Origin of the sequence: Chishuiella sp., from assembly GCF_032109125.1 — a bacterium.
GTDB lineage: Bacteria > Bacteroidota > Bacteroidia > Flavobacteriales > Weeksellaceae > Empedobacter.
Map to the genome: position 1 here is coordinate 1 of NZ_DAMCLZ010000009.1, position 57,671 is coordinate 57,671.

The 57,671-nt window shown below is 28.5% G+C and carries 50 protein-coding genes and 1 riboswitch (1 of these 51 running past the window's edge); of the genes, 28 read left to right on the top strand and 22 right to left on the bottom strand.

All coding sequences use genetic code 11. The annotated features are described in order from the left end of the window. Positions 1–160: 160 nt before the first annotated feature. Entirely contained in the window at positions 161–4,564 is a 4,404-nt protein-coding gene (gene dnaE / locus RT575_RS10210; RefSeq protein ID WP_313580635.1) for a DNA polymerase III subunit alpha, read from the bottom strand. 459 nt (positions 4,565–5,023) lie between these two features. On the opposite strand from dnaE, the gene citC reads away from it, so the two are divergent. From citC to citG, 5 genes are read left to right on the top strand one after another with little or no spacing between them, the layout of a single operon-like run. After that, positions 5,024–6,055, top strand: a complete 1,032-nt coding sequence (gene citC / locus RT575_RS10215) for a [citrate (pro-3S)-lyase] ligase (protein ID WP_313580637.1) — start codon at positions 5,024–5,026, stop codon at positions 6,053–6,055. A gap of 10 nt (positions 6,056–6,065) precedes the next feature. After that, on the top strand, positions 6,066–6,353 hold the full coding sequence (citD, locus tag RT575_RS10220) for a citrate lyase acyl carrier protein (RefSeq protein ID WP_313383994.1): 288 nt from the start codon (positions 6,066–6,068) through the stop codon (positions 6,351–6,353). After that, positions 6,335–7,228 (top strand): citrate (pro-3S)-lyase subunit beta, encoded by an 894-nt coding sequence (gene citE, locus RT575_RS10225; RefSeq protein WP_313580639.1) that lies wholly within the window; start codon positions 6,335–6,337, stop codon positions 7,226–7,228. The genes citD and citE overlap by 19 nt, the downstream gene beginning before the upstream one ends. Before the next feature lie 12 nt (positions 7,229–7,240). Then, the gene (citF, locus tag RT575_RS10230) at positions 7,241–8,746 is read left to right on the top strand and encodes a citrate lyase subunit alpha (RefSeq protein WP_313580640.1); all 1,506 of its coding nucleotides are present in this window, start codon (positions 7,241–7,243) and stop codon (positions 8,744–8,746) included. Continuing rightward, complete coding sequence (citG, locus tag RT575_RS10235) at positions 8,746–10,140, top strand: triphosphoribosyl-dephospho-CoA synthase CitG (RefSeq protein WP_313580642.1); 1,395 nt, start codon at positions 8,746–8,748, stop codon at positions 10,138–10,140. Before citF ends, citG begins: the two co-directional genes overlap by 1 nt. A 70-nt stretch (positions 10,141–10,210) precedes the next feature. Here the strand turns inward: citG and RT575_RS10240 are convergent, their stop codons facing one another. Then, positions 10,211–11,674, bottom strand: a complete 1,464-nt coding sequence (locus tag RT575_RS10240; RefSeq protein ID WP_313580644.1) for an anion permease — start codon at positions 11,672–11,674, stop codon at positions 10,211–10,213. 169 nt (positions 11,675–11,843) lie between these two features. Between RT575_RS10240 and RT575_RS10245 the strand changes: the two genes are divergently transcribed. Next, positions 11,844–12,530 carry a DUF2490 domain-containing protein gene (locus RT575_RS10245; RefSeq protein WP_313383497.1) on the top strand — a complete coding sequence of 229 codons (687 nt, stop codon included), beginning with the start codon at positions 11,844–11,846 and terminating at the stop codon, positions 12,528–12,530. A gap of 15 nt (positions 12,531–12,545) precedes the next feature. Here RT575_RS10245 and RT575_RS10250 read toward each other — a convergent pair whose 3' ends face one another. The 3 genes from RT575_RS10250 to RT575_RS10260 form a co-directional block, all read right to left on the bottom strand. Then, positions 12,546–13,316 (bottom strand): DUF3108 domain-containing protein, encoded by a 771-nt coding sequence (locus tag RT575_RS10250; protein WP_313580646.1) that lies wholly within the window; start codon positions 13,314–13,316, stop codon positions 12,546–12,548. Positions 13,317–13,430: 114 nt separating this feature from the next. Next, positions 13,431–13,712 carry a NifU family protein gene (locus RT575_RS10255; protein WP_313383493.1) on the bottom strand — a complete coding sequence of 94 codons (282 nt, stop codon included), beginning with the start codon at positions 13,710–13,712 and terminating at the stop codon, positions 13,431–13,433. 17 nt (positions 13,713–13,729) lie between these two features. Beyond that, positions 13,730–14,830, bottom strand: coding sequence for an Mrp/NBP35 family ATP-binding protein (locus RT575_RS10260; protein WP_313383491.1), 1,101 nt, complete (start codon positions 14,828–14,830; stop codon positions 13,730–13,732). Between the two features lie 134 nt (positions 14,831–14,964). On the opposite strand from RT575_RS10260, the gene RT575_RS10265 reads away from it, so the two are divergent. Both RT575_RS10265 and RT575_RS10270 read left to right on the top strand, forming a co-directional pair. After that, entirely contained in the window at positions 14,965–15,426 is a 462-nt protein-coding gene (locus tag RT575_RS10265; RefSeq protein ID WP_313383490.1) for a DinB family protein, read from the top strand. Positions 15,427–15,438: 12 nt separating this feature from the next. Further along, positions 15,439–15,945 (top strand): N-acetyltransferase family protein, encoded by a 507-nt coding sequence (locus RT575_RS10270; protein ID WP_313580649.1) that lies wholly within the window; start codon positions 15,439–15,441, stop codon positions 15,943–15,945. A gap of 133 nt (positions 15,946–16,078) precedes the next feature. On the opposite strand, the gene RT575_RS10275 is transcribed toward RT575_RS10270, so the two are convergent. Next, positions 16,079–16,906, bottom strand: a complete 828-nt coding sequence (locus tag RT575_RS10275) for an alpha/beta hydrolase-fold protein (protein WP_313580651.1) — start codon at positions 16,904–16,906, stop codon at positions 16,079–16,081. A 121-nt stretch (positions 16,907–17,027) separates the two neighbouring features. Continuing rightward, positions 17,028–17,600, bottom strand: a complete 573-nt coding sequence (locus RT575_RS10280; protein ID WP_313383485.1) for a nitroreductase — start codon at positions 17,598–17,600, stop codon at positions 17,028–17,030. A 68-nt stretch (positions 17,601–17,668) separates the two neighbouring features. On the opposite strand from RT575_RS10280, the gene RT575_RS10285 reads away from it, so the two are divergent. The 7 genes from RT575_RS10285 to RT575_RS10315 all read left to right on the top strand — a co-directional run bounded on the left by RT575_RS10285 (position 17,669) and on the right by RT575_RS10315 (position 26,897). After that, positions 17,669–18,433, top strand: a complete 765-nt coding sequence (locus tag RT575_RS10285; protein WP_313580653.1) for a hypothetical protein — start codon at positions 17,669–17,671, stop codon at positions 18,431–18,433. Between the two features lie 159 nt (positions 18,434–18,592). Further along, positions 18,593–19,552, top strand: a complete 960-nt coding sequence (locus tag RT575_RS10290; protein ID WP_313580655.1) for an aminodeoxychorismate synthase component I — start codon at positions 18,593–18,595, stop codon at positions 19,550–19,552. Then, positions 19,536–20,132: an aminotransferase class IV gene (locus tag RT575_RS10295; protein ID WP_313580657.1), complete on the top strand. Its 597-nt coding sequence runs from the start codon at positions 19,536–19,538 to the stop codon at positions 20,130–20,132. The genes RT575_RS10290 and RT575_RS10295 overlap by 17 nt, the downstream gene beginning before the upstream one ends. A 30-nt stretch (positions 20,133–20,162) precedes the next feature. Further along, a complete protein-coding gene (locus RT575_RS10300; protein WP_313383479.1) occupies positions 20,163–20,906 on the top strand; it encodes a polysaccharide deacetylase family protein in 744 nt (247 codons plus the stop codon). Continuing rightward, positions 20,899–21,702, top strand: a complete 804-nt coding sequence (locus RT575_RS10305) for a formyl transferase (protein ID WP_313580659.1) — start codon at positions 20,899–20,901, stop codon at positions 21,700–21,702. The genes RT575_RS10300 and RT575_RS10305 overlap by 8 nt, the downstream gene beginning before the upstream one ends. Positions 21,703–21,880: 178 nt before the next feature. Next, positions 21,881–26,356, top strand: a complete 4,476-nt coding sequence (locus RT575_RS10310) for a hypothetical protein (protein ID WP_313580661.1) — start codon at positions 21,881–21,883, stop codon at positions 26,354–26,356. A gap of 10 nt (positions 26,357–26,366) precedes the next feature. After that, a complete protein-coding gene (locus RT575_RS10315) occupies positions 26,367–26,897 on the top strand; it encodes a hypothetical protein (protein ID WP_313383476.1) in 531 nt (176 codons plus the stop codon). A 71-nt stretch (positions 26,898–26,968) separates the two neighbouring features. On the opposite strand, the gene RT575_RS10320 is transcribed toward RT575_RS10315, so the two are convergent. Then, positions 26,969–27,850: a cupin-like domain-containing protein gene (locus RT575_RS10320; protein WP_313580663.1), complete on the bottom strand. Its 882-nt coding sequence runs from the start codon at positions 27,848–27,850 to the stop codon at positions 26,969–26,971. A gap of 194 nt (positions 27,851–28,044) precedes the next feature. Then, positions 28,045–28,150: riboswitch (SAM riboswitch) on the top strand. 66 nt (positions 28,151–28,216) lie between these two features. Between RT575_RS10320 and RT575_RS10325 the strand changes: the two genes are divergently transcribed. Together RT575_RS10325 and RT575_RS10330 are read left to right on the top strand one after the other, a co-directional pair. Then, a complete protein-coding gene (locus tag RT575_RS10325) occupies positions 28,217–30,601 on the top strand; it encodes a TonB-dependent receptor (protein ID WP_313580665.1) in 2,385 nt (794 codons plus the stop codon). 90 nt (positions 30,602–30,691) lie between these two features. After that, on the top strand, positions 30,692–31,978 hold the full coding sequence (locus tag RT575_RS10330; protein ID WP_313580666.1) for an amino acid permease: 1,287 nt from the start codon (positions 30,692–30,694) through the stop codon (positions 31,976–31,978). 445 nt (positions 31,979–32,423) lie between these two features. On the opposite strand, the gene RT575_RS10335 is transcribed toward RT575_RS10330, so the two are convergent. From RT575_RS10335 to RT575_RS10345, 3 genes are all read right to left on the bottom strand, one after another. Next, positions 32,424–34,430: a flavohemoglobin expression-modulating QEGLA motif protein gene (locus RT575_RS10335; RefSeq protein ID WP_313580667.1), complete on the bottom strand. Its 2,007-nt coding sequence runs from the start codon at positions 34,428–34,430 to the stop codon at positions 32,424–32,426. Next, on the bottom strand, positions 34,427–35,407 hold the full coding sequence (locus RT575_RS10340) for an ATP-grasp domain-containing protein (RefSeq protein ID WP_313383471.1): 981 nt from the start codon (positions 35,405–35,407) through the stop codon (positions 34,427–34,429). Before RT575_RS10340 ends, RT575_RS10335 begins: the two co-directional genes overlap by 4 nt. Before the next feature lie 187 nt (positions 35,408–35,594). Then, the gene (locus RT575_RS10345) at positions 35,595–36,110 is read right to left on the bottom strand and encodes a TlpA disulfide reductase family protein (RefSeq protein ID WP_313580668.1); all 516 of its coding nucleotides are present in this window, start codon (positions 36,108–36,110) and stop codon (positions 35,595–35,597) included. 104 nt (positions 36,111–36,214) lie between these two features. Here RT575_RS10345 and pth point away from each other — a divergent pair, with 104 nt between their 5' ends. From pth to RT575_RS10370, 5 genes are all read left to right on the top strand, one after another. Then, complete coding sequence (pth, locus tag RT575_RS10350; RefSeq protein WP_313580670.1) at positions 36,215–36,781, top strand: aminoacyl-tRNA hydrolase; 567 nt, start codon at positions 36,215–36,217, stop codon at positions 36,779–36,781. Beyond that, positions 36,771–37,178 carry a rhodanese-like domain-containing protein gene (locus RT575_RS10355; protein ID WP_313580672.1) on the top strand — a complete coding sequence of 136 codons (408 nt, stop codon included), beginning with the start codon at positions 36,771–36,773 and terminating at the stop codon, positions 37,176–37,178. Before pth ends, RT575_RS10355 begins: the two co-directional genes overlap by 11 nt. Then, on the top strand, positions 37,178–37,414 hold the full coding sequence (locus RT575_RS10360) for a DUF3820 family protein (protein ID WP_313580673.1): 237 nt from the start codon (positions 37,178–37,180) through the stop codon (positions 37,412–37,414). The genes RT575_RS10355 and RT575_RS10360 overlap by 1 nt, the downstream gene beginning before the upstream one ends. Before the next feature lie 107 nt (positions 37,415–37,521). Then, on the top strand, positions 37,522–38,364 hold the full coding sequence (locus RT575_RS10365; RefSeq protein ID WP_313580675.1) for an MBL fold metallo-hydrolase: 843 nt from the start codon (positions 37,522–37,524) through the stop codon (positions 38,362–38,364). Between the two features lie 141 nt (positions 38,365–38,505). Then, positions 38,506–39,195 carry a DUF2490 domain-containing protein gene (locus RT575_RS10370; RefSeq protein ID WP_313580677.1) on the top strand — a complete coding sequence of 230 codons (690 nt, stop codon included), beginning with the start codon at positions 38,506–38,508 and terminating at the stop codon, positions 39,193–39,195. A gap of 61 nt (positions 39,196–39,256) precedes the next feature. On the opposite strand, the gene RT575_RS10375 is transcribed toward RT575_RS10370, so the two are convergent. From RT575_RS10375 to RT575_RS10395, 5 genes are all read right to left on the bottom strand, one after another. Then, complete coding sequence (locus RT575_RS10375; RefSeq protein ID WP_313580679.1) at positions 39,257–39,697, bottom strand: GNAT family N-acetyltransferase; 441 nt, start codon at positions 39,695–39,697, stop codon at positions 39,257–39,259. 40 nt (positions 39,698–39,737) lie between these two features. Next, positions 39,738–40,304: a nicotinate (nicotinamide) nucleotide adenylyltransferase gene (nadD, locus tag RT575_RS10380; RefSeq protein ID WP_313580681.1), complete on the bottom strand. Its 567-nt coding sequence runs from the start codon at positions 40,302–40,304 to the stop codon at positions 39,738–39,740. 80 nt (positions 40,305–40,384) lie between these two features. Beyond that, a complete protein-coding gene (locus tag RT575_RS10385; protein WP_313580683.1) occupies positions 40,385–40,969 on the bottom strand; it encodes a Maf family nucleotide pyrophosphatase in 585 nt (194 codons plus the stop codon). Positions 40,970–40,980: 11 nt separating this feature from the next. Beyond that, the gene (locus RT575_RS10390; RefSeq protein WP_313383460.1) at positions 40,981–41,508 is read right to left on the bottom strand and encodes an HAD-IIIA family hydrolase; all 528 of its coding nucleotides are present in this window, start codon (positions 41,506–41,508) and stop codon (positions 40,981–40,983) included. Continuing rightward, positions 41,505–42,269 (bottom strand): Rossmann-like and DUF2520 domain-containing protein, encoded by a 765-nt coding sequence (locus RT575_RS10395; RefSeq protein WP_313383459.1) that lies wholly within the window; start codon positions 42,267–42,269, stop codon positions 41,505–41,507. Before RT575_RS10395 ends, RT575_RS10390 begins: the two co-directional genes overlap by 4 nt. 274 nt (positions 42,270–42,543) lie before the next feature. Between RT575_RS10395 and RT575_RS10400 the strand changes: the two genes are divergently transcribed. Further along, positions 42,544–44,913: a TonB-dependent receptor gene (locus RT575_RS10400; RefSeq protein WP_313580685.1), complete on the top strand. Its 2,370-nt coding sequence runs from the start codon at positions 42,544–42,546 to the stop codon at positions 44,911–44,913. A 218-nt stretch (positions 44,914–45,131) separates the two neighbouring features. Here the strand turns inward: RT575_RS10400 and ychF are convergent, their stop codons facing one another. The 3 genes from ychF to RT575_RS10415 form a co-directional block, all read right to left on the bottom strand. Then, a complete protein-coding gene (gene ychF / locus RT575_RS10405) occupies positions 45,132–46,223 on the bottom strand; it encodes a redox-regulated ATPase YchF (protein WP_313580687.1) in 1,092 nt (363 codons plus the stop codon). Positions 46,224–46,306: 83 nt separating this feature from the next. Continuing rightward, positions 46,307–46,708, bottom strand: coding sequence for a hypothetical protein (locus tag RT575_RS10410; protein WP_313383456.1), 402 nt, complete (start codon positions 46,706–46,708; stop codon positions 46,307–46,309). Positions 46,709–46,761: 53 nt separating this feature from the next. Continuing rightward, a complete protein-coding gene (locus RT575_RS10415) occupies positions 46,762–47,619 on the bottom strand; it encodes an AraC family transcriptional regulator (protein WP_313383455.1) in 858 nt (285 codons plus the stop codon). 206 nt (positions 47,620–47,825) lie between these two features. Between RT575_RS10415 and RT575_RS10420 the strand changes: the two genes are divergently transcribed. The 3 genes from RT575_RS10420 to RT575_RS10430 are packed head-to-tail and all read left to right on the top strand — an operon-like array spanning position 47,826 to position 51,835. After that, positions 47,826–49,172: a TolC family protein gene (locus RT575_RS10420; protein ID WP_313580690.1), complete on the top strand. Its 1,347-nt coding sequence runs from the start codon at positions 47,826–47,828 to the stop codon at positions 49,170–49,172. 17 nt (positions 49,173–49,189) lie between these two features. Then, positions 49,190–50,290 (top strand): HlyD family secretion protein, encoded by a 1,101-nt coding sequence (locus RT575_RS10425; RefSeq protein WP_313580692.1) that lies wholly within the window; start codon positions 49,190–49,192, stop codon positions 50,288–50,290. Between the two features lie 6 nt (positions 50,291–50,296). After that, positions 50,297–51,835, top strand: coding sequence for an MFS transporter (locus RT575_RS10430; protein ID WP_313580694.1), 1,539 nt, complete (start codon positions 50,297–50,299; stop codon positions 51,833–51,835). Positions 51,836–51,903: 68 nt separating this feature from the next. Here the strand turns inward: RT575_RS10430 and RT575_RS10435 are convergent, their stop codons facing one another. Further along, positions 51,904–52,626: a hypothetical protein gene (locus RT575_RS10435; protein WP_313383451.1), complete on the bottom strand. Its 723-nt coding sequence runs from the start codon at positions 52,624–52,626 to the stop codon at positions 51,904–51,906. Positions 52,627–52,642: 16 nt separating this feature from the next. Beyond that, positions 52,643–55,012 (bottom strand): TonB-dependent receptor, encoded by a 2,370-nt coding sequence (locus tag RT575_RS10440; protein WP_313580696.1) that lies wholly within the window; start codon positions 55,010–55,012, stop codon positions 52,643–52,645. A gap of 162 nt (positions 55,013–55,174) precedes the next feature. Between RT575_RS10440 and RT575_RS10445 the strand changes: the two genes are divergently transcribed. Then, positions 55,175–55,681: a thioredoxin family protein gene (locus tag RT575_RS10445; protein ID WP_313580698.1), complete on the top strand. Its 507-nt coding sequence runs from the start codon at positions 55,175–55,177 to the stop codon at positions 55,679–55,681. An 81-nt stretch (positions 55,682–55,762) separates the two neighbouring features. Further along, positions 55,763–56,440, top strand: coding sequence for a 16S rRNA (cytidine(1402)-2'-O)-methyltransferase (gene rsmI, locus RT575_RS10450; RefSeq protein ID WP_313383447.1), 678 nt, complete (start codon positions 55,763–55,765; stop codon positions 56,438–56,440). Here rsmI and recJ read toward each other — a convergent pair. Continuing rightward, positions 56,430–57,671: the 3' portion of a single-stranded-DNA-specific exonuclease RecJ gene (gene recJ / locus RT575_RS10455; protein ID WP_313383446.1), read on the bottom strand. Its footprint extends 459 nt past the window's final position; 1,242 of the gene's 1,701 nt are visible here — the last part of the coding sequence; its start codon lies off the right edge, out of view; it ends in the stop codon at positions 56,430–56,432. The genes rsmI and recJ overlap by 11 nt on opposite strands.

The window sequence follows — 57,671 nt, forward strand, 5'->3', positions numbered from 1 at the left end:
CTCTATAATATCTGATGCAAATGATGCGTCTGTTACTTCTAATGCCATAATCTTAATTTTTTATATCTAAATCTTAATTGTACAAATCTACACAAATTTTTAATTCATCAAAATCGAACACTATATAATCTCTCAATTATAGAATAGAATAAATGTATAATTAATTCAATTTGAATGATATTTCCTGCAATTCATCAAGCTCGTGTAATAAGTCTCGAGAAATATTTACTTTTAATTTATTGGCTGATAAATCAAGATTATTCAAATAATCTTTAGAATCTATAAGTTGAATTCGTAATGATTTATCACCTTGATGTTTGAACATAATATCTGATAATTTATTGAAAATTTCTTCGGAAAAATCACTTACTTCAATTTTTACAGTAATTTTTTCTGAATGTTTTTCTACAATTTCATTCAACAATTGAATATTTGTAATGTTCTTATATACTCTTCCTTGTGTAACATTTCCTTCCTTATCTTTGAATTCTTTTTTCGAAATATTCAGTTTTATATTCAAAAACATGTTCTCTTGCATATAATGTCTGTATTTCAAATAATCTGATCCGAAAACCATAATATCCATAGAATCTGTATAATCACTAAAAGTAAAAATACCAAATTCATTCCCATTCTTAGCTATCCTATGTTGAATATTAGACATCATTCCACAAATAGACACTTCTTTATTAATAAAATTATCTTCATTAACGTTAATATCAGAAATACTACAATTAGATGACATTTTCATTTCATGTTTAAAATCGTCTAAAGGATGAGATGAAATATAAATTCCTACAACCTCTTTCTCTTTAGAAAGTTTTTGTAACATATTCCATTTTTCACAATCTGGTAATACAGGAACCACATCTTCTATAGAATCATCTCCTCCTCCAAAATTTCCAAATAAAGAAGTTTGAGCAGAGTTTTTTTGTTCTTGAAAACTCGCTCCATATTTAATTAATTTTTCAAGATTAGTTGTTGTATTGTCAATGTAAAAATATCTTCCTCGATGAAATTCAAATGAATCGAAACCACCAGCTAATACAAGATTTTCAATTGTTTTTTTATTAACTGTTCTTAATTCTACTCGTTTCACAAAATCATAAATATCCTTGAATGGACCATTTTCAGTTCTTTCTTTGATAATAGAGTTTACAGCTGCTTGCCCTACTCCTTTTACAGCTCCCATTCCGAAACGAATTTCATAATTCTCGTTTACGTTAAACTTTGTAATCGATTCGTTAATATCTGGCCCAAGAACAGCTAATCCCATACGTTTACATTCTTCCATAAAAAATGTAACTTGCTTGATATCATTCATATTATTTGAAAGTACTGCAGCCATGTATTCAGCTGGATAATGTGCTTTAAAATAAGCTGTTTGATAAGCAATCCATGCATAACAAGTTGAGTGAGATTTATTGAAGGCATACGATGCGAAAGCTTCCCAATCTGTCCATATTTTTTCTAAAACTTTGGGATCATGACCTTTTTCTGCTGCTTGTTCTACAAACTTAGGTTTCATTTTATCCAAAACTGCTTTCTGCTTTTTCCCCATTGCTTTACGCAATACATCGGCATCACCTTTAGAAAAACCTGCTAATTTCTGAGAAAGTAGCATTACTTGCTCCTGATATACGGTAATACCATACGTTTCTGCTAAATATTCTTCCATTGCATCCAAATCGTACGAAATTGGTTCTTCTCCATTTTTACGACGTACGAAAGAAGGAATATATTCTATTGGCCCTGGACGATATAAAGCATTCATCGCAATTAAATCTGCAAATACAGTAGGACGAAGATCTTTCATGTATTTCTGCATTCCAGGCGATTCGTACTGGAAAACCCCTACTGTTTCTCCTCGTTGGAAAAGTTCATATGTTTTTACATCATCAATAGGAATTTCATCAGGATTAATTTCAATTCCTGTTCTAGCCTTTACAAGTTTTACGGTATCTTTTATTAAGGTTAATGTTTTTAACCCTAAAAAGTCCATTTTTAATAATCCTGCACTTTCAGCTACCGAGTTATCAAATTGTGTTACATATAAATCAGAATCTTTAGCTGTTGTTACAGGAACAAAATTTGTAATATCATCTGGCGTAATAATAACTCCACATGCGTGAATACCAGTATTACGAACAGAACCCTCTAATATTTTTGCTTGCTGAATAGTTTCTGCAGCTAAATCATTTCCATTCGAAAGACGTTTTAGTTCATTGACAGCTTCTAATTCTTCAGCTTTCAAAGCTCCTTTTAGCGCATTATCATCTAAATTAAATATTTTAGCCAATTTCATATTAGGGATTAATCCTGCAACTCTATTCGCATCGAACAAAGGTAAATCTAACACACGAGCAGTATCTTTTATTGAAGATTTGGCTGCCATTGTACCGTATGTTATAATCTGTGCTACCTGGTTTGCTCCATATTTATCAATTACATAATCCATAACCAATGATCGTCCTTCATCATCAAAATCAATATCAATATCGGGCATGGATACACGATCGGGATTCAAGAAACGCTCAAAAAGTAAATCGTACTGGATAGGATCAAGGTTTGTAATTCCTAAACAATAAGCAACTGCAGAACCTGCTGCAGAACCACGACCTGGCCCTACAGAAACTCCCATTTCTCTTGCTGCTGCAATAAAATCTTGTACAATTAAGAAATAACCTGGGTATCCCGTTTTTTCAATTGTTATTAATTCGAAATCTAAACGTTCTTTTATTTCGTCTGTAATTTCTGGATAACGTTTCTCCGCTCCCTTATAGGTTAAATGTCTTAAATAAGCATTTTCACCTCTTTTTCCTCCATCTAAATTATCTTCATCATGAAGAAATTCAGCTGGAATATCAAATTTTGGAAGTAATACATCTCTATAAAGTGTATACTCTTCAATTTTATCTATTATCTCTTGAATATTAATTACTGCTTCTGGAATATCTTGAAATAATTGTTTCATTTCAGCTTCCGACTTAAAATAATATTCTTGATTTGGTAAACCAAAACGAAAACCTCTACCTCTACCAATTGGTGTAGACTGTTTTTCTGCATCCCTTACGCATAATAAAATATCATGTGCATTAGAATCATTTTGATTGATATAATAGGTATTATTTGTAGCAACTATTTTTACATTATGTTTTCTCGCAAAAGCCAATAATGTTTGATTAACACGATCTTCATCTTCTTGACCATGTCGCATCATCTCAATATAAAAATCATCACCAAATTGCTCCTTCCACCATAAAAGAGCATCTTCAGCTTGTTTTTCACCTAAATTCAGAATTTTATTAGGAACTTCACCTTGTAAATTCCCAGATAGAACAATTAAATCATCTTTGTATTCTTCTATAACAGCTTTATCTATCCTTGGCACATAATAAAATCCTTCCGTATAAGCTTTAGAAGCCATCTTGGCAAGATTATGATAGCCGTTTTTATTCTTTGCAAAAATTACAATTTGATAACCATTATCCTTTTTTGTTTTGTCTAAATGATTTTCACAAACAAAGAATTCGGAACCAATAATAGGTTTTAAGATAACTTCCGTTGGTTCTGCTCCGTCAGCAATTAACTCTTCATTCTTTACTTTTGCAGCTTTATTATGATTTTGTACTTCTGCATTAAAATGAAAAGCTCCCATCATATTTCCATGATCAGTCATTGCTACAGCAGGCATTTTATTTTTTGAAGCCGCAGAAACTAAGTCTTTTACAGAAATAGTTGACTGTAAAATTGAAAACTGTGTATGATTATGAAGATGAGCAAATTTTGCTTGTTGAAATTGTTCAAGAATTTCTTCAGAAATCTCAATAACCTCATCTCCTCCTTCTTCCTTAGCTTTTTGTTTAGCAATCTCTTCAGAAGCTTTTTTTAGATTAATATGATTTAATCCTACTGGTTGAATATTTGTTTTATTCTCTTCATTGAATCGAACAAAATAATCATCATCAACTTCTAATTCTGATTTTGTAAAAACATGTTTGCGAATCAACTCAAAAAAACAACGAGTGGTCGCCTCCACATCGGCAGTTGCATTATGAGCTTCTCCAAAAGGAACTCCAAATAAATATTTATGTAATTCTGTTAATGTAGGTAACTTATATCTACCTCCACGACCTCCAGGAAGTTTTAATAATTCTGCAGTGACTTCTGTACAAGTGTCTAATACAGGTTTTTCAATTAAATCATTTTCATAATTTAATCGATAAAATTCAGCACCCATAATATTAATATCAAAACCAAGGTTTTGACCAACAATAAATTTTGCTTTTCCTAAAGCTGCATTGAATTTATCTAAAACATCTTTTAAAGGAATTCCTTTTTCTGTTGCTAAATCTGTAGAAATACCATGAATACGTTCCGAGTCATATGGAATATCAAAACCATCTGGACGAACCAAATAATCTTCATGTTCTATTAAACGTCCCATTTCATCATGCAATTGCCAAGCTATTTGTATACATCTTGGCCAATTATCTGAATCAGAAATTGGAGCGTTCCAATCCTTAGGAAGACCGGTTGTCTCTGTATCGTATATTAAGTACATTGATTTTTTATTATTTTGAGAATGTAAATTTACGAAATTCTTATCAGAAACTTTCCATTAGCATTTCAACATTAGGTTCTAATCCATTAAGAAAAAAATATATATAAAGATTGTTATTGTTTTATTTATATACTATATTGTTTAATGTAAAAAAACATTTAAATTAAATATTATTATAATTTGTAAATCATAACAATATATAATGATTTAAAATAAGAATTTTATTGTATTAATTACTCATTTTTTTCTTTTATATCCATCCATTGGTACTAAGTTTGATTGTAATTATATTATATTTAATAATAAATAATTATTGTTTTATTTTTTTTATAATAATAAATAATATGTTTAAAATATTTTATTATTATTTGTTTTTAATTATAAAAATAATAATTGGTATTTTCTATTTTATTATAAATTGTATCATTACAAATCAAACCAAAAACTATTACTAAAGTGATGAATAAAAATGGAAATTTCGAGATAGAAGAAGTTTATCTTAATGATAATAAAAAAATTAATAGTATAGAAAAATTTCTTTATAAAAATGATTTAAAATTAGGAGAAGAAATAATCAAATACTTAACTTTTTCTGTTGAAGGAGAAATAGTTGCTACGGGAGCTATTGCTGAAGGTGGCATCATAAAATGTGTTGCTATTGATCCTTACTACAGAGGTGAAGGCATTGTTTTAAAACTATTTACAGAATTAACACATCTTTGTTTTGATTTAGGGTTTAAAGATTTATTTGTATATACTAAACCTGAAAATGAAAGAATCTTTAAAGATTGTGGTTGTTTCAAAATAGAATCATCTTCTGATGTTATTTTAATGGAAAATAGTAAGGATTTACTAAGTAATTACTGTAATGATTTAAAAGATATCAGTAAAGAAATAAAAGGTAAAAAAATTGGCTCTGTTGTACTTAATGCTGATCCATTTACATTAGGACATCAATTTTTAATAGAAAGCGCTGCATCTCTTTGCGATTGGTTACATGTTTTTGTTGTAAAAGAAGATTCTGCTTTCTTTTCTTATGAAGACCGATTTAATTTAGTAAAAAAAGGTATTTCTCACCTCGATAATGTAACCTTATATGAAGGATCTCGATATATTATTTCTAAAGCTACTTTTCCTTCTTATTTCTTGAAAAGTGAAAAAATTTTAGATAATAACTATGCAGAATTAGATTTAAAAATCTTTAGACATTATATCGCTCCATCTTTAAACATCACAAATCGCTTTGTTGGAACAGAACCTAAATCTCCTATTACAAATAAATATAATCAAGAAATGAAATATTGGTTTGAAGAAGCAAAAATGGATTATCCAGAGATAAAAGTATCTATTATTGAAAGAAAAACAATTAATGGTGAACCTATTTCTGCCTCAAGAGTTAGGGAATTATTTAAAAATAACGAGTTTGACAAATTAAAATTATATGTTCCAAAAACAACTTATAATTTTCTTTTAGAAAACAAAAAAAATTAATCTATTGATTATGAAAATAGTAAAAGAAGCTGTTGCTGGAACATTAGAATCTAGTGACTTGATGATAAGAGTATCATCTTCGGAAAAACTGAATGTGATTATTAATAGTACGGTAGAAGCTCAATTTGGAGATGATATATTAAGGACAGTGCATGAAATACTTACAAAATTAAGCATAGATAAAGTAAAAATTTCAATAGATGACAAAGGAGCTCTAGATTGTGTTTTAAGAGCACGTTTACTAACAGCTTTAATGCGTTCAACAAATGATAATACGTTATGGGAAAAGATACAGTAAAATTACGAAGAAGTATGCTATTTGTTCCTGGAGCAAATGCAGCAATGATTAGTAATTCATTTATATACAAACCAGATTCTCTAATATTCGATTTAGAAGACTCTGTTTCTATTAAAGAAAAAGATGGAGCAAGAATGTTGGTTGTACAAGCATTAAAACATCCTTTTTACAAAAATATCGAAAAAATTGTTCGAGTGAATTCACTTACTTCAGATTTTGGCATAAACGATATTAAAGCTGTTGTTGCTGCTGGAGTAGATGTTATTAGGCTACCTAAAACTGATTCTGCTCAAGATGTATTAGATATGCAAAAAGAAATTGAAGCTGCTGAAAAAAAATATGGAATAGAAGTAGGAAAAACTAAAATGATGGCAGCTATAGAATCTGCAATCGGAATTTTAAACGCTAGGGAAATTGCTTTTTCTACAGATAGATTAATAGGCATAGCCTTAGGAGCTGAGGACTATGTTCGAGATATCAAAACAGAACGCTCTCCTGATGGCATAGAATTATTATTTGCTAGAAGCTCTATTTTACATGCTGCAAGAGCTGCTGGAATAATGGCTTTTGATACAGTATATTCTGATGCAAATAATGAAGAAGGCTTTTTAAAAGAAGCGACTTTAATTAAGCAATTAGGTTTTGATGGAAAATCTCTAGTTAATCCTAGACAAATAGAAATAATACATAATTTATATGCACCTACTCAAAAAGATGTAGACTTCGCTAAACAAGTTGTTGAAGCTGCTAAAGAAGCTGCTAAAATCGGTTTAGGAGTTGTCTCTCTAAATGGTAAAATGGTTGATGTACCTATTATAGAAAGAGCAAAATTAGTGTTAGAAAAAGCTGAATTATCTGGTATTAGAGAACAATAAACTTATCTAAAAATGAATCAAAAAGAAAGAGTATCTGCTTATTTAGAACAACAGAAAGATAGTTCAGCAGAAGCATATAAAAAAGTATTTAAATTAGACTTATTAGAGACTATACCTCATGACAGAAAAATCTGCCGAACAATAAGTGAAGTTATTGATAAAAGCGGTCTAAAAGATGGAATGACAATTTCTTTTCATCACGCTTTTAGAAATGGAGATTACGTTATCAACATGGTTATGAAAGAAATTGTAAATAAAGGATTCAAAAATTTAATTCTTGCTGCAAGTTCTTTAAACAGTTGTAATTATCCATTAATTCAATATATTAAAGATGGTGTAATTAGAAAAATATACACTTCAGGATTAAGAGGTGATTTAGCAATGGAAATTTCTTCCGGAATTATGAAAGAACCTGTTAATATACACACACACGGAGGAAGAGTTCATTTAATTAAAGAAGGTGAACTAAATATTGATATTGCTTTTCTAGGTGTTCCCTATTGTGATGAATTTGGAAATGCAACTGGTGTTGGTTTCTGCGGATCTTTAGGTTATGCAAAAACCGATGCTCAATATGCAAAAAAAGTAGTTTTAATAACAGAAAACATCGAAGAATATCCTTTCTCTCCTAAAAGTATCGCTCAAGATGAAGTAGATTATATTGTAAAAGTTGATAAAATAGGTGATCCTGCAAAAATTGGAGCTGATGCTACTAGGATGACCAAAAACCCTAGAGAGCTTTTAATCGCTAAAAAGGCATCTGAAGTAATTATAAAATCAGGATTTTTCAAAGATGGATTTTCATTACAAACAGGTTCTGGTGGTGCAGCCTTAGCTGTAACTCAGTTTTTAGAAAATAAAATGAGATCTGAAAATATTAAAGCTTCATTTGCTCTTGGAGGTATTACATCTAGTATGGTAAAACTACATGAAGAAGGTTTAATTCTGAAGTTATTAGATGTTCAAAGTTTTGATAAAGATGCTGCTCGATCAATCAAAGTAAATCCAAATCATATTGAAATCAGTGCTAATCAATATGCAAATTATAGTTCTAAAGGAGCTTCTGTAGAGCGATTAGATGTTGTTGTTTTGAGTGCTTTAGAAATCGATACTAATTTCAATGTAAATGTATTAACAGGATCAGACGGAGTAATACGTGGTGCTTCTGGTGGACATAGTGATGCCGCTTCTACTGCTAGAATGGCAATTATTGTTGCTCCATTAGTTCGAGGAAGAATTCCAACAGTTGTGGAAAATGTATTAACTTGTGTAACTCCTGGAGAAAATATTGATGTATTGGTTACCGATCATGGAATTGCAGTTAATCCTCAACGACCAAATTTAAAAAGAAGATTGGAAGAAGCAGGAATTCCTACTATTACCATTGAAGAATTAAAAAATAAAGCAATTGAACTAACAGGAAAACCTAAACCAATTGAATTTACTGATAAACCAGTCGCTGTTGTTAGATACAGAAATGGATCTATTATAGATACTGTATATCAAATTAAAAGCTAATGAATATTAATTTCTTAGAATTATCCCAACCTAGTAGCTTGATTGGAAAAGAAGTTCAACTTTTAGAAGTTCTAGCATCAAGAGATAAAAGGCAATTTTTACAACAAGAATGTTTAGATAAACATTCTTGTTGTTTATTATCTATTAGCCTAATTAGCCCAGGAGGTGTTAAAAAAAATAAATTATTAGAATACATTTTTGATCGAGCACTACAAGTTATTGGGTTATTCATTGATAAAAACAACATTACAATCAATGAAAAAATTATTTTAAATGAAGATACTGGATTATATGCTCTTTTTGCATTAGAAATTAATCCACTTTCCTTAAAAAAACACATGATAGAGATTGAAGAATCTCTACCTATTGCTAGATTATGGGATTTAGATGTTTTAGATGAAAATGGAAAAATAATTTCTAGAACAGAAGTTGATAATAACTTACCAAGAAAATGCCTTATTTGTGATAATAATGCAAAAATTTGTGCAAGAGAGAGAAAACATTCTATAAATGAAATTTATAGAAAAATGCAATCTTTAGCCGCTGAGGATTGTTTTGCTTTAAACTATACCGAACTAGCAAATAAATCTTTATTAAAAGAATTAAACCTAACTCCAAAACCTGGTCTTGTAGATCAAAAAAATTCAGGCTCTCATAAAGATATGAATTACGATACATTCATAAAAAGTACTGAATCTTTAAAACCTTTTTTCTATGAATTCATCATTAATGGAATGAATTTAAAATACAAAACCCCTGAAGAAGTTTTTTTTAGTGCAAGAAAAATAGGAATTAATGCTGAAAAATCAATGTTTAATGCAACCAATGGAGTGAATACTCACAAAGGAAGCATCTTTTCTTTTGGATTAGTATTATCTGCAATAGGATATTTATATAAACAGAACATAAAAATTGATGAAAATAGGATAAGTCAATTTATCTCAGAAGCAACAATTTCTTTAATAAATGAATTCAATAATTCTGATATAAAAGAAGAAACTGCTGGTATACGTTTATTCAGAAAACATCAATTAAAAGGAGCTCGAGGTGAAGCTTCGAGTGGTTACCAAACCATTATGGAACATTCACTTCCTATATACATCAAATACTCTAATTTAGATGAAGATCATCGTTTAGCTATTACATTATTAAAATTAATTTCTATCAATGATGATACAAATATTGTAAATAGAGGAGGAACAAAGGAATTGAACTGGATAAAAAATCATGCTTTAAATATCTTATCTAAACCTACTATATATGAAAATAACAATTCTATTATTAAGGAATTAAATATTTTTGATGCATTATGCATCGATAAAAATATTAGTCCTGGAGGAAGTGCTGATTTATTAGCATTAACCTACTTTTTTTCTAAGTTGAATAACTATTAGTTAATTACAATAACATAAAAAGAGAGGTCGGAAATTATATAATTTCCGACCTCTCTTTTTATATATTTCATTATAACCAAATTCTTAAAATCGGCCAGCCAATACATAATAATGCTGTAATAAATATCACTCCAAAGATACCTCCTAATCGCCAGTAATCCTTGGATTCTATATATCCAGAACCATAAATTATTACTCCAGGCCCAGTCGCATAAGGAGTTTGACATCCCATAATACCTATTGATAATACCAATAAAATTGATAACTGATCCATAGGAACACCAGGAACACTATTTCCAATTGCTAACATTACAGGTAATAATGTTGCTGTATGAGCTGATAAACTAGCAAATAAATAATGTGCAAAATAGAATACTAATACTAATATTGCTACTGTGGCAGTTGGTGAAAACCCATTTAAATGCGTACTCATTGTTGTAGAGAACCAATCAATAAATCCTGAGCGAGTTAATCCATTTGCCATTGTAACTAAAGTTGCAAGATTTACAAAAGTATTCCAGGCACTGCTATATTTTGTAATCTCTTTCCAGCCTACTATTTTGAACAATATCATCAAAGAAACTGCTAATAAACCTACTGAAGTCGGATTAATTATTTCTTCTCCAAACATCCACAGAACTAAACTCAGAAGTACAAGAAAAATTAAAATAACTTCATGACGTCTTAAAGGACCTACTGTTTTTAACTCTTCTCCAGCCCATTTAGACACTTCCTCACTATGAGTAATTTCTGGTTTATAAAGTACATATGATAACCAAGGAGCTAATACTAATAATATTAATCCAACAGGTAAGAATGCTAAAAACCATGTTAACCACCCTATATTAACTCCTGCAATTTTACTAACAAGCTCAATTCCTAAAACATTAGGAGCAGACCCTGTTACAAACATAGATGAACTTAAACTGGTACTTATTACCATCATCCACATTAAATAACCACCAATCTTTCTTGCTGAAGGATCATTCGCATAAGAATCAAATAATGGTGGTAAATTTTTAACAACAGGAAATACAGTCCCTCCTGTTCTAGCTGTATTTGATGGCGTAAATGGTGCTAAAAGAACATCTACAATTAAAATTGCATAACCTAAAGTAAGCGTTCTTTTTCCCATAAACTTTACTAATATAAGTGCTATCCTACGACCAAGACCACTTACATCATAACCAAGAGCAAAAATAAATGCTCCAAATACTAACCATACTGTTGAACTAGAAAATCCTGCTAATCCCCATTTTAGAGATTCTTTTGCTGGATTAAAATCAGGATTTACTAATTCATCCGATGAAAAAAGAAAATAATTTCCTCCTATTACACAAATTGTGACTGCTATAAAACTAATAGCTGTTGCTGGTATTGGTTCTATAATCATCCCTACAACCATTCCCAAAAAAACTGCAAAAAAATGCCATGCCTGAGGAGGCATTCCTGAAGGTACTGGTATTAGAAAAAGTACAACCATTACAATTATTGGCGCAAACGATTTCAATAAATTTAGCTTGTTGGTAGCCATAAGATTTTCATATTTTTATTAATAAAAAGTTACGTTTATACTTATAAATATATGGTTTTAATAATTTATAAATACTAAAACTAACTATTTTTTATTTATTTTATATCAATATAAATTATTTAGAAAACTGAAAACTAATTCATTAATTAGCTTAATTTGTTTAAAAAATATGAAATCAATTTACTCTCTTTTATTATTTGTTTTCAGTGTTTCAAATGCCCAAACAAAACCTGTAAATTATAATATGTGGTATCAATATTTAATGAATGCCAAACTTGATGATAAGATGACTTTAACAGCCTTATCACAATATAGATCGTTTGATATGTTATTAGATGCTAGATTATTTGTTGCAGCTGCCTACGTAGATTATTCTATTGACAAAAAAATAAGTGTTGGCGGTGGTGGAATGTTTCTTTTATTAGAATCTTATGATAAGAATAATAATAAAAAGGAACGTTCAGAAAAAAGAATTTTTCAGCAAGCAACGATAACAGATAATATAGGAAGAACATTAATATCTCATCGATTTAGAATTGAAGAAAGATTCCTTAACAATCCTAACGAATTTATTGTTAGGTTGCGTTACCTAACATCATTTAGAATCCCATTAAATAAAGCAACTGAAAAACAGATATTATACGGAATAATAAAAAATGAAATTAGAATTTCTGCAATAAAAGATAAACCCTTTGATTCTGACCGAATAACTATAGGAACAGGATTTAATTTATCTAAAAAATCTGCTTTAGAAATTAATTTAATAAGTCAATTAGCCGAACGAAAAACTAGTAATTACTTAAATGTAGTATTTAGAAATAAATTTGATTGGCGTAAAAAAATAAGCTCATTGTAAAATGAGTTTATTTTTTTATTTAGTAAAGGTTATAGGATATTTAAGATTTTTATATTCATTTAAATCAGCATTTAAAGAACCAACCATTAAACCTGCTTTTATCTTCAGTGGCACTAAATTTTCATCATCAGAAATCCACATTGTTACAGATTCAGATTCTTTAAATATTCTTCCAGACTGTACATAAGGCCTTATTTTTATAGCTTTGATTTTTCCAAACTTCGTTTTTAAAGTTTCTCTTCCTAAAACTTTCAATCTAAAGTTAAGCGTTTCATCACCTAAAAAAATATTTTCACTTAAAAAATCCCCCACTTTTAATTTTTTATAATCAGCATTTCTAAGATTGTAAAAAGCAGACAATAAATCTTGGGCATCAAAAGGAATAGATTCTGTTACTACTTTACCATCTTTTTTACTTTCTACTTTAACTTTTTTATTAGCGTGATCAAAATAATAAATTTGATTTCGTTTATACCCACCTTCTTGTACATTACGTACAAATTTTGTTGGTTTTAAAGTTGATGAATTAATATAAGATTCATAAAAATCTTCTACCTTAAAAAACACACGTACAGCACCACTAGAATAACCTTTTCCTTCTATGTGGAAATGTTTTTCTCCATTTAAAGTAGCATCTTTTACATCTATGGTAGCAAAACCAGCATTTAAGCCTGTGTAATGAACTCTAAACTTTAAAGATTCTCCAACTTTATAATTAACTTGTGCATTTAGTACAGTTAAAAATGAAAGTACAATAAATATAAAAAAAAGAATATTTTTTTTCATGCCATAAACTTATTTATATTTTCAATTTCAAATTGTTTGCCAAAAAACAATAAACGTCTTTATAAATTAATATAAAGACGTTTTATTTTTATATGAATCAGTAATTTAAAAGAACTATTCTCCATCAATTGATGAATCATTCTCTGTTACTATTTCATTTTCTGAAACATTTATAACTGAAGTAATTTCTGGCACATATTTTTTTATTGTCATCTCAACACCTGACTTTAATGTCATTTGGTTAACTGAACAAGCAATACATGCTCCTGTAAGGCGAACTTTTACAATATCATCTTCAACAGATATTAATTCTATATCTCCCCCATCTGAGTTTAAGAATGGTCTTATTTCTGTTAAAGCCTTTTCAACTTCTGAATATTTTTCTTCTGGAGTCATTGGTTTTCTTTTTTTAATTAATTTTTAGCTGAACAACCTGCCATTGTTGTAATACGAACTGCTTCTGTCGGTGGTAATGTATTATTACGCTCAACTAAGCTTTGTACAGTATTACGGGCTATAGATTTATATACTTCGGCAACAATAGTATCTTCTTGTAAAGCAGCAGGACGACCAACATCCGCAGCCTCTCTTATAGATTGTACAATAGGAATTTCTCCTAAAAATGGTACACCTATTTGCTCTGCTAAACTTTTTGCTCCATTTTGTCCAAAAATATAATACTTATTATTTGGTAATTCTTCTGGTGTAAAATACGCCATATTTTCTACAATTCCTAATACTGGAACATTGATTGATTCCATTTGGAACATTCCTACTCCTTTTCTAGCATCAGCTAAAGCAATATTTTGCGGTGTAGAAACTACTACTGCTCCTGTAATAGGAACTTGTTGTACGATCGATAAATGTATATCACCTGTTCCAGGAGGTAAATCAATTAATAAAAAATCTAATTCTCCCCAATGCGCATCACGAATCATTTGATTCAATGCTTTAGCAGCCATTGGTCCTCTCCAAACTATTGCTTGATCTGTATCAGCAAAAAATCCTATCGATAATATTTTTATTCCGTAAGATTCTACTGGTTTTATTTTTGTTTTTCCATTTACCTCTACAGAATATGGACGAGCATCTTGACAATCAAACATAATTGGCATTGATGGTCCATAAATATCTGCATCTAACAAACCTACTTTAAATCCCATATTAGCTAAGCTAATAGCAAGGTTAGATGAAACTGTTGATTTACCTACTCCTCCTTTTCCAGAAGCTATAGCAATTATATTTTTTACACCAGGTAATTCAGACCCTTTTATTTCATTTGGATTTTTTTCTTCTACCTCAACAGAAATATTTAATTTTAAATTAGCATCAGGTAAATTTTCTTTAAATGCATTCTTTAAAGCTATTTCTAATCTTTTACGTTCGTGCATTGCTGGAGAAGGTGAAACAATATCTAGTACAATATTATCTCCCATAACTTGTGCGTTACGCATCCAATTGCGAATACCCAATTCTTCTAATACTTGATATATTTGATCTCTTGTGTAAGCCATCTTTTAAATTTAATTAGACAAAATTACAAAGAATCAAAGACATTCAATAATCTAAAAATGTGATTTTAATTGTTTTGTCTTATAATTTGATAAATAGACTTAATTTGTAGTATATTTAATTTTAAAATCAATCAATGGAAGAGCATATTATCTACCTAACTAATATTAGAAAACAGATTATTGATGAACTTGAGCAGCATGCTCTAAAACAGCTACTTTACATCCCTGTTGGTTATAAAAATAATTTATATTGGAATGCCGCTCATGTTCTGGCTACTCAACAATTAATACACTATTATTTGACTGATAATCGAATGTTAGTTGACCTTGATTTTATCCAAAAATATAAAAAAGGAAGCTTAGGAAATACTGAAGTTACTAATGATGATGTACAGGAATTAAAAGAAATGTTAGAAAGTACACCTATGCAACTTTTTAAGGATTATCGTTCAGAAAAACTTTCCTATTATCGTTCTTATAAAACTAGTTTTGGAATTACATTAGAATCGATAGAAGATGCTATTTTATATAATAATATTCATGAAGCAATGCATCTTGGATACATGTTATCTATGAAAAAAAATATTCCTTTTTAAAAAAATATTATAATGATTGAATTATTATACAGAAATGCCACTCAAAACGATTTAAAAAAAATTACAGAAATATATAATTCAACTATTCCTTCTCGATTAGTTACTGCAGATACTGAACCGGTCTCTGTAGAAAGTAAACAACAATGGTTTAATGAGCATTCGGCTAATAAAAGACCTCTTTGGATTATAGAAGATAATAAAAAAAACATTATTGGTTGGGTAAGTTTTCAATCATTCTATGGTAGACCTGCTTATGATGGAACTGTTGAAATAAGTATATATTTAGATGAAAATTATCAAGGAAAAGGTTTAGGAAAAAAAATATTACAATATTGTTTAAATAAAGCACCTGAATTTGAAATAAAAACAATTTTAGGATTCATTTTTTCTCATAATGAACCCAGCATTAAATTATTTAAACATTTTGGATTTGAAGTTTGGGGACAATTACCCAACATAGCAATATTGGATAACATTAATAGAAGCCTTTCTATTCTAGGAAAAAGAATAGATTTATAATTTTAGCAATCCCTTAATAGGTCACGCTTTTCGCTATATTTTTTATAAATAAGAAATTTAGGTAAATCTATTTCTTATTTATAAAAGGATGTCGCTTCAATCGTTATTGCTTAACATAATTGTTAATAAAAATTTATTTGCTTAAACTCCAAATTAAAGACTTCTCTTCTGTGGCTCTGTAAATTGTTGCATGATTTTCTTTTGGTTCATCAGAGTAAAACCATTTTAATTGAGGAGCTTTAGTATCTTCAAGTACCTTTGATAATTGATTCGTATATTGGTTTATATCCGTTGCATCAGACCCAGCGAACCAAAATTTAATAGGTTTTGATGGTAATTTTAAAAGTTTTGCCTTTGCTTTTTTTACTAAATAATGATTATTCCACCAAAGAGAAGGATCTATAGCAATATAAATATCAAACATATTACTATCATCTAAAAAAGTTTCCGTAATAAATAATCCTGCTAAAGATTCTCCAATTATAGCTTTTTGTTTATTCGTTCTATAGCGTTTATCAATCTCAGGAAAAAGTTCATCTTTTATAAAAGATCTAAAAACAGATGCTCCACCAACAATTGGTGCTACTTTTTTATCTTCTTCTACTTCTGTGAGTGGAGTTAAATCTTTTCTACGTTGTATATTTTCTATTCCGACTAAAATAACGTCTTGTATTTTCTTTTCTTTTATTAATTTCTCTAATGTATTTGCAACATGAGGAAAATCTTCTGCTATTCCTCCATCTGGCATATAAACAACAGTCAAAGAATCTTTAGAACTTTTATAATTATTAGGATACCAAATATTAATAACTCTTTTTTCATTTAATTTTTTTGAGTCAATAGTAAATGTTTCATGCACAGGAATAGTGTCTTCTAGATTAACATTATTGAAAGTTTTACAACTGATTAAACTTATCTGAATAAAAAATAAAATAGTAAAAATTTGAAAAATAGATTTCATAAAGTAATTAATTATTAATAATATAACTAATATACTTTATTTAATTATAAATTCATTTCAAAATAAAAAGATTACTAAATATATTTAGTAATCTTTTTTAAATATTTCTCTTTCTAGAAAATTAATAATCTAAAAATTTCACTTTTTCTTCTACTGGTTTACGAATACCTTCTGGTAATTCACCATCAAATTTCCCCATGTAAAAAACACCAACACATTTTTCTCCTTCGTCCATTGGTGTAAATTCATCCATATTTGCAATTACGTTTGCAGGAGAAGACCAATATGCACCAACATTTAATTCTGTCGCCATTAACCACATATTTTGCACTGCCATAGAAACAGCTGCTAATTCTTCCCACTCAGGATTTTTCTCAGTATTGATAAAATTAATTAAAACAATTTTATTTGATTTATCACACTTCTCAATTAATGAATTGATTTTTCTATCACTTAATTGATCTGTTGGAGTTCCTTGTACATAGACTCGTTTTACATATTCTCTGAATCTATCTTTCGCAGGACCTTCTAAAACTACAAAACGCCAAGGTTCTGTTTTTTTATGAGAAGGAGCCCAATTTGCAGCTTCAAAAATTAATGAAAGTTCTTCTTTTGTTATTTCCTCTTGCGTATACTGAGGAGGAAAAACTGAACGTCTTTTTTTTATGATTGATAATAAATCTTTTGCATTCATGTTATAACAATTATAATTTGTTTACTTCTAAACAAATTTACATCAAATCAAATTAAATAAAAATTTAGATGAAAACATTAGATTATAACAAAATTGAATATTGGAAAAAAAATAAATTCAATTTTGATATTGGAAAATATTTTAATGAATCCATTGAATTGTTCTCAAACAATTGGGGCAATTTTGTTATTTATTCTTTTATTGCTTCTCTATTATTTTTAATTAGTTATGTAACAATAATAGGTCCTTTTATAATTATGTTTCCTTTATTAATGGGATTTTTGATAGGAGCAGAAAGAGTTGATAGTAAGAAAAATTTAGTATTTAATGATTTCTTTGGAGGTTTTAAAAACTTAGGAACATTTTTTCTTTTCAATCTCTCTATTCTATTTATTTATTTCATAATAATGACTCCTTTGTTTTTATTTTCTTTTTTTCCTCTATTCTTCGGAGAATCAGAAAATAATCATGCTGGATTAATAATAGGTTCTACTATTATTATGTTTATATTAATGTCTGTACTAATGATTTTTTTATTTATTTTCTTGATTTCTATCTATCTCGCTCCTTATCTCATTTATTATGGAAATCTCGGAGTAAAAGATGCTATAAAGACTTCTATTGCTATTACAAAAAATAATTTTTGGTGGATTCTCTTATTAGTTATTATTACAAGCTTTATTTCGTCTATAGGAATGATTATATGTTATTTAGGTATTTTTATAACATTTCCTATCAGTTATATATTTACCTATTTTGTGTTAAAAGATATCATTTTGACTGATGATGAAAAGTTATCTGAAATTGACACATTAGGAACAAATAAAATTTAATTTTTTATTAAAAATTATGCGACAAGGATAGTAGCGGCATCCTTTTGCAAAGAAAAATAAATATTTTTCTTTGCAAAAGATATATCGAATAACCTGCCCGGTCGCCCAAAAAATATAAAATAGCTTGTAACAAATAGAGAATAAACTTAATTTTATCGGATGTTTACAGCACATTCTATTTTTAATGAAATGAATGAATTGGGAGCGAAAAAAGTTCCCTTTTTTTTTATGATTGATTTTCTGAAAGAAAATGGAGAAGTTATTCCTTTATCTGAATTACCTGAAGATATTAAGTTTGAAATTAATTCAAAAAAAAAACAAGCTATTCCTTTTTCATTTGATTTTAATAAATTCCCTATATCTTTTGAAGAATATAAATCTAAATATTCTATTGTTCATAAAAACATATTAGTAGGAAATTCCTATTTAACGAACTTAACTTACCCAACAAGAATTGAAACAAGTTTATCGTTGGATGATATTTATACTTATTCTTCTGCTAAATACAAATTGAAATACAAAGATGATTTTGTTTGTTTTTCTCCTGAAAGATTTGTAAAAATTGAAAATTATCAAATCTTTTCAAATCCAATGAAAGGAACAATAGATGCATCTATTAATCATGCAAAACAATTGATATTAAACGATGAAAAAGAAGCTGAGGAACATGCTACAATTGTAGATTTGATTCGTAATGATTTGAGTTTAGTTGCAGAAAATGTTGTTGTAAATAAATATAGATATGTTGATGAAGTGCAAACAAATGATAAAAAATTATTACAAATAAGCTCTGAAATTAGAGGAGATTTGGCATCTAATTTTCATGAAAAAATAGGAACTATTTTTGATAATTTATTACCTGCTGGTTCCATTTGTGGCGCACCAAAAAGTAAAACAATAGAAATTATAAAAGAAGCTGAACAGTATGCTCGAAATTTTTATACTGGAGTATTTGGGATATTTGATGGAGAAAATTTAGATAGCGCTGTCATGATTCGTTTTATTGAACAAGATAATCATCAATTATTATTCAAAAGTGGTGGTGGAATAACAGCAAAAAGTAATGCTGAGGCAGAATATAAAGAATTAATACAAAAAGTATATGTTCCAATTTATTGAATCCATTTGTTGTGAAAATAAACAACTACGAAATTTAGACTATCATCAAAAAAGATTTGATGATACAAGAGAAGATAATTTCTCAGATTTTCAACCTATTTCATTAAAAGATAAAATAACTATTAATAATGATTTATCTAACGATAAATACAAAGTTCGTATTGTTTATGATAAAGATATACAATCTATTGAATTTCTACCTTATACAATGAAAACTATAGAAACAATCAAACTTTTTACTATTGATGACAAAGTTGATTATTCTTATAAATACGTAGAACGTTCTTTCTTCGATGAATATATAAATGAAACAAAAACAGATGATTTGGTTCTTGTAAAATCTAACTACATAACAGACTGCATATATTCTAACATTGTATTTTTTGACGGCGAACAATGGATTACTCCAAAAACATTTTTATTAAAAGGAACAATGAGAGAATCTCTTTTAGATAATGGTAAAATTTTACAAAAAAATATAAAAGTTTCTGATTTAAATAATTTCAAATCTTTTAAACGAATCAATGCTATGATGAATTTAGATGAAAGTCAGGAAATACACATTTCTTGTCTACTTTAGTGTATATTTGTTAAATAACAACCTATTTATATGAAAAAAATAGCATTATTATATCATGAAGTTGTAGATGATTATAAAGAATCTGGATTTCAGAATAATGATAATTTAGCCTACATGCATACTACAGAAATATTCGAAAAACATATTTCTATTTACAAAAACTTCATTCAAAATCAAAACTCTACAAATACAAACAAATACTTATTTACATTTGATGATGGAGGAATTTCAAATCTTCGTTCAGCAAAAATTTTAGAGAAGAATGACATTCGTGGTTATTATTTTATAACAACAAAATTTATTGATACAAAAGGATTTTTATCTAAAGAAGATATTATAAATATCCATAAAAATGGACATACAATAGGTTCGCATTCACATACTCACCCAATGATTTTTAGAACATTACCTAAAAATCAAATGATAAACGAATGGAAGAAATCCAAAAACATTTTAGAAGATATTCTTGGAGAAGAAGTTTTATCATGTTCTATTCCTGGTGGTGATGCTGACGAAAAAACATATGAAACAGCAAAAGAAGTTGGTTATAAACATATTTTTGATTCGGAACCAATTGTTACACATCGAAAATTAGATACTTTAGAAATCATTGGTCGACTAAGTATAAAAGCTTCTGTTTCTGATCAAGAATTTTTGGAAATACTTCAACTAAAAAACTTATCGAGTTTACAACGTAAACGAAAAATTAAAGGAATAATTAAAAAAATGATTTTTCCTATACATCAATACATGCAAAATAAAAAAAATGGGTAAAGAAAAATTAAGAGTTGTTTGTCTTTTTGGAACAGGAATTATTTTTGATAAAACACTTAGTATTTTATTGGAAAATAATGTGAATGTTGTTGGTGTATGTAACGCAAATAAACATAAAAAAGGTATTGATTTTTCTTACCTAAAAATTGCTGGTAAAAAATATGGATGGGGACAGTTATTTCTACAAATTATTGGAAGAATATATTACCGTTTACTAAATAGAAAAAAAGATATAGAGATCTTCAACCAAATCTATAATAAACAAGAAATAAATTCTGTCATAAATCAATATAATTTTGAAACTTTTGCAACAGAAAATTATGGCTCACCTGAAACTATAGCATGGATAAAATCTTTGAAACCTGACTTATTAGTTGTACATACTGGCTATTGGGTTGGTAAAAAGGTGAGAGATATTGTTGGTGGAAAAGTAATTGGTGGACATCCAGGAATTACGCCTGATTATAGAGGTGTGCATTCTCCTTTTTGGGCTATATACAATAATGAACCTGAAAAAGTTGGCTACACAGCTTTTTGGTTAGATAGTGGTGTTGACACAGGAGATATTCTTCATCAAGATACTGTTACAATAGAAAAAGGAGATAGTTTTTTTACACTTAGTTGGAAAGGAATGGTTGGTATAGCAAAAGCCCAAGCTAAAATTATTAATAAAATAGATAATGGAGAAGAGCTATTTGCTAGAAAAATAAGTGAAGTTGACGAAAAAACAAATTATACGCATCCTACCATTTTTCAATATTTAGAATACAAACAAAAACAAAAAAAAGTTAGATAGTATTTAATAAATAATTGTTAATGGATAATTATCTATCATATAAGTAAATTATATATTTAACCATATTACCAATTCTTTTTATTCACAATAAAAAAAATATAATTAACTAGTTTACAAAATATTAATGCTATATTTGTTAATTAATTTTAAAAAACCAAATCCTAAATTATTTAAAAACATGAAAAAAATTAACTTTTTTTTAATAGTTTTTTTAACTATCAATTGTTTACTCTATGCACAAAAACCAGGAGGAACTTCACTTGAAGTTGAACTCTGGCTCAAAGCAGATGCAATCAATCAATCAAACGGAACTAACGTTAATTCTTGGATTGATCAATCTGGAAAAAATAGAACACATATACAAAGCGGAACAAATTCTGTTCCTGTATTTGATAAAATTAACTTAATGAATTTTCAGCCTTCTCTTAGATTTGCTCCTGGGGTTGCTAATAGAAAATTAATTTACCCAACACATTTTGTTGAAGCTACAAAATCATATTTTATATTTTATGTTTCCAGAGTTGAAACAAATTCTACTACAAGAGGTGTGGTTTATGCATTCAATGCAACTCGACACTCTGATAATGGGTGGAGATATGGAAATCCTTCTATTTCTACGGCTGGAACTGGAAGTACCTACTCTATAGAAAGTAATGCTGACCCTAGAAGAATGGCTGGTATAAATACAAGTATAAGAACTAATTCTAATTCTATAGCTGACCAACTTTATTACAATGGTAATCTATTTGGTACAATGACAAATGCTACACGAATAATGAATACTGGAATAGGAGCAAGTATTATTGGTAATAGTAATACAGGGAATGAATATCCTTTTTATGGTAATGTGCAAGAAATTATTGTTTTATCTAGTACTGTTGGAAATTCTATAAATCCAGCAGAATTACAAAAAGTATTATCTTATTTATCAATAAAATACGGAATCGGTTTAAGCTCTACACAAGAAAACTATGTAAATTCTAACAATGAAGTGATATGGGATGGCTCTACAAATAATTCATATCAAAATAATAGGTTTGGAATAGGGCGAGATGATAACAGTGGTTTATATCAAAAACAATCTACAAGTTATGATAAATCATTTGCAACTATATTCCTTGGTGATTTAGCTACTATAAATAATGACAATACATCTACCATTGATAATAATAATTTTTTGATTTTTGGTTCAAATGGATTAAATGGAACAGAAAATTTTGAATATAAGCAAGGAACCTCTTTCAACGAGAATACTATTTTATCTTCTGACGTAAATAAGAGACAACGAATTATTTTTAAAGCTCAAACATATGGAAAAACAAGCTTTAATGTAAATATAAAGTCTAATATTAGGGCTACTCATCTATTAGTTTCAACAAATGAAAATTTTTCTCCAACAACAACAAGAGTTTATACTCTAAACTCTGATAATATAGCTCAAAACATTCGAATAGACAATGGCAATTACATTACTTTTGCTCATTACTTAACAGCTCCTGGAGGTGTGGTAGATGGCTTAAGAGTATGGTTAAATGCCTCAGAGGAAAATCTTGACCTTACTGGAGATAAAATTGATGTTTGGAGGGATTTATCTAATTTTGGAAATGATTATTCTCATAGTGCTGTTACTGGTTCTGGTACAAAGCCTTCTATTGTTAGATGTGATCCTAAAATGAACTTTAACACAAGTATAAGGTTTGAAACAAATGATGCACTTGCAATTTCTTCTGGACCAATGTCTGTTAATGCACCTGATAACTTTACTTCTTTTGTTATGTATAATAGTTTTTCCAATACTTCAACAACTGGTGTATATACTCATGCTTTTGGAAATACTAATTTAAATGGAGGTGCAGGAGATCAAAAACCAGCTATGGGATTTACTCCTAGAAGAGCTAATGGAAGACTTTATGCCGCTGGAAGTGGGAATGATATCGATGGCTCAGGAGTAGAAGGTTACAGTCTTGGTAGTACGGCTTTAGAAATGATTCATACTCGTAAAGCCTCAGCTACTGGAGGAAGATATGTAAAATTTGATTTCGGAGGATTTGCAACTGAATTAAATACTCCAGGTACTTCTACATTTGGTAATAATTTCTTAATGGCAAGTGGTGGTATTATTGGTGGTGGATTTTATAATCCACGAAGATTTGATGGAATTATATCTGAAATTTTTTTTTATGAACGAGAATTAACAAACATTGAGCAAGATAAAATACGTTCTTTCTTAGCTATGAAATATGCTCTTACTTTAGATGAGGATAGAACTAATCCTACAAAAAATTATGATTATATTTTATCTGATGGAATTACAAAAGTGTGGCCAGGTAATTCAACTCCAACCTCTAATTATCATAATAGAGTTACAGGACTGGTAAGAGATGACAACCAAGGTTTAAATATACAACGATCAAAGTCAACTGAAGTCAATTCTTCAATTACTCTATTAACTAAAGGTACTGAAACATGTGGTATTAGTGGAGAAACTTTCGACAATTTAAATGCTCTTTTTATAGGTGATAATAATGGTAGTACAGCACAAATAGATTTAAGAGGAAATGAAGATATATGTGGCGAAATTGATTATTCATTAACTGGTCCATCTTCAAGAATTTGGCTTGCTCAAAATACAAATGCAAATAACACTTTACCTGTAAGTTCTAAAACAATTACATTAAAAGCAGGTGGTGATGATTTTCCTTTTAGTGGTTCGGGCTACGAAGTTTATTTATTAGTTGCTGATTCAGATTCAAAATTAAAAAATAATCAATGGGATCAGATTGTACCAATGACTTATATTGATGGAGAACATGTTGCAAATTATACTTTTACAGATCAATATACTTATTTTACATTTGGTGCTAAAAGTGCAGTTGGAGATTGCGAAACATGTAATTTCTCTGGAACAAAAAGTCTTGACTTTATAAGAACAAATTGGCCTACAAGAGGCGATAAAGGTCCTAAAACTTTTAACTTAGGAGATGATTTCAATGTAAATGTTCAATATATTGATAATAATAATCTTTCATCAACAAATTATCCAAGAACTTCATCATTAAAATCATTAAGAAATAGAAGATCCGGAACAGATGCTGTAACAACTAAAATTAATTTTACTAATGATGAAGGAACTACTATTAGTTCAGCAGCATCATTCGAAATATTTAATATTGACAGAGAGGCATATCGATTAAATAATGTACAAGTTATTGGTTATTGTAATGGAGTTGAAGTATATCCAAAATTAACCTATACTTATCCAAGAGAAGAAAGAAGTCGATATACAATTGGTACAGCTGGAAAAGCAAATGCTAAAGCTAGAGGTGTAAGATATAATGGTAATTCTGGGTATACAAACAAAAGAGGACGTATGTTTGTTGAATTTGAAAATACTGTACAAGAAATTCAAATAATTAATACTGTTACCCATTCATCTACTTCATCAGGAGCAATGCATTTAGGAATAGGACCTATTGAATTTTATTGCCCTGCTCCTTTACCTGAACCAAATGAAGATGGAATTATATTTACAAAACAAGGTACAACAGAAGTATTATTATGTGATGAAGTTGATTATTCTTTCCGTTTCGTAAATACAAATTGTGATACTAAAATTACAGATTTAACTGATGAATTACCAGAAGGTATGATATGGGTAAATGAATCTGTCTCTACAGAACTTGAAATAGATGGAGATATTACAGGATATGGAACTCGCACACTTAAATTAAATAATTTAAAAATTCCAGGAGGTGGAAGTTTATATACAGTTAGAGCCATAGCAATATTTGATGATTCTGCCACTGCAGGAGATTATAATAATCAAGCAAAATTAAGTTACGAAAACTCATCAGGAATTACAACTGAAATTTCTAGTATTGATCGTTTAACTGGAGAATCAGTTACAATTACATCTGCAGTAGATTCGGATAGACCAAAACGTGTGATAACGTCTATGTCTTTAAATAAAAAGTGTTTTGTACTTAATGATGAAATCGAAGTAACATTAAATATTAATAATCCTAATAGTTTTACTTTGTCTAATATTTTCTTAAACTTAGAATATGATAGCGAAGTGTTTACTTTAGTGAATAATAGTATTACAACTTCTAGCGGTCTAAATATTGGTACTAATACTGGAGATGATGGAAGTCTAGAATATGAGGATATTACTCTTCCTGCTGGAATAAGCACTATAACATTTAAAGTAAAAGCATCTAATGATATATCTAATTATGAAATTAATCCTGATACATTAAACCCTGTTGAATCAACTTTTAGTTATGATCTAACAAGTGAATCAGAAGATATTTGTTTAGGTTCATCTACAATTAATGCTAATGGTGAAACTGATTTAGATTATTGCTCATATTGTACTAAATCTCCAACCGGCGGCACGACAATTGATTCTAATACAGGTATTTCTACATTAAAAAGTCAATTTAGTAATTGGCCAGAAAATGTTCCAAATGGATTCTTAGTTCTCGAATCTGGTAAAAAAGGCATGGTCTTAACAAGAACAACCCCTACAGCTATTGGAGCAAATAATTGGGTAAAAGGAATGATTATATTTGATATTAGTGATGATAAAAAATGTATCAGTATATACAATGGTAGTACATGGAATTGTATTCAAAAATCTTGTAATGAATAAAATTTTAAACATGAAAAAATTTATTATATTATGTCTTATTTTGAGCACAAACTTACTTTATGCTCAAGTATCAATAGGTAAAAATCAAGTTGATGGAGCTGGAATACTTGATTTTGGAAATGAAAAAAAAGGAATTATTTTACCTATAGCAGATATAGAAACTACAACTAACTATACAAATGGGACTCTTTTAATTGATAAAAATGATTTAAAAGTAAAAGTTTTCCAAAACAACGAATGGTTAGAACTTAGTGATGAAGGAAGTTTTGATGCGCAAAAAGATGAAAACAATAATGATATAAGTACCTCAGCAAATATTAATACAACTGAGGAAATTGGTAAAGGTGTAATTATAGGTGCTGAAAGTAGTGAAGCAGAAGGTGTTTTAATACTAGAATCTACTGATAAAGCTTTAATACTTCCAAAAGTATTTAGACCTCATGAAAATATCTTGTCACCTGTAGCTGGTACTATTTGCTATGATACAGAAAGTGACTCATTTGCTGTATTCGATGGTAAAGTTTGGAATTATTGGAAATAAATAATAACATAAAAAAGCTACATTCAGTATATGAATTGTAGCTTTTTTTAAAAATAATAGACCTAGTTTAATCAACTAGGTCTATTATTTTTTAAAGCATATTCTGCTCTTTTAATGGCTTCTTTTTCTTTCCAATCCATGTATTTACCTTTAAAATTTTTCTTCATAAAATTATCAAAGTTTCTTTGTACCACAAGGTTCCATAAAGAATGTGTTTTTACAGCCCAAGATTTATCCCATGCTCTTAAAGAAATTGAAAAGCTTCCATCAAGGTATTTCATCCAATGCCACCAACCTGTTGGCATAAATAATGTATCACCATGCTCTAAAAAACATTCAATACCTTCTACTCCATCTAAAGCAGGAAATTTATCAAAATCGGGATGTTCAATACTATAATCCTCTAAAGAATAAGTTGCATATGGCAATTTATAAAGTCTTTCCTTCCATTTATATTCAAAAAGCAAAACATGTTTTCTTCCATTAAAATGTGTATGAAAAATATGTGGCATATCTATATCAAAATGAAGAAATGTCTCAGAACCCTCTCCTCCAAAAAACAAACTAGGATATTTATCTAAAAAACCTCCCATAAGTTCCTTAGGAAAAACATAATCATCTAACAACTTCGGAGCATGTTTTATTGGGTCAAAGAAAAAAATTCTCAAATCTGTTGGTTCATTTTCTATAAGATCTATATAATCTGAAAATTTCATTTCTGTAACTGGAGCATTAATAGGTGCTGCTGGATCAGCTTTAGAACTATCATATAAAGGAAGTGTTATATCTCCAACAGCTTCTTTCATATAATCAAAAGTCCATTTTTTATAAGCGGGCCAATTCTTCGACATGTTCTTTATAACTACAGGCTGACGTGTTTTTAAATATTTTTCTGTAAATTCTTCCTTAGTTATGTTATCAACAACATCAATAGGTTTTAATTTTAGTCCCATTTATTATCTATTTATATGAATAAAAATATTAAATTTTATTCATTATTACCCTATAAAATTATAGTTGTTTCATTATTGTTTTAAAATAGAAGTATCAAACTATTAATCAATTCTATTTTTGTTAAATACTTAAACTCTACAAAAATAATAGAGATTTATTTTTTCTTTTCATTTTATTAACATTATCTTTGCTGTCCTTATCAAGAAAGGTGGAGGGATTGGCCCTTTGAAACCTTAGCAACCAATAAATTATGATAAAAAGGTGCTAAATCCAACCCAAATAAAAGGGAAAGATGAGAACAAAAGAATTTAACTTTTATTCTACTTTTTTATGTTGGTTTCTTGATATTTTTTATTAAAATAAACATGAAAAAAAACAAATTTTTACTTACAACTCTAGCTATACTAGGCACATCTTTTGCTCTTGCCCAAGACGTTAAAGAAGACGAAACAAATTTGAACGAAGTTGTTCTAATTGGTGGCCGTACTTCTGAAAGAACTGTAGTAAATTCTCCTGTGCCTGTCGATGTAATAGATGTAGAAAAATTAAAAACATCATCACCTCAGTTATCTGTAAATGATATTTTGAATTATGTTATTCCATCTTTCAATTCAGTTCGCCAATCAGCTTCAGATGGTACAGAACATATAGATCCTGTAACATTAAGAGGAATGGGGCCAGATCAAGTTTTAGTTCTTATTAATGGAAAAAGAAGACATTCAACTTCATTAGTAAACTATCAAAATACTGTAGGAAATGGTTCTGTAGGTACCGATTTAGGAGCTATCCCTGTTTCTGCTATTGAGAAAATAGAAGTACTTCGTGATGGTGCAGCGGCACAATATGGTTCTGATGCTATAGCTGGTGTGGTAAATATTGTTTTAAAATCTAAACCAGGAGGTGATGCATCCTTTACGTATGGACAAACATCTAGAAATGATGGACAAACTTATAATTTTAATGGTAGCTATGGGACTAAATTAGGTAAAGAAGGTTCTATTGTATTCTCAGCTGTAATTAGTGATCGTAAAAAAACAAATCGTTCTAAAAATAATAATTTAGATATATATGGTGATAATTTTGCATACGATTTTGCTGATGATCCTACTGCTGCAAGAGCTGCAGATGATGCAATTTTATCAGAAAGAGGATTAACTAGAAATGATTTCAGATTCCAAATTGGTGATGCGGCAATAAAAAATCAACAATTTTTTGTTAATGCAGAAACTAAATTAACAGACAAATTAGAATTTTATACATTTGGTGGAGTAAGCTTACGCCAAGGTCAAGGTTTTGGTTTTCGTCGTTTACCAAGTGATCTAAATGCAGAGTCTCTAAAAGTTTATCCAAATGGTTTTCAAGCAACAATAAAATCAAATATCAACGATTATTCTAACTCAACAGGATTACGTTATTCTTTTAATGGTTGGAAAGTTGATTTGAGTAACACATTAGGTGTAAATTCTTTTAAATATGACGTTATTAATTCTATCAATCAATCTTTAGGAACAGATTCACCTACTAATTTTTATGCAGGAAAACATCAGTTTTTACAAGATGTTGTGAATTTAGATTTTTCTAAAAAAATCAATCATTTTTTTAATTTAGCCTTTGGAGGAGAATACCGCTACGAACAATATCAAATTGGAGCTGGTGACGAGGCTTCATACGTAGGTTCTGGTTCGGAAACTTTTGGTGGTTTCAGACCTTCAAGTGTTATAAAAGCAGATAGACAATCTGTTGCTGCCTATGCAGATGGAGAATTTAAATTCGGAAATTTTTCTGCTGATATTGCTGGACGTTTCGAAAACTATTCTGATGTAGGAAATACCGTTAATGGAAAATTAGCATTACGCTACGAATATGCCAAAGGTTTTTCTGTTCGAGGAGCAATTTCTACAGGATTTAGAGCACCATCTTTACAACAAAAATATTTTAGTAATGCTTACACAGATTTCTATTTAGATGATGGAGTTCAAAAACTTGGTACAAAAGGAATTATTAGAAATGATTCTGATTTATCTCGTGAACTAGGTTTAGATAAATTAAAACAAGAGAAATCTGTTAATGCAAGTTTAGGATTAACATTTAGACCTATTTCTAAATTATTCATAACTCTTGATGGATATTATATCAAAGTAAAAGACCGAATTGTATTAACGTCTGATATTGTAGATCCTGCTTTTGAAAAATATGGAATTGTTTCTGGAAGAATTTTTACAAATGCTATTGACACAGAAACGAAAGGTTTGGATTTAGTTATATCTTATGATACACGATTAGGTAGAGGTAAATTAAATGCAAGTTTATCTGGGAATTTGAATGAAACAAAAATTGTAGATTATCATTTTCCTAAAACATTAACTATTCCAAGACAACAATTTTTTGGACCTGACCAAGTAAATATTATTGAATCTTTAAGCCCTAAAACTAAAGCTACTTTAGCTTTAAACTATGCCATTTCAGGTTTTAATTTTATGGTTCGTAATACATACTTTGGAAAAGTTGAAAGAAATGGATATCCTTATGGAAGTATTCAGCAACACACAGGAAAAGTTGTTACAGATGCTTCTATTGGATATGATATTACAAAATATTTTAATTTTACAATCGGAGCGAATAATCTATTCGATATCTTCCCTGATAAACAAGTCTATGAAAATTCATATTACGGTGTATTCCCTTATGCACCTGTACAAATGGGAATGACAGGAGCATATTATTTTGCACGAGCAAGTTTTAAATTTTAAAAATTTTAAATACATATTTTATTCCGAGTGATTATCTTAGTTTTAACTAATCAATCATTCGGAATTTTATTTTTTGATTACTTTTTATTTATGGCACATCATAAAATTGGTTGGAAAACCGCAGCTGCTTTAGTGATATCGAATATGATTGGAACTGGAGTTTTTACGAGTTTAGGTTATCAGATATCAGATTTAAAGAATACAACTTCTATTCTATTTCTTTGGATTATTGGCGGGTTTTTAGCATTAATTGGAGCTTTTATTTATTCTGAACTTGCTTCTAAATTTAAGCAATCTGGAGGAGATTATATTTATCTTTCTAGAACATACCATCCCATTTTTGGTTATCTCTCTAGTTGGATTTCTTTATTTGTTGGTTTCTCAGCTCCAATCTCTTTAGCAGCATTGGCAATGGGGAAATATTTAAATAGTTTTGGATTGAATCTAGGAAAAGAATTTGCAATAGCAATTATATTAATGGTTGCCATTTCTCAATCATTTAGTTTAAATTTGAGTAGTAAATTTCAAAACATATTCACAATACTCAAAGTTTCTTTTATCCTAGTTCTCATAGGAATTGGACTTTATTTTGTTCCAACTGTTTCACCAAATGCTATCTCATTTGACACTTCTTTTAAAGATGAATTAATGTTACCAGCTTTTGCTACATCCTTGGTTTATGTAACTTTTGCATATATAGGATGGAACTCTGCTTCGTATATTATAGAAGAAATAAATCAACCAAAGAAAAATTTACCAAAAGCACTTTTTATTGGCGTTGTTTTCGTTACCCTATCTTATGTTTTATTGAATTTTGTTTTTTTAAAACATGCAACAGCTACTTCCCTTATAGGAAAAGAGGATATTGCAAATATTTCTTTTGCAAATATATTAGGACCACATGTAAAATGGGTGAGCTGTTTTATTGCTCTTCAATTAATTGCTACTATTAGTGGTTATTTATGGATTGGTTCTCGCCTTTCACAAGCAACTGCAAGAGAAAATAAATTATGGAGTTTTATGGCAAAAGAAAACAAGCATAAAATTCCTGTTCGTGCTATTTGGGTACATACAACAATTAGTATTTTACTTATATTTTCTGGTGATTTTGAAGTTATATTTACTTATACTTCTTTTGTACTACAAATTCTATCAACTTTAGCAATTTCTACAGCATTCTTTATTAAGAAAGATGAATTGACAATTATAAAAAGTAAATTTTTCTATATTCTTCCTGCTATATTTTTAGCTTTCAGTTTATATATCTGTTATTTTGTATTAATGCAAAAACCAAAAGAAAGTTTATTTGGTTTAGGAATAATAGCACTTGGAATTATAATATTCTTCTTTGATAAAAATACTCAAAAAAATGTTTAAAAATTATGATTATTTTTTGGGCAATTGCTCTGCAGCGTGCTTTACGCTATATCTTTTATAAACAATCACATTTATATTTTTTAAAGAAGATGAATTGTTTATAAAAGGATGCCGCTTCAATCACTATTGCAAATTCGTACTAAAAAATAAATACATAATATAAAAAATAATTTATATTTCCAAAGACTCAAAAACGACACAATAATTAGTAAAATTAATCTCATTACTAAAATTTAATATCTCAAATTTTTAATCTGCAATAACGATTGTAGCGGAAATCCTTTTTACGGAGTGAGCTAGTGAAGTAAAAAGATTGGGAGCGATAAAGCGTGGGCCGTAGGCATTGCCCAAAAGCTATATTATTATTGATAAATACTAAATTATAATCTTGAATTTATCAAAAAAAAATAAAACCTCATCCAAAACAAGATGAGGTTTTATTTTTTTAATCTTTTATTCCGTTGAATATATATTGTAAAAGAGGATTAATTTCTGGATTCTCTTTATGTTTTTTAAAGATTTTTGTGTGATATTTTGGTTTGTTTATCATTTTACGTTCCACCAATTCATCAATTGTATCTATATATTTTACAGATGTTTTTCCAATTAATAAATTATCTAAAGAACGACCTTGATCAACATAATTCAATATTGTCTTTAAACCTTTCAAATACAAAGCATCTTTTGTAAATCCACCACCACGATAGACACGAGTTGTTAGATAAAAAGCATCTTCTGGTTGCATACTGTATTCTTCCATTAGAACCATAAAAGTTTCATTGAAAGATTTTCCGTTTGTCAATAAATTAACTGCTATTACGCGTAAACCTAATTCACGTAAACGATTATGATTAATAGAATCTGTATAATACTCACTAAGAATAGCTAAACCTTCCTGAGTTAATGTGTTTACTGGTAAACCAATACTAAATATTTTTAAAGGCTGATCTAATGCATTCATTGTTGTTACCATGTGCACCCCAATTTCATGCTCTATAAGACCATTTGTAAAACGTTTATCAAATTTTACACCTCGTTTTATTACAACTTTTCTTTTACTATTTATTACTAATGCCTTTGATGCTATGTCATCAGATATTTCAATATCGAATTTGAATCCATAATCATTTGTAGCATTTTTAAATAAATTTACAACTTCTTCTTCTGTATAACTTCCTTGTTCGTCCATTCTAAATTCTGGACAATACAAAATAAAATTAGCATTCTCGATATCCTTTTTAGAAGGTTCTCCAAAATATCGAAGCGAATTATACAAAAATTTATCAGTTCCCAAATTGGCTAATAAATCAACTTTATCAAAATAAGAATTTATTGTATCTACATACATATTCTGTATACTGATATCATTGATTTTTTCTACTTTAATATTAGATAATTTTCGTTTAAACTCGAAAGGATCAATATTCAGTGGACTGTATTTGAACTGAGGTTCGTAAGTGTATTTAGATGCTAAGAATTTCTTTTTCTCAAATTCTAAATTAATTGGATTGATAACACTTAATAACTCAAAATCATTTACCAATTGATACAATTGTTTATCTATTTTCACCAAATCAGATTCTAACTCATTGTGTAAAATATTCACTTGTTTAGAACCTACTTTGTAAGAAGTTTCATTTTTAAGAAATTCGTACGCATGATGAAGAATTGCAGATTTAAAACCTTCCTTTATTTGATTAATAATTTCAGGAAAAGTTTCCTCTGTAAGTTCATCACAGTAAATTTTTGAAACTTCTGTTGCTAAAACTAATGTATTCTTGAAACGATTTGTTAAAAATTCTAATAAGTAACCTCTTCCATAAAAAACATCGTTGATTGCAGAAAAACTATGAATATTCTCTAATTCTATTTGAGCTAATTCATCTCTCCAAGCTTCAACGTATTTTCCATATCTTTCGTTGTCTATTTTCTCTGAACCTATATTGAAAACAGGAACTGGTCTATCCCAACGTTTCCAATTGTAAGAATGAATATCATAAACCAAACATGATTTATATTTAGATTCTAGTTTCTTAACTAAAACTTCCAATACTTCATAAAAAGCATGATGCTTTGCTAAACTTTTTTGTTTTTGAGAAACAGATAATGGTTCTTTCCAAATCTTTTTTCCCCAAGCTTCTTCGTATACAGCAGTTTCTGGATTACGATTCAAATCATATTCGAATCGAGAATCACAACCTTGAATTAAAATTGGAAATGTTTCAACAAATTCGGCTGTGTGAGGATCTTCTTCATACCAACGTTCATAATTATCCAACAAACATTTTTCTAAAACATCTTCACGCATTTTTTTACCATCGTGTATTGCTGTGCATACATAAGGAGTATATTCATCAATTTTTATTTTAAATGAACCATCTTCTGCTGCTGCTTCAAATACAACTTCGTTTTCAATATTATCCAGGATTTGCTGTATACTTAAGGATTTCATGCTTTAAATTCTTTATATTTTTCTAACAATGCATCAACAATTTGTTTTTGTATCTCTTCATTGTTATTTACTCTATTGTGTGGAACAACACCACCAGGGCTTACCACATTTAATTCAACCATTTTATGATTAATTAAATCAACACCACAAAAATAGATTCCATCTTCATTTAATTGTTTTCCAATTTTTCTACATAATTCAATTTCATAATCATCAAGAATATGTTGAATTGCAGAACCACCAGCAGATATATTAGAACGATGATCTCCTTCTGCAGGAACACGCATAATAGCACCAATAGGTTCTCCGTTAACTACAATTACACGAACATCACCTTTTTCTGCTCCTTCTATATAATTCTGACAAATAATTGGCTGAGGAACTCCGGTATGATTAATATAAAAATCACAGATAGAAGAAAGGTTTCCAACACTTTTTCTTTCAAAAAGAACAACACCTTTACCTCCCATTCCGTCTAATGGTTTAATGATAAATTTATCAAAATTATTTTCTTCTACAAACAATTTTATTAAATCAATATCTTTTGTAATCAAGGTTTGAGGAACAATTGTCTCATTTCCATCATCAAAAGATGCAGCATAAATTTTATTATTTGCTTTTCTTAACCCAGATATTTTATTCACAAAGAATACTTTATCTTCAATCAATTCCAACATGTTTAATAAAAGAGGATCAACTGGAGGATCAGCTCTCATAAAAACCATATCAAACTCTGTAAAATCTTTAATAGCACTTTCAAATTTCATACTATTGTAAAAATCTACACAATCATTTGTTTCTTTGCTAACTAACTTTTTGAAATTTCCAATTACTTTTCCTTTTGAAATAGAAATTTCATTTTTTGTTAAATAAGATACTTCAAATCCACGATCTACACATTCTTTTATTAGGCGTAGAGTAGAATCTTTACTTGGTTCAACCTTGTTCCAAGCATACATTACGAAGCATATTTTCATATATATAATAAGGGTATTAAAATCTGTGCAATAATAATTAAAAGATCAATACAAAAAACACTTATTTTAGTTAAAGAAATATTTATTTTCTTACAACAAAACAAATTGATTTTTAACACATAAAGAAAAAGGGTGATTGATTATTCTACTCATCAATCACCCCTTAGGTTGGTAAACTATAAACTATTTATTTTTTTCTTAATTTATCGATAGTGGCTTGCACTTTAGGATCATCTGCTTTTACACTGTAATAATCAGCAATTTTTCCTTTTTGATCTAAAACCAAATATCTAGGTATCCAATTCAAATCAATTCCCGTGCCAAAGTCTCCTTTCCAATTATTTCCTAACAAATAATGTTGTCCTTTAATATCATATTTTTCAATACCTTTCTTCCAAGCTTCATTTGTTTTATCCATAGAAAGATAGACAAATGCTACATCAGGGTTTTTTTCATGTAATGTTTTCAACTCTGGCATATTTTTCACACAGTCACCACACCAAGAAGCCCATAAATCCAATACGATTATTTTTCCTTTATTATTTTCTATTACTTTACCTATTGTAATAGAATTATCTTCTAAATCAACTACTTTATCTTCTAAAGCTTTAGTAGGAAAAACTGTTTTCATTTCTTTAGGAGGATTTTGTGCAAAAGACAAAACTCCTATAAACAACATTAAAATACTAACTATTTTTTTCATAATATATATCTTATTTAAAAATTCTAAAACTATACCATTTTAGTAGAATTTAAAACGAAGGTATGAAATATTTCTAATTCAACAAAAATATGTAATTTTGTTTCATGCAAAAATATTTGATTATTGGACTAGGAAACATTGGTTCTAAGTACGAAAATACAAGACATAATATTGGTTTCAAAGTAGTTGAAGAAGTAGCTAAAAAAGTTGATGCTCAATTTTTTCCTTCAAATTTTGGTGAAGTAGCTCAATTTAAATATAAAGCACGTCCAGTTACTCTATTAAAACCAAATACTTATATGAATTTAAGTGGAGATGCAGTACGTTTTTGGATGAAAAAAGAAAACATTGCATTAGAAAATATTTTTGTTATTACTGATGATCTTAATCTTCCATTTGGTACAATTCGTATGCGTGGTAAAGGAAGTGATGGAGGACATAATGGTTTAAAAGATATTCAAAATAAAGTAGGTGGACAAAATTATGCTCGTTTGCGTTTTGGTGTAGGTAATGAATTTTCTGAAGGAAAACAAGTTGATTATGTTCTTGGTGAATGGTCTGCAGAAGAAATAGAAAAAATGAATGAAAGACTTAGTCTATCTGCCGACGCTGTTTTATCTTTCATCTTTCAGGGATTAGGAAACACAATGAATCAATACAATGGAAAATAAAGTTATAGTTACTTTAGCAATCACAACTAGCCTAATTTTTGGTTCATGTTCCAATAAAGTTATTCCTGCTAATAATCAAAATCAACAAGAAATTCTTGCAACATTAAACCATGTTCATCAAATTGATTTAACAAATAAAAATAATATTTTAATAGATGTTCGCACATCAGATGAATACGCTGAAGGACATTTACCACAATCCATTAATATCGATGTGAAAAATTCTAATTTTGAAAATCAAATTCAAAAATTAGATCCAAAAAAAAATTATTATATCTATTGTAGAAGTGGTATTAGAGCAAAACTTGCCACAGAAAAAATGCAAGAACAAGGCTTGAAAAAAGTATATAATTTTCAAGATGGAATATCTACTTACACTGGAAAAATAGAAAAATAATGGAGGGATTTCGTCCAGAAATACTAAAAGAAATTATTACAACAAAGATGCCTTTTGGAAAATATGAAGGACGTTTATTATGTGATTTACCTATTTCTTACTTAGAATGGTTTATAGGAAAAGGTGGATTTCCTAAAGGCAAGCTTGGTTCTCAATTATCTACAGTTTATGAAATAAAAATGAATGGTCTAGAAGAAATTATTCATCAATTAAAAAAACAATTTGGAGTTTCGTAATAACTACTTCAAAATATAAAATCAATTTATTTTTTACAAAAAAATAAATTTTTCTCATAGTTAATATTGTATTTCTTTATTGTTTAGTATATTTAATGATAAAACAAATGAAAATCAATAAAATACATATTTCTTTATTTTTATTAATTTCTATATTTAATTTATTAATTGCACAAAATTCAATCAAAGAATTCAAAGCAAAAGATAATCTCTTTCTTGTTGGCGATCGCGTGTTCTCACTTTATTATATATCTTCAGAAGGAGTTATAGTTATTGATCCTATTAATGATGATATAGCTAAAGAAACCTTTAAATCAATTAGAAGTAAAACCAATTTACCTATAAAATATGTAATTTATAGTCATAACCATTGGGATCACAACGGTGGAGGAAAAATTTATAAAGATCAAGGAGCTAAATTTATTATACATGAAGATGCCTTTAATAATCTTAACGAAAATAAAAATGTCATTCCTCCTGATTCAATCTGGAAAGGAGAACAAACTAAAATTTCTTTGGGTGATAAAACAATTGAATTATATTATTTTGGTAAAAATCATGGCAATGGAATGACAGTATTTAGATTTCCTGAATATCGTGCTATTTTTACTGTTGATTTAGTTGTACCTGATCGTGTTTTGTATGCTTATTTACCTGATTCAAAGCCTAAAAATTGGTTAAATGATTTATATAAAATTAAAGCACTTGACTTTGATGATTTATATATGGCTCATGTTAGACCAATTGGAAATCGAAAAGATTTAAATATACAAATCTCTTATTTCGAAGATTTATATAAAGCTACTGAAAAAGCTATGAATGATGGAACTCCATTTTTTGATATTCCAACAAAAGTAAAATTACCTCAATATCAAAATCTATTATTTTATAATGAATGGTTACATATGAATGTTTGGAGAATATTAATGGAGAAATCAATAGGACAATAAAATTTCATCATTTTTAAAAAAGATATTTATCATATAATGTAGACCAATAAATTAAAATTCTTTTCGTTTTAATATTAATATTTGGTTATAAAATATTAATTATATAATCATTTTCAATATATTAACAAATTATTCACCATAATGAAACTATATTTAAAAATTATTGCCTTTTTTATTGGTACAACTTCCTTATTTTCTCAGAGTAGAGATAATTATAATATGTGGTATCAATATTTATTAAACTCTAAATTAAATGATAAAATGTCTTTAACAGCTTTGTCACAATATAGATCTTTTGATTTAGCTTATGATTCAAGACTTTTTTTAGTTTCTGCTTATGTAGATTATAAAGTAACAAATACTATTAGCCCTGCAGCTGGTTTTATGGTTGTATTATTGGAATCTTATGATAAAGATAATAATAAAAAGGAACGTGTAGAAAAAAGACCTTTTCAACAAGTTACTATGAATGATAAAATCGGAAGAACTTCTTTATCTCACCGTTTTAGAGTTGAAGAAAGATTTATTAGTAATCCGAATACATTTATTATGCGATTACGCTATCTAGCGTCATTCAAAATTCCATTAAATAAATCTGATGCAAAACAAACTCTTTATGGAATTGTTAAGGATGAAATAAGAATGCAGATGACAAAAGATGATCCTTTTGACTCTAATCGTATAACTGTAGGTCTTGGAATTAATGTATCAAAACAATCAGCCATAGAAATAGGATTTATAAATCAAATGGAAGAAAGAAAAACAAGTAATTATTTTCATGTTGGATTCCGAAATAAATTTGATTGGAGTAAAAAGAAAAAAACAGAATAAAAAAACATTCATGAAAAGAGAAAAGGTAGATTATAAAAAAATCTATCTTTTTCTTTTTTTATTATTTATTTGACCATTCATAAAAATTTGCATCATCACGTAATTCAAACCCTGTTTGTGTATACAAACTGTTACCTATGGAATTATTTATACTTGTTTCTAATAGCATTGCACAAGCATCAGTTTTTCTACATAAATCTTTAGCTTCTTCAATTAATTGTTTTGAAAATCCTTTACCTCTGAAATATGGAGATATAAATAAATCATTTAGAATCCAAAATCGTTTTAAACGAGTAGAGGAAAATGATGGATATAATTGAACAAAACCTACAGCTTTACCTCCATCATAAAGCATATATATTACAGATTCATTATTTATAATTCTTGACTTCAAGAAATCTTCTGCTAATTTTAGATCAGAATCTTTTTTATAAAATTGTCTGTAAGCATCAAATAATGGAATTAGATCTTGAAGAGTTTCAAGCGTAACTTGTTTTATCATTTTAAATAAATTTAAACTAAGTTAAAACTATTATTTATGATTAACCATACAAATTACTTCCGTCTAAATATTCCCAAACTTTTTGTGGTAACATTGGTTTTATATTTTTATGCTCTTTGAATGAAGAGCGAATAAATGTAGATGAAATTTCCATTAACGGAGCATCAACTATTTCTACATTGTTATATGATTCATTTACATTATATCCTGGTCTTGGATACACATAAAAATCGTAATCTCTTAGTAGAATATCTGCATTTTTCCATTTTCCAATTCCTGCTAAGTTATCTGATCCCATAATTAATGAAAATTTATGATCAGGAAATTTTTCATTGAGATGAATTAATGTATCAATGGTATATGATGGTTTTGGTAAAGAAAATTCGATATTAGAAGCACGCAGGTTAGAATAATCTTTTATTGCTAATTCTACCATTTCTAAACGATCGTATTCATTAGCCAATGATTGTTTATTTTTAAAGGGATTTTGAGGAGACACAACAAACCAAACTTGATCTAAATCAGTAAACTGCTGAAAATGGTTGGCAATAATTAAATGTCCAATATGAATAGGATTAAAAGAGCCAAAATATAAACCAACTTTCATAAAATGTATTTTTTAGAATTACAAAAATACAATTTTTAAGCCATTAAAAAATCCAGCTTTTAAGCTGGATTTTTTGTTATTTAAAATCGGATCAATTCTTTGTAAAGTTTGTGAGTTGGTAATCCCATTACATTAAAATAACTACCATTCATATTATCTACACCAATGTAACCTATCCATTCTTGTACACCATAAGCCCCTGCTTTATCATAAGGTTTATAAGTATCAATATAATAATAAATTTCTTCGTCAGATAATAATGCAAAAGTAACTTGTGTTTCATCAGAAAAAGTAACCTCTTTCTCTGTAGAACGTATAGTTACAGAAGTATAAACAGAATGTGTTTTTCCACTTAATTTTCGTAACATTTCATAGGCTTCTTCTCTATTAGAAGCTTTTTCTAACGATTCATCATCTACCCAAACTGTAGTATCTGAAGTGATGATTATATCATTAAGTTTTATTTCTGTATAAGCTTTAGCTTTTTTTGCAGAGAGATATTCAGTAATTTTTTCTCTTTTAAATTGATTTCTATCAAAACTTTCATCAATATCAAGCGATAAAGTTGAAAATTCTAATCCTAAGCCTGCTAATAATTCTTTTCTTCTTGGCGATTGAGAAGCCAAAATGATATTTTTATTTTCTAATTTATCTTTTAATAACATTTGTTATTTTTTTATACAGAAGCTATATCTTCCTCTGTATTAAACCATTTATTTTGTACTTTAAGAATTTGCTCTAATAAATCGCGAACACATCCTTTCCCTCCATTTTCTGGAGAAATATATTCTGAAGCTTTACGTACATCCATACATGCATCATTAGGACAACAAGGTAAACCAACCAAATTCATTACTGCTAAATCAGGATAATCATCTCCCATGTATGCTATTTCATCAGGATCCAGTCCATAAGAAAATAATAAATCTTGAAAAGCATCCACTTTATCTCGTTTATTAATATATATATCGGTTAATCCTAAATATTTTAAACGATTTACCACAGCTTCATCTCTTCCTCCTGTTATTACAGCTATTTTTATTCCTTTTTTTATAGCTAATTGCATAGCATATCCATCTCTGGTATTCATTGTTCTTACCATTTCTCCAGAAGGCATTAAAATAACACTTCCATCTGTAAGCACTCCATCAACATCTAAAATAACAGTTTTTATGTTATTTAATTTCTCTTTATAACTTATCATTTTTCGTAAAGTCTTTCTATTGAATTTGTCAAAATTTGGTAAATCTGTAATAATCTAGAATCATCTTTCAAAACTTCTAAATGACGATTTATAATTACTTGATCTCCTCTTTTAGCTGGACCTGTTTGGGCATCTTTAGGATCCATTTCTAAAACTTTTTTTGCAGTTTCTTGTATTAATGGTAATAAAACATCAAATGGAACATTATTTTTTTTACAAATATCTCCAGCAATATAATATAAATGATTTACAAAATTATTTGCCCAAACACCTGTCATTTGCACCTGCATACGAGCTGTAAAATCTAATTCATGTACTTCATTAGAAATTCTACTTGCTAGAGCATTAATTTTCTTTAAATCATCAGAATTCTCTGCTTCAATAAAAAATGGAATATTATCATAGCGTAAAGTTCGCTCTTTAGAAAAAGTTTGTAATGGATATAAAACTCCTTTTCTATAATCTCCTTTTAAAGCAGACATAGGCGATGAACCTGAAGTATGAACAACTAAAACATCATCATATGGTATATAATGAGAAAATTCTTCTATTCCAGAATCTGCACAAGCAATAATATATAAATCAGCTTTTTCTATTTCAGAGATTCTGTCTGTGTATGAAATTCGATTTGCTTCAGCTATTTCTTTTGCTCTATCTAATGTTCTATTAAATATTTGTCGAACATTACAAGTATTTTGAATTAAAGCTCTTGTTAAATGAAACGCTACATTTCCTGCACCTAATATGACAATTGAGTTCAATATTCTAGTGTTTTTTTATTAATACCAAATGAAATATAAAAATAAGTCTTTCAGTTGACTTAAAAAAAAATAAAATAATTCTTAATCAAATATTAATAAACACACTGTAAATCAATTAAATAGAATACTATTTTATTAATATGTAAAACATAGTACTAAAAATTTTATTTTTTTTTGTAACAAAATTGAAATAGTTGCGTCTAATTGATAAAATGAGATTAATTGTGACTATGTATCATGTAAAACATAGTACTATATAATAAAAAATACACATATGAAACTAAATAAACTTACTTTAGCTTTTCTTTTTTCTTTATCATCCATTTATGGATTTTCTCAGGAACATTATCCTGTAAAAGGAAAAATAGAAAACACAAAAAATGAAGCTGTTGGAATGGCAGCCATTAAAATATATAAAGGTGATTCTACCGATTTGTTTGATCAAATTTACGCAAATGAAGATGGAACATTTGAAATTCCAGATTTAGAAGATGGAACTTATAAATTAGTGATTACAGAATTTGGTTACGAACAATCTTCTACTATTGCAGAAGTAAAAGGCGGTGTTTTAGATTTAGGAAATATAGTTTTAAAGAATACAACAACAGAAACAGTAGAATTAAAAGGTGCATTTGTGCGTGCACAAACTTCGCAATATAAAAATGAAATTGATAAAAGAGTAGTTGAAGTTGGAAATGATTTGGTAAGTGCAGGAACAGATGCAGCATCTGTATTAAATAATATACCTTCTGTGAATGTTGATCCTCAATCAGGAGAATTATCTTTAAGAGGAAATAGTAATGTAAAAGTCTATGTAGATGGTAAACCTTCTTCGTTATCAGCTTCTCAATTATTAAAACAAATTCCATCTAATCAAATTCAACGAATAGAAATTATAACAAATCCTTCTGCAAAATATGAAGCAGATGGGAAATCGGGGATTATAAATATTGTTTTAGTAAAAGGTGCTAAAAAAGGATATAATATTGGTTTAATAACAGGATACGAACAAGGTAAAAAAAGTAGATTCAATTCTTCTATCAATGCAAATGTAAATGTTGGTAAATTTAATATTTTTGGAAATGTAAATTATGCAGATCGTCCTTCTAAACAAAGAGGATTAGGACAAAATTATTCTGATAAAATAGATCAGTCATTTGACATTTTAAATCGCAATAAAAATTTATCATATAAAGTTGGTTTTGATTTCTTCATTAACGATAAAAACTCATTAACAATTTATACGAATCAATGGAATTGGAAATATAATATGAATATTAACACAATTATTTCACAATCTTCTTTTGATAAAAAGAATTTTAATGATATTAATTCTAAATCTAACAGCTCAGATTATAGCTTAAACTATAAATTAGATTTTGATAAAAAAGATCATAATATTGTTTTAGATGCTTTTTATTCTACGAATAAAGAAAACGATAACAGAGATTATCTAACAACTTATCCAGCAGATGATTTTTATAAAGAATATAGATATGACAAGACAGAAACAACACGTGTTAATTTAGATTATACAAATCAAATTGAAAATGCTGGAAAAGTAGAAGCTGGAATACAATACCGTAAACAGTCTAACAAAAATGACATGACTTCTACACAAACAGTTATAAGAGAAAATATTTCATTTAATCCTTTGGTTAATTTTAATTTTGATCGTTCATTCTATTCTGCTTATGCCAATTATAAACAACAATTTAATAAGTTTGGAGCACAAGTTGGATTACGTTTAGAGGATGTAGAAGACAAAGCTAATTGGTTTTATACACCAAACCAAGAAGGAAACCTGAATAAGAAATATACAAACTTATTTCCTTCTGCTTTCTTTACTTATGATTTAACAGAAAAAGCAAAATTCTCTTTAAACTATAGTCGTAGAATTGATAGACCAGGAATTTATCAATTAACTCCAGTTCCTCAGTTTTCTACAGCATTAATGTCGAGTGAAGGAAATCCAAACTTAAAACCTGAGTATACAGATTCTTATGAATTGGGATATTTACATCAAATGAAAAAAGGAACTATTTCTGGTAACTTATTCTATAGAAGTGTAAAAGATAATATTGTACAGACTTTTACTAAAAATCCTGATATAGAATCAGCGTTTATACAATATTACTTAAACTATGATAAAGTAAATAATTATGGTGTTGAAGCAAGCTGGAATTATAAAGCTACAAAATGGATGAATATATATCTTGCTGGAGATTTCACTTCATCTGAAATGCAAAATGATAGTAAAAAAATCACTGCAAATGTTTTATCATTTCGTTTAAACAATACCTATACATTAAGCAAACAGTTTAGTTTACAACAATTTGGTTTCTTTAGAGGTAAAAGTAAAAACTTACAAGGAGAAATTTTAGATATGTGGAGAATGGATTTAGGTTTACGTTACACATTTATGGATGGAAAAGCATCTGTTTCTGCTAGAATGAATGATATTTTTAGAACAATGAAAGCGAGAGTTAATATGAGTGATCCTTATTATGGATATGCTAATTTTAGATGGGAATCGCAATCTGCATATTTAGGATTCACGTACAATTTTGGAGGAAAAGTTCGTTCGCGTGCTGATGTACAAAAAAATGAAACAGAAAATAAAGGTGGAGGAATTGGATTATAATCCAATTTTCTCCGTGCGTTAGGGATTAAAGTGGAAATCCTTTGCGATGAGCAAAGATTGTAACGAAAAGCCCGACCGAAGGGAACGCCCAAATAATTTATTTAAAAATTTTATAAAAAATATTCAACTTAAACTAAGACATTTTTAAAACTAAAAAAGAGAGTTCGATTAATTTTGAACTCTCTTTTGATTTATGATATTTTTTAAAAATAAAAATCTTAAACATTGAATAAGAAATGCATAATATCTCCGTCTTTTACAACATATGCTTTTCCTTCTACATTTAGCTTTCCTGCCTCACGACATTTTGCTTCTGAACCGTAAGTTACGAAATCTTCAAATTTAATAACCTCAGCACGAATAAATCCTTTTTCGAAATCTGTGTGGATAACTCCTGCTGCTTGTGGTGCAGTAGATGCTTTTTTGATTGTCCAAGCACGAACTTCTTTTACACCTGCTGTAAAATATGTTTCTAGGTCTAATAATGTATAAGCAGAACGAATTAAACGGTTAACTCCTGGTTCTTCTAAACCTAATTCTTCTAAGAAAATTTGACGTTCGTCGTAAGTTTCTAATTCGTTGATATCAGCTTCTATTTGTGCAGCAAGAACTAAAACTTCTGCATGCTCGTTTTTTACAGCTTCTTTAACTTGTGCAACAAACTCGTTTCCGTCTTTTGCAGCAGATTCATCTACATTACAAAGATAAAGAACAGGTTTTGCAGTGATTAATTGTAACGAATCAACAATTTCTTGTCCTTTCTCGTCCAATTCCATTTCACGAACATTTTTCAATTCCTCTAAATGAGCAATAACAGCTGTTAAAACCTCAACAATTTTTTGTTCGTCTTTATTCCCTGCTTTAGCTGCTTTTTTAGATTTTTCTATACGTTTTACAACTGTATCTAAATCTTTTAATTGCAATTCTAAATCGATTGTTTCTTTGTCACGAATTGGATTAATAGAACCATCTACGTGAGTAATATTTTCGTTTTCGAAACAACGTAAAACATGAATAATTGCATTACACTCGCGAATATTTCCTAAGAATTGATTTCCTAAACCTTCTCCCTTACTCGCCCCTTTTACTAAACCTGCTATATCCACAATTTCTACAACTGCAGGAACAACACGCTCCGGATTTACAATTTCTTCTAACTTATTCAATCTAGAATCAGGAACAGAAACAGTTCCTACGTTTGGCTCTATAGTACAGAAAGGATAATTTGCCGATTGTGCTTTAGCATTAGACAAACAGTTAAATAAAGTAGATTTACCAACATTCGGTAATCCAACAATTCCACATTTCATATATGTTGTATCTTATTATTAAGTATTGAAAATTAGAACGCTGTTCTAAAAATTTTGAGCAAAGATAATCATTTCCTTTAAAACTATTTAGTCTTAGGAATTCTGTTGAGTTTTATATTTAATACATTTCCAGAAAAAGAATGCATTTCTCCTAAAAAACAATCACAAATAGGTTGATAAACTAAATCATAATAATTAGATGATTGATCTAAATTAATTTTTCTGAACTTTAAGTTTGGGAAATTAAAGAAAACTGAATCTGTTTTATCATTATCATAACCATCACTAAAATCGAATTCAATTATTGGTTTAGATTTTTTCTTGGAGATTGTAATTAATGGTTCATCTTTTGGAGCTATAATTATTGTAGGATTAGATTTATAGCTCAAGAAATTCTGTTTCCATTGACCTTTTATTGTTTTTATATTATTTGTTACGCAACTTGTACATAAAAAACTAATCAGTAAAAAATATATGTATCTCATTTTAAATCAATAAATAGTATTTCTAACAATTTAATACTTTTATTTAATAAAAATTAGAAAAAATTAATTGATAAACTTTTCTTTCTGTAAGTTAACGGGCTAAAGTTTGTGTGTTTTTTAAAAAATTTACCGAAAGAATATTGGTCAGAAAAATTTAATTCTTCTGCAATGTCGGATATACTATAATTGGTTTCTAGCAATAATCTTTTTGCCTCATTGGTTACTGTAAGTGCAATGAAACTAGATGCGGATTTATGTGTGATTTCTTTTACACTAATGGATAAATATTTGATAGAAATATTGAGTTTATCAGCATAAAAATTTAAATTTTTATGTTCTTTATAATGTTGTAAAACTAATTCAAAAAAAGCTAAAGAGATTTCTTTTTTTCTTAAACTATTTCCTTTTCCTACTGCAATAGATTTATCAAAACAATCATTCAGAAAATAAACAATTGAAGTAAATAAATTTTTTATAAAATAATTAAAAAATATAGAGTTCATTCTATCTTTTTTTAATTGATTCTCTAAAAATGATATTAATTTAAGTAATTCTTTAAAATCTTCATCTTCTACTTTAAAAGAAACTTTTCCTGTCCATAATTGAGTGATTTGATAAACATCAAACCGTATTAAATCATAATCTATATTATCTAAGATAGATTTATTTACATGACTTAAAGTATGTAATTTAAGGACTTCTGAATGACCTTTTAATCGATAATTTTTATAAGGAGAAGCTAACATAATGGTATTTGCTTCATAAAATTCTATTTTTCCTTCTGTTTCAAGTTTTAGCCATCCTTCTTCAATAAACATCGCTGTATACCATAAAGGGCTTATTTCTTCTTTTGTATTTGCTTTTTTTAAAAAAGAATTTTCGTTTAAAATTTTAATATAATCTTGAAACATAATCTACAAATTTACTAATTATTGAAACAATACAATTCTATATAAATTCTTATTTACAAAATTGGTAAAGATTTGACATTTTTATAATTACAGAAACTTTTAATAATCAATATATATTAATAAAATATATAATTATATAACCATTTGGACATTTTTTATGTATTTATAGCCCTTTTTCTTATTAAAATTGAAACGAAATTTGCAAAATGCATTTAAAAATAAATATCTTAAAAAAACATCCTAAAATAATAAAATTTATATACTACACTTTAACCTTCTTACTAACAAATATAATTAACGCTCAAGATTCTATCAAGACAAAAATTTCAATAGAAACTTTGTTTGATTTATTAGAAAAAAATAATCCCACTTTAAATGTTTCTAAAGCTGACTTACTTATTTATGAGCAAAAAACCAAAATTGCAAAAAATCAATTATTACCAGCTGTAACAACTGGAGCAAGCGCCTATTATATTGGAACTCCTGTGGCTATAACCAAAGATTTTTCTCATTCGCAAACACGTAATTATCCTCACTTTGGTAATAAATTATCTTTAGATGCCACACAAACATTATGGAATGCAGGTGCGGTAAAAAACAATATAAAAGAATCTGAATTAGAAAATGAAGTCGCACAAATCAATTATAGAGATCACAAACAACAAATAAAAGCGCTTACGCTTACTTATTATTTTAATCTATTTCAATTAAAAAAACAGTTCAAGGTTTTTACAAAAAATATAGAATTAGCTGAAAAAAGATTAAAAAACATCAAGAAATTATATGACCAAGGAATGGTTACAAGAAATGATGTTATACGAGGAGAATTACAAGTTTCTAATCTTAACCTTAGTTTACAAGTTTTAACGAATGATGCTACAATTCGAAACATACAATTGAATGCTGCACTAGGTTTACCGAGTAATAATATTATAGAAATTGATGAAAATATTTTAAATAAACCATATCAACTTGATGATTTAGATTATTATGAATTAGCATTAAAAAATCATCCTGAAATTGAAGCTTCTCAGAAAAATATTGAAATTTCACAGTTAAAACATAAAATTATTAATAGTGAACGAATTCCTACTCTATCATTATTTGCTGGAAATAGTTTACAACGACCAATTATAACAACCACGCCTGTTTTAGACCAATATTTAAACACATGGAACATAGGTGTTACACTAAAATTTAGTTTAGATAATTTATATAAAACACCAAAAAAATTAAGATTAAATAGTCTTGAACTAGATAAAAATAAAAGAAGACTAACTGAAGTTCAAACCAATCAAAAGGTAAATCTTGAATCCAGTTATATCAAATATAATGAAGCATATACTCAAAATGAAACTTTCAAAAAAAATAGAGATTTAGCAAAAGATAATTATAGAATCATGGAAAGTAAATACAATAATCAATTAGCTATATTAATTGATTTGATTGATGCTAGTAATGCTTTACTTGAAGCTGAATTACAAGAATCTATTTCCGAAATTAACATTATGCAAGCTTATTATAACGTAATCAAAAACAGTGGTTTATTATAAATAATAAATTAAGAAAAATGAAAGAGAAATCAAATAATACTTCTAAAAGAAAAAAATACATAAAAAATACTTTAAATTTTATCGTTTTTTTAATCATTTGTACTGGAATTTACTGGTCATTCCGTTCTTATTTTCAAGTCGGAAATGATAATTTTACAAATTCAGCACAAGTTGAAGCCTTTATAAATCCTATTAATACCAGAGTATCTGCTTATATAAAAGATATTCGATTTGTGGAACATCAGTCTGTAAAAAAAGGAGATACTTTAATTATTTTAGACAACAGAGAAATAAAAACTCAACTTGGTCAAGCTGAAGCCAATTTATTACAAGCTTTAGCTAATAAAAATGTAACCAATAACATTACAAAAACATCTATCAATCAAGTACAAACAGCCAATGCATCGGCAAATGTTGCAAAAGCTAATTTAGATGCTACAAAAGCAAGGTTATGGAATGCAAAACAAAATTTTCAGCGATATGAAAATTTATTAAAAGATGAAGCTGTTACAAAACAACAATACGACCAAATAAAAACTGAATACGAAGCTGCTCTTGCAGCTGTAAATGCAGCAGAATACCAATTTATAGGAGCATCGAATGGTAAAAATTCTTCTGAACTTACTGTGAACGAAGTAAAATCTAAAGTGTCTATTAATGATGCTGATATCATTCGTACTCAAAATGCACTAGAAATGGCAAAATTAAATATGTCTTATACTATTATAAAAGCCCCTCACGACGGAATTATGGGAAGAAGAAATATAAATGTTGGACAATTATTAAATGTTAGTCAACAAGTTGCTACAATTGTAGATACAAAAAGCTTGTGGGTTTCTGCCAACTTCCGAGAAAAACAGATGAAGGCAGTTAAACTAAATAAATTAGTTACTATAAAAGTTGATGCATTGGATGGTAAAGAATATCATGGAAAAATAACTGCAATTTCTGGAGCAACTGGAGCTAAATATGCTGCTACACCAATAGATAATTCAACTGGAAACTTTGTTAAAGTTCAGCAACGAATTCCTATTAGAATTGAGTTTATAAATAATAAAATTACCGATTTAGAATTATTACGTGCAGGTATGAATGTAGAAGTTACAATTAATAACTAATTCATTATGTACAGTAATAATCCTTTTAGTCAAAAGATCAATGCAGTTGGGAGATTTATACTCATTTTTATTTTTCTAATATCTAGCATTAGTATTAATGGCGTTTATGTAAATAATGTGTCTGATTTATCAGGAGCATTTGGCACATATACAGAATACATCTCCTTTGCAAATTATATGGGAACATTAGGAATTTGTATTGGAATGAGTATCATAATCCGACTTAAAAAAAGGTTCAAATCAAAAATTATAATTATAACCTCTACAAGTTCTCTTGCCATAATATCCTATATCATTGCAAATACAAACCAAATTGAAATATTAATAATTGGAAGTTTACTAATCGGCTTTTTTAAAATATTAGTCATGGGAGAAATGGTTTTTCCTCTTATGGCTGCTTTAGCACCTACAGGAGATAAAGGTAAATTTTATTCGTTGCTTTATATTGTTGTATTAGGATTAGGACAAGTAACAGCCTATTTCTTTTCTTCGTTAGTTTTTAATGGCACATGGCAGTCACCCTACTTATTTATGTCTGGGGTAATGATGATTTTAACTTTACTTACATTTTTAACGACACATAATTATCGTTTTTCGTTCAAGTTTCCATTGTATCAAATTGATTATTGGTCATATTTATTATTAATTATTGGTTATACCGCACTCAACCTTGCCTTAACATTCATGAAACAGCAATATTGGTTTCATTCTCCTATTATAAGATATTCATTTGTCGTTGCATTTTGCTCTATTTTTGGATTTTTATATCTACACAAATCAAAAAAAAGAAAAACAATAGATTACTTAAGTATTTTCAAAAATCCAGATATTGTTCATGGAACGATTTTATTATTTTTTCTAGGATTATTAATCGGTATTTCATCATTACTTACACAATATACTGGAGCTATTTTAGGATACAATAACTTAACCAATGCCCAATTAAATTTATGGATGGTTCCTGGCGCTGTAATAGCTGGTATCGGTTGTTTAATCGCATTCAAATTTCAATGTCATATCAAATATTTAGTTTGGTTTGGTTTTGGAGTTTTTTTCCTAGAAAACATTTCCATCTATTTCATTATACAAGCACAAATGGATACAGATACTTTAAGGATTCCTATATTTTTTCGTGGTTTAGGGACAAGTATTTTATATACTTCAATATGGTACTATTCATTTAAAAAAATCGGTCCTGACCAGCTTTTCTCTGCACTTAGCATTATGATTGTAGTACGTAATTTTCTTAGTCCTGCTGTAGCATCTACGATCTTATCATGGTTAAGTTTCCAAATACAATCTCAAAGCCAAACTGATATGTCTGTCTACATAGACTTAGGTCAAAATTATTTACCAGGACAATCCATAATTCAGTCCAAAGAATCTTTAATGAGTATGCTAAAAATAATTGCTGGAATTTTATGTTGGCTTACAATTCCAATTTTTATTTTCATTTCAAATTATCATTACGGAAGATTATCTAGTTACAATTTTTTAAGTAAAATTTATCGTAAAAGAAAGAAATACAAACTATTCAATAATTAATTTATATTCTAACTAAAAATAAATATTAGAAAAAAACAACCCGTTTCAATAATTGAAACGGGTTATTTTTATTTTACAATAAAACTATAATCACATCTATGCCTTTCAGAAAAATATTCTTTTTCATTAAGTTGACCATATATAGGAATATTTTTATCTAATCGGACAATATATTGTCCCTTTAAAATAAGTTCTATTTGCGTAGTTCCATTTTCATCTGTCAGGAATTCTACATCATTATTATTCGGTAAAAAGACACGTAATTTAGTTCCTTTTTTTACCTTTTCCCCATCTATATAAGCTGAAACAAAAGCCTTATTATTAATAATATCAATATTTAAATTTAAATAAGAAAATTGATTATCAACATCTATATTTTTTCTATTTCTCCCAATAATAAACTTTGTTTGTAAGTATTGAGTGGGTTTAACATTCTGCTTATAATTTTCTCTTTCTACCACAGGAAGATTATTATCATTTGCATAAACACTGTATACCCCATCTTTTTTAGGAACAAAATACCCAATCCAAAAATCATTTTTTTGCTCAATTGGAAGATTAGTTTTTTTGCCATGAGAATCTACAATAGTTAGGGCAAAATCTTTCATTTTATCAAGATCTTCTCCTGTCTTTATGTATCTTTCTTTATTTTCGTCAACTCCTCCATAACGAATTTTAATCATTACAGTATCGTTCTTTTGCCATGAACTTTCTAATTCTAACCAATATCCGTCTGCATAAGCTAAATTACTTAATAATATAAAGAAAAATAAATAAAATAGTTTTTTCATTGTATGATGATTCTATTTAAAATTTTAATGAAAGACTTGCTAAAAATCTAGCTGGAGCTTGTGGAGTAAGTCTTACAGACCAAGCTTTTTCACTTGTAATATTATCCACTTTTAATCCTAATCTATATTTCGGACGATCATAAAATATACTCGCATCAAACATTTGATAAGATGGAATAATAACTTTTGAAGTTTGTGTATTCGTTTGATAAGATGAACTTCCCATATTACCTCCAAAACCAGCACCTAATCCACTAAATTTACCTTCTGTAAAAGTATAACTTACCCAAAAATTATACATATTCTGTGGCCCTGAAGCCGCAGGACGTAAATTTAAAACTGAGGCATCAGATTTTGTAAACTTACTATCATTATATGCATATCCAAAAACAATGTTTAATCCGGCAACAGGATTAGCTGTAATATCGACTTCTACTCCTCTACTATATTGTGTACCGTCTTGAATAGAATAATTAGCATCATCTGGATCTGTTCTTAAAACATGATCTACATTTATATCATAATAACTAATTGTTCCTACAAGTTTATGATTAAATAAATCTGCTTTAGTTCCAAATTCTAACTGATTCCCTTTTTGTGGAACAAAGTTATTTCCATCTTTATCGACTCCACTAATATTAAAAAATCCATTCAAGTAATTTCCAAATACAGTTAATTTATCTTTTAATACTTCATAAATTAACCCTGATTTATGAGATAATGCTGTTTGCGAATATGGTCCTGCTTGTAAACCACTAACACTTAATCCTCCAGATGTTTCTCCTGTTAAAATATTATAGACTCCGTTATAATGAAAATTATCAACCCTTAAACTTCCCATAACTTTTAGCCTATCAGTAATATCAAAAACATCAGAAATATAGGCTGAATAAGTATTATCACTACTTTTTTCCTTTCTTGGTGTACCTGTATTTGTTAATGTATCTAACATATTTCTTGTAACTCTATAACTACTTGGTGTATTAATGAAGTTAACCAATGGCGCATTAACAGTAACTCTATCAAAACTATTAAAATTGTTATAATAATCTAAACCTACAACCATTCTATTTCTGAATTTACCAATATAAAAATCTCCTATGAAATTTTGCTGTAAATTAGTTGCAATAAAATTTGTGTTACCAATAATTACACTTGCTTGTAATGTAGAATCTGATTTACCATTTAAAGCTGTTATATATCCATTAATTGTAGATCTCGCACGAGAAAAAATTGTCTGTGAAGTCCATTTTGATGATATTTTATAATTTAATTGTCCAAAAATATTCATCATTTGAGTATTATAAGTTATATCATCACCCAAAAATGTTTTTCTATAAGGAAAATGCATATTTGCAATAGATTGTATTTTATTTCCTTTTGTATATGGATTAAAACGAACAACTGATGTTCCTTTTGCAGTACCAAATTCAATATCCATCAATAAAGACAATTTATCATTAATTTGGTATGAAAAACTTGGTGCAAGGGCTAAACTATTTGTGAAACCATTGTCTTGAAAACTTTTTTCGAAAGTCGTTGCTCCATTTAACCTAAGTAATGCTGTTTTATCACTATTGATTGGAGTATTGGCATCAAATGTTACTCGATTAAAATCCCAACTTCCTCCAGTATAACTTACTTCTCCTCCAACACTATTGTAAGGTTTTTTAGTTACTCTATTATAAAATCCTCCATAACTACTTGCAACCTGAGTTCCAAATAAGGTTGTAGATGGTCCTTTTATTGCTTCTATTCTTTCTAGATTCGTATTATCTAAAAATGAAAAAGCTGCTCCAGCCACTCCATTTCTTGCATTAGGTTCAGCTTCAAATCCTCTAGATCGGAAAGTTACTCTACCTTGATTTGCAACCATTGGTATACCAGCTCCAGGAACATTTTTTGATACACTTCCCAAATCAACTGCCATTTGTTGGTTAATTAATTCTTTAGGAACCACATTATAAACTTGTGGATTCTCTAAATATTTTATAGGTAATTTGGCAACATAAGGACTTTCTTTTCTAGTTATCTTGGTATTATTACCAATAATTCTAACTTCTTGTAGAAGTTGAATATTCTCTTTTGTTAATTTATAACTTATTGGAGTATTTTGGTTTTCTTTCACTAAAACTGGAATATCTTCTTCCTTGGCTCCTACCATTTGTATCCTAACAATATAATTTCCTGGTACGATATTACTAAAACTAAAATTTCCCTTAATATCAGTCAATGTGTTTTTATTAAGTTCCACTATAGAAATAGAAACAAGTTCTAAAGGTTCATTTTCTACAGAACTAATACTTCCTGAAATACTTCCGAAATTAGTTTGTGCAAAAGAGTAAATTGATGTAAAAATCATCACAATAAACAATCGTAAATGCATGGTCTAAATTTAAAATGTGCTATGATTAATTTAATATTTATTTAGATTAAATATTAATAAGGCGCAAATATATAAATCTTTTATAGATACAATACATATCAAATAAAAATTACTTGTGTTTACATTTAATTACTAACTTTATTTTCTGTAAAAAAATAAAGCATGTTAAAGAAATTATTATTGGGAATTATAATCGCAGTTTCAGGAATTGTAAATGCACAAACAGCAACAGAAATTTTAACAAAAGCTGAAAATCAAGCAAAAATTGAAAATAAAAATGTTTTTTTAATTTTTCATGCTTCTTGGTGCGGTTGGTGTAAAAAAATGGAAAAAAATATGGATGATCCTGCTGTTAAAACATATTTTGATTCTAACTATGTTAAAGCATTTATAACAGTACAAGAAAGAGGTGAAAAAAAGAATTTAGAAACTCCAGGTGGAGATATTTTAAATGAAAAATTAGGAGGTAAAGATCAAGGATTACCTTTTTGGGTTATCTTAGACGCTAAAGGAAAAGTTCTTGAAGATTCTCGTGTAAACGGAGAAAATCTTGGAGGACCTTCATCAGCTGATGAAGTTGCAAGCTTAATTACAAAATTGGAAAAAACTTCTAAAAATGAAAAAGTAAATTCAGAAAAAATAAAAGAAGTTTTTGTTCTAAAAAAATAATTATAAAAATACTTTGTAAATAAAGGTTTCGATCAAATAATCGAAGCCTTTTTTATTGAAAATACTTTGTAACTTTGCCACATGAGTGGAAAATTATTTTTAGTTCCTACACCTATTGGAAATTTAAAGGACATGACATTTAGAGCTGTTGAAGTTTTAAAAGAATCTGATGTAATTTTAGCAGAAGATACACGTAACAGTGGAATCTTATTAAAACATTATGAAATTTCCACTCCTATGCGTAGCTATCATATGCATAATGAACATCAAGCTACTGAAGATATTATTCGTCAGTTGAAAGATGGACAAATTATTTCGATTATTACAGATGCTGGAACTCCAGGAATATCTGACCCTGGCTATTTATTAGTTAAAGAATGTGTTGCGAATAATATTGTTGTAGAATGCTTACCTGGAGCAACAGCTTTTGTACCTGCACTTGTTGTTTCTGGACTAACTAATAACGAATTTACTTTTGTTGGCTTTCTTCCTGTAAAAAAAGGTCGTAAAACAAAGTTAGAATCTTTATTAACAGAGAAAAAAACAATGATCTTTTACGAATCTCCACATAAAATTGGTAAAACTCTTAAAGATTTAGCAGAAAATTTTGGAGCTGAAAGAAAAGCTAGTTTATCAAGAGAAATTTCTAAAAAGTTTGAAGAAACATTACGAGGAACTTTAACTGAATTAATGGAAATATCAGAAAAAAGGAATTTAAAAGGAGAAATGGTCTTAATTGTTGAAGGAGCTACTCATTAAAACGAATATCCTTTACATTTAATTGCCAAGTACCTTTTCCTTGCCAATAGTTCATACCAATAGTGTAAACCATATCAAAAGATAATCCTTTTTCCAATTTAGGTCCAAATTTACCTAATTTGAAACCAATTGCTGGAAAAGTAATTCTTGTATTACGTTGGTGTACATATAATCGAGCATGTTCTTTTCCCACTAATCTAAAGTCTGTAGCCAATAAATCTTTCGAAACAAAAACTGGGTTCATGTTTTCTGGTCCAAAAGGAGACATTCGCATTATAGATTCTAAGAAAGAACGTGTCATTTCATTAAATGAAATTTCTTTATCAATTAAGATTGATGGTTTAAAATGTTTACCATTTGACAATTCTTTTACAGTTTCATCAAATCTAATTTTAAACGTCTCGAAATTCTCTTCTTTCATAGCCAAGCCTGCTGCTGCCATATGTCCTCCAAACTCAGTTAATAAATCAGCATTTTTTTCTATCGCAGAATGAATATCAAACTCTTGTATTGATCTTGCAGACCCTACAATTTCTCCAGAAATACTTTTTGTAAAAACAATGGTTGGTTTATAATATAAGTCAACAAGACGAGAAGCAACGATTCCTATAACTCCTTTGTTCCAAGAAGGATCGTAAACTATTGTAGCGTATTTTTCAGTAGGGTTGATATTGTATAATTGAGCTAATGCATCATTTGTCATATCCAAATCTAATACTTTACGCTCGTTGTTTAATGAATTTATATCGTTCAAATACCTTCGACAATCTTCTTCATTTTTACTCAACATAAATCGCACAGCTTCAGACCCATGTTTTATTCTCCCTGCTGCATTAATTTTGGGAGCAATAGAAAATACAACATTCGATATATTTACATTATTACGAATATTAGTAGGTATCAAATGCTGAAAAGCTAAACGAGGTTCTGTATTTAACTGTTCAAGACCTTTGTAAGCTAAAATCCTATTTTCTCCTGTTATAGGAACTATATCTGCTGCAATACTAACAGCAACTAAATCCAATAATGGAATAAGATTTTCTTTTGGTAAATTAAATTTTTCTGTAAAAGCTTGTGCTAATTTATAACCAACTCCACAACCACTTAAATCTTTGTAAGGATAACGACACCCTTTTTGTTTAGGATCTAAAACTGCATAAGCTTTAGGAACAGAACGGTCAGGTAAATGATGATCACAAATAATATAATCTATTCCTTTAGATTGTGCATA

Coding starts and splice junctions, on each gene's coding strand:
- dnaE (WP_313580635.1), bottom strand. CDS start 4,564: ATGTACTTAATATACGATACAGAGACAACCGGTCTTCCTAAGGATTGG.
- citC (WP_313580637.1), top strand. CDS start 5,024: ATGAATAAAAATGGAAATTTCGAGATAGAAGAAGTTTATCTTAATGAT.
- citD (WP_313383994.1), top strand. CDS start 6,066: ATGAAAATAGTAAAAGAAGCTGTTGCTGGAACATTAGAATCTAGTGAC.
- citE (WP_313580639.1), top strand. CDS start 6,335: ATGGGAAAAGATACAGTAAAATTACGAAGAAGTATGCTATTTGTTCCT.
- citF (WP_313580640.1), top strand. CDS start 7,241: ATGAATCAAAAAGAAAGAGTATCTGCTTATTTAGAACAACAGAAAGAT.
- citG (WP_313580642.1), top strand. CDS start 8,746: ATGAATATTAATTTCTTAGAATTATCCCAACCTAGTAGCTTGATTGGA.
- RT575_RS10240 (WP_313580644.1), bottom strand. CDS start 11,674: ATGGCTACCAACAAGCTAAATTTATTGAAATCGTTTGCGCCAATAATT.
- RT575_RS10245 (WP_313383497.1), top strand. CDS start 11,844: ATGAAATCAATTTACTCTCTTTTATTATTTGTTTTCAGTGTTTCAAAT.
- RT575_RS10250 (WP_313580646.1), bottom strand. CDS start 13,316: ATGAAAAAAAATATTCTTTTTTTTATATTTATTGTACTTTCATTTTTA.
- RT575_RS10255 (WP_313383493.1), bottom strand. CDS start 13,712: ATGACTCCAGAAGAAAAATATTCAGAAGTTGAAAAGGCTTTAACAGAA.
- RT575_RS10260 (WP_313383491.1), bottom strand. CDS start 14,830: ATGGCTTACACAAGAGATCAAATATATCAAGTATTAGAAGAATTGGGT.
- RT575_RS10265 (WP_313383490.1), top strand. CDS start 14,965: ATGGAAGAGCATATTATCTACCTAACTAATATTAGAAAACAGATTATT.
- RT575_RS10270 (WP_313580649.1), top strand. CDS start 15,439: ATGATTGAATTATTATACAGAAATGCCACTCAAAACGATTTAAAAAAA.
- RT575_RS10275 (WP_313580651.1), bottom strand. CDS start 16,906: ATGAAATCTATTTTTCAAATTTTTACTATTTTATTTTTTATTCAGATA.
- RT575_RS10280 (WP_313383485.1), bottom strand. CDS start 17,600: ATGAATGCAAAAGATTTATTATCAATCATAAAAAAAAGACGTTCAGTT.
- RT575_RS10285 (WP_313580653.1), top strand. CDS start 17,669: ATGAAAACATTAGATTATAACAAAATTGAATATTGGAAAAAAAATAAA.
- RT575_RS10290 (WP_313580655.1), top strand. CDS start 18,593: ATGTTTACAGCACATTCTATTTTTAATGAAATGAATGAATTGGGAGCG.
- RT575_RS10295 (WP_313580657.1), top strand. CDS start 19,536: ATGTTCCAATTTATTGAATCCATTTGTTGTGAAAATAAACAACTACGA.
- RT575_RS10300 (WP_313383479.1), top strand. CDS start 20,163: ATGAAAAAAATAGCATTATTATATCATGAAGTTGTAGATGATTATAAA.
- RT575_RS10305 (WP_313580659.1), top strand. CDS start 20,899: ATGGGTAAAGAAAAATTAAGAGTTGTTTGTCTTTTTGGAACAGGAATT.
- RT575_RS10310 (WP_313580661.1), top strand. CDS start 21,881: ATGAAAAAAATTAACTTTTTTTTAATAGTTTTTTTAACTATCAATTGT.
- RT575_RS10315 (WP_313383476.1), top strand. CDS start 26,367: ATGAAAAAATTTATTATATTATGTCTTATTTTGAGCACAAACTTACTT.
- RT575_RS10320 (WP_313580663.1), bottom strand. CDS start 27,850: ATGGGACTAAAATTAAAACCTATTGATGTTGTTGATAACATAACTAAG.
- RT575_RS10325 (WP_313580665.1), top strand. CDS start 28,217: ATGAAAAAAAACAAATTTTTACTTACAACTCTAGCTATACTAGGCACA.
- RT575_RS10330 (WP_313580666.1), top strand. CDS start 30,692: ATGGCACATCATAAAATTGGTTGGAAAACCGCAGCTGCTTTAGTGATA.
- RT575_RS10335 (WP_313580667.1), bottom strand. CDS start 34,430: ATGAAATCCTTAAGTATACAGCAAATCCTGGATAATATTGAAAACGAA.
- RT575_RS10340 (WP_313383471.1), bottom strand. CDS start 35,407: ATGAAAATATGCTTCGTAATGTATGCTTGGAACAAGGTTGAACCAAGT.
- RT575_RS10345 (WP_313580668.1), bottom strand. CDS start 36,110: ATGAAAAAAATAGTTAGTATTTTAATGTTGTTTATAGGAGTTTTGTCT.
- pth (WP_313580670.1), top strand. CDS start 36,215: ATGCAAAAATATTTGATTATTGGACTAGGAAACATTGGTTCTAAGTAC.
- RT575_RS10355 (WP_313580672.1), top strand. CDS start 36,771: ATGGAAAATAAAGTTATAGTTACTTTAGCAATCACAACTAGCCTAATT.
- RT575_RS10360 (WP_313580673.1), top strand. CDS start 37,178: ATGGAGGGATTTCGTCCAGAAATACTAAAAGAAATTATTACAACAAAG.
- RT575_RS10365 (WP_313580675.1), top strand. CDS start 37,522: ATGAAAATCAATAAAATACATATTTCTTTATTTTTATTAATTTCTATA.
- RT575_RS10370 (WP_313580677.1), top strand. CDS start 38,506: ATGAAACTATATTTAAAAATTATTGCCTTTTTTATTGGTACAACTTCC.
- RT575_RS10375 (WP_313580679.1), bottom strand. CDS start 39,697: ATGATAAAACAAGTTACGCTTGAAACTCTTCAAGATCTAATTCCATTA.
- nadD (WP_313580681.1), bottom strand. CDS start 40,304: ATGAAAGTTGGTTTATATTTTGGCTCTTTTAATCCTATTCATATTGGA.
- RT575_RS10385 (WP_313580683.1), bottom strand. CDS start 40,969: ATGTTATTAAAAGATAAATTAGAAAATAAAAATATCATTTTGGCTTCT.
- RT575_RS10390 (WP_313383460.1), bottom strand. CDS start 41,508: ATGATAAGTTATAAAGAGAAATTAAATAACATAAAAACTGTTATTTTA.
- RT575_RS10400 (WP_313580685.1), top strand. CDS start 42,544: ATGAAACTAAATAAACTTACTTTAGCTTTTCTTTTTTCTTTATCATCC.
- ychF (WP_313580687.1), bottom strand. CDS start 46,223: ATGAAATGTGGAATTGTTGGATTACCGAATGTTGGTAAATCTACTTTA.
- RT575_RS10410 (WP_313383456.1), bottom strand. CDS start 46,708: ATGAGATACATATATTTTTTACTGATTAGTTTTTTATGTACAAGTTGC.
- RT575_RS10415 (WP_313383455.1), bottom strand. CDS start 47,619: ATGTTTCAAGATTATATTAAAATTTTAAACGAAAATTCTTTTTTAAAA.
- RT575_RS10420 (WP_313580690.1), top strand. CDS start 47,826: ATGCATTTAAAAATAAATATCTTAAAAAAACATCCTAAAATAATAAAA.
- RT575_RS10425 (WP_313580692.1), top strand. CDS start 49,190: ATGAAAGAGAAATCAAATAATACTTCTAAAAGAAAAAAATACATAAAA.
- RT575_RS10430 (WP_313580694.1), top strand. CDS start 50,297: ATGTACAGTAATAATCCTTTTAGTCAAAAGATCAATGCAGTTGGGAGA.
- RT575_RS10435 (WP_313383451.1), bottom strand. CDS start 52,626: ATGAAAAAACTATTTTATTTATTTTTCTTTATATTATTAAGTAATTTA.
- RT575_RS10440 (WP_313580696.1), bottom strand. CDS start 55,012: ATGCATTTACGATTGTTTATTGTGATGATTTTTACATCAATTTACTCT.
- RT575_RS10445 (WP_313580698.1), top strand. CDS start 55,175: ATGTTAAAGAAATTATTATTGGGAATTATAATCGCAGTTTCAGGAATT.
- rsmI (WP_313383447.1), top strand. CDS start 55,763: ATGAGTGGAAAATTATTTTTAGTTCCTACACCTATTGGAAATTTAAAG.